General features: G+C 55.3%; 46 protein-coding genes, 8 tRNA genes, 3 rRNA genes and 1 riboswitch (2 of these 58 running past the window's edge). Of the genes, 45 read left to right on the top strand and 12 right to left on the bottom strand.

Annotated elements, in window-relative coordinates:
- A riboswitch (cobalamin riboswitch) is annotated at nt 1–76 on the top strand (it extends 100 nt beyond the left edge of the window).
- Nucleotides 77–142: 66 nt separating this feature from the next.
- The 9 genes from btuB (at nt 143) to SP99_RS21790 (ending at nt 8,482) form a co-directional block, all read left to right on the top strand.
- The gene (gene btuB, locus SP99_RS21830) at nt 143–1,981 is read left to right on the top strand and encodes a TonB-dependent vitamin B12 receptor BtuB (protein WP_047959707.1); all 1,839 of its coding nucleotides are present in this window, start codon (nt 143–145) and stop codon (nt 1,979–1,981) included.
- Complete coding sequence (gene murI / locus SP99_RS21825; protein WP_025758856.1) at nt 1,926–2,777, top strand: glutamate racemase; 852 nt, start codon at nt 1,926–1,928, stop codon at nt 2,775–2,777. The genes btuB and murI overlap by 56 nt, the downstream gene beginning before the upstream one ends.
- A 386-nt stretch (nt 2,778–3,163) precedes the next feature.
- Nucleotides 3,164–4,703 (top strand): 16S ribosomal RNA (locus tag SP99_RS21820).
- A gap of 69 nt (nt 4,704–4,772) precedes the next feature.
- Nucleotides 4,773–4,849: transfer RNA gene (locus tag SP99_RS21815), tRNA-Ile, on the top strand.
- A gap of 36 nt (nt 4,850–4,885) precedes the next feature.
- Nucleotides 4,886–4,961: transfer RNA gene (locus tag SP99_RS21810), tRNA-Ala, on the top strand.
- Between the two features lie 170 nt (nt 4,962–5,131).
- Nucleotides 5,132–8,034: ribosomal RNA gene (locus SP99_RS21805) — 23S ribosomal RNA — on the top strand.
- A gap of 69 nt (nt 8,035–8,103) precedes the next feature.
- Nucleotides 8,104–8,219, top strand: a 5S ribosomal RNA gene (gene rrf, locus SP99_RS21800).
- The 16S, 23S and 5S rRNA genes sit together here with 4 tRNA genes alongside, the layout of an rRNA operon.
- Nucleotides 8,220–8,275: 56 nt before the next feature.
- A tRNA-Asp gene (locus SP99_RS21795) sits at nt 8,276–8,352 on the top strand.
- Between the two features lie 54 nt (nt 8,353–8,406).
- Nucleotides 8,407–8,482, top strand: a tRNA-Trp gene (locus tag SP99_RS21790).
- Between the two features lie 98 nt (nt 8,483–8,580).
- Here SP99_RS21790 and hdfR read toward each other — a convergent pair.
- A complete protein-coding gene (hdfR, locus tag SP99_RS21785) occupies nt 8,581–9,402 on the bottom strand; it encodes an HTH-type transcriptional regulator HdfR (RefSeq protein WP_025757599.1) in 822 nt (273 codons plus the stop codon).
- A 118-nt stretch (nt 9,403–9,520) separates the two neighbouring features.
- Here hdfR and SP99_RS21780 point away from each other — a divergent pair, with 118 nt between their 5' ends.
- Nucleotides 9,521–9,859, top strand: coding sequence for a MaoP family protein (locus SP99_RS21780; protein ID WP_025757596.1), 339 nt, complete (start codon nt 9,521–9,523; stop codon nt 9,857–9,859).
- Between the two features lie 25 nt (nt 9,860–9,884).
- Here SP99_RS21780 and SP99_RS21775 read toward each other — a convergent pair whose 3' ends face one another.
- On the bottom strand, nt 9,885–11,405 hold the full coding sequence (locus tag SP99_RS21775; RefSeq protein WP_047959706.1) for a YifB family Mg chelatase-like AAA ATPase: 1,521 nt from the start codon (nt 11,403–11,405) through the stop codon (nt 9,885–9,887).
- 340 nt (nt 11,406–11,745) lie between these two features.
- On the opposite strand from SP99_RS21775, the gene ilvL reads away from it, so the two are divergent.
- From ilvL to ilvA, 7 genes are all read left to right on the top strand, one after another.
- Nucleotides 11,746–11,844, top strand: coding sequence for an ilv operon leader peptide (ilvL, locus tag SP99_RS21770; RefSeq protein ID WP_001311244.1), 99 nt, complete (start codon nt 11,746–11,748; stop codon nt 11,842–11,844).
- An 86-nt stretch (nt 11,845–11,930) separates the two neighbouring features.
- Nucleotides 11,931–11,981 (top strand): peptide IlvX, encoded by a 51-nt coding sequence (ilvX, locus tag SP99_RS24805; protein ID WP_102046757.1) that lies wholly within the window; start codon nt 11,931–11,933, stop codon nt 11,979–11,981.
- Nucleotides 11,982–11,983: 2 nt separating this feature from the next.
- Nucleotides 11,984–13,630, top strand: coding sequence for an acetolactate synthase 2 catalytic subunit (ilvG, locus tag SP99_RS21765; protein WP_047959705.1), 1,647 nt, complete (start codon nt 11,984–11,986; stop codon nt 13,628–13,630).
- Nucleotides 13,627–13,890: an acetolactate synthase 2 small subunit gene (ilvM, locus tag SP99_RS21760; protein ID WP_003860184.1), complete on the top strand. Its 264-nt coding sequence runs from the start codon at nt 13,627–13,629 to the stop codon at nt 13,888–13,890. The genes ilvG and ilvM overlap by 4 nt, the downstream gene beginning before the upstream one ends.
- A gap of 18 nt (nt 13,891–13,908) precedes the next feature.
- The gene (gene ilvE / locus SP99_RS21755) at nt 13,909–14,838 is read left to right on the top strand and encodes a branched-chain-amino-acid transaminase (RefSeq protein ID WP_013099287.1); all 930 of its coding nucleotides are present in this window, start codon (nt 13,909–13,911) and stop codon (nt 14,836–14,838) included.
- Between the two features lie 60 nt (nt 14,839–14,898).
- On the top strand, nt 14,899–16,749 hold the full coding sequence (gene ilvD / locus SP99_RS21750; protein WP_047959704.1) for a dihydroxy-acid dehydratase: 1,851 nt from the start codon (nt 14,899–14,901) through the stop codon (nt 16,747–16,749).
- 2 nt (nt 16,750–16,751) lie between these two features.
- Nucleotides 16,752–18,296 carry a threonine ammonia-lyase, biosynthetic gene (gene ilvA / locus SP99_RS21745; RefSeq protein ID WP_094919524.1) on the top strand — a complete coding sequence of 515 codons (1,545 nt, stop codon included), beginning with the start codon at nt 16,752–16,754 and terminating at the stop codon, nt 18,294–18,296.
- A 45-nt stretch (nt 18,297–18,341) separates the two neighbouring features.
- On the opposite strand, the gene ilvY is transcribed toward ilvA, so the two are convergent.
- On the bottom strand, nt 18,342–19,232 hold the full coding sequence (ilvY, locus tag SP99_RS21740) for an HTH-type transcriptional activator IlvY (RefSeq protein ID WP_017382574.1): 891 nt from the start codon (nt 19,230–19,232) through the stop codon (nt 18,342–18,344).
- 154 nt (nt 19,233–19,386) lie between these two features.
- Here ilvY and ilvC point away from each other — a divergent pair, with 154 nt between their 5' ends.
- Nucleotides 19,387–20,862 (top strand): ketol-acid reductoisomerase, encoded by a 1,476-nt coding sequence (gene ilvC, locus SP99_RS21735; protein ID WP_008501571.1) that lies wholly within the window; start codon nt 19,387–19,389, stop codon nt 20,860–20,862.
- A gap of 93 nt (nt 20,863–20,955) precedes the next feature.
- On the opposite strand, the gene ppiC is transcribed toward ilvC, so the two are convergent.
- The gene (gene ppiC, locus SP99_RS21730; RefSeq protein WP_013099282.1) at nt 20,956–21,237 is read right to left on the bottom strand and encodes a peptidylprolyl isomerase PpiC; all 282 of its coding nucleotides are present in this window, start codon (nt 21,235–21,237) and stop codon (nt 20,956–20,958) included.
- A gap of 85 nt (nt 21,238–21,322) precedes the next feature.
- Between ppiC and rep the strand changes: the two genes are divergently transcribed.
- Entirely contained in the window at nt 21,323–23,347 is a 2,025-nt protein-coding gene (rep, locus tag SP99_RS21725; protein ID WP_025757586.1) for a DNA helicase Rep, read from the top strand.
- Between the two features lie 51 nt (nt 23,348–23,398).
- Here the strand turns inward: rep and gppA are convergent, their stop codons facing one another.
- Nucleotides 23,399–24,883 carry a guanosine-5'-triphosphate,3'-diphosphate diphosphatase gene (gene gppA / locus SP99_RS21720; RefSeq protein ID WP_025757584.1) on the bottom strand — a complete coding sequence of 495 codons (1,485 nt, stop codon included), beginning with the start codon at nt 24,881–24,883 and terminating at the stop codon, nt 23,399–23,401.
- Nucleotides 24,884–24,889: 6 nt separating this feature from the next.
- Nucleotides 24,890–26,158, bottom strand: coding sequence for an ATP-dependent RNA helicase RhlB (rhlB, locus tag SP99_RS21715; protein WP_025757583.1), 1,269 nt, complete (start codon nt 26,156–26,158; stop codon nt 24,890–24,892).
- Between the two features lie 144 nt (nt 26,159–26,302).
- Between rhlB and trxA the strand changes: the two genes are divergently transcribed.
- From trxA to SP99_RS21630, 17 genes are all read left to right on the top strand, one after another.
- Nucleotides 26,303–26,632, top strand: a complete 330-nt coding sequence (trxA, locus tag SP99_RS21710) for a thioredoxin TrxA (RefSeq protein ID WP_006179218.1) — start codon at nt 26,303–26,305, stop codon at nt 26,630–26,632.
- Between the two features lie 345 nt (nt 26,633–26,977).
- Nucleotides 26,978–28,237, top strand: a complete 1,260-nt coding sequence (gene rho, locus SP99_RS21705) for a transcription termination factor Rho (protein WP_008501566.1) — start codon at nt 26,978–26,980, stop codon at nt 28,235–28,237.
- A 242-nt stretch (nt 28,238–28,479) separates the two neighbouring features.
- Nucleotides 28,480–29,583, top strand: a complete 1,104-nt coding sequence (wecA, locus tag SP99_RS21700; RefSeq protein ID WP_047959702.1) for a UDP-N-acetylglucosamine--undecaprenyl-phosphate N-acetylglucosaminephosphotransferase — start codon at nt 28,480–28,482, stop codon at nt 29,581–29,583.
- 13 nt (nt 29,584–29,596) lie between these two features.
- The gene (wzzE, locus tag SP99_RS21695; protein WP_025757579.1) at nt 29,597–30,643 is read left to right on the top strand and encodes an ECA polysaccharide chain length modulation protein; all 1,047 of its coding nucleotides are present in this window, start codon (nt 29,597–29,599) and stop codon (nt 30,641–30,643) included.
- A gap of 60 nt (nt 30,644–30,703) precedes the next feature.
- Nucleotides 30,704–31,834, top strand: a complete 1,131-nt coding sequence (wecB, locus tag SP99_RS21690) for a non-hydrolyzing UDP-N-acetylglucosamine 2-epimerase (protein WP_025757578.1) — start codon at nt 30,704–30,706, stop codon at nt 31,832–31,834.
- The gene (gene wecC / locus SP99_RS21685) at nt 31,831–33,093 is read left to right on the top strand and encodes a UDP-N-acetyl-D-mannosamine dehydrogenase (RefSeq protein ID WP_047959701.1); all 1,263 of its coding nucleotides are present in this window, start codon (nt 31,831–31,833) and stop codon (nt 33,091–33,093) included. The genes wecB and wecC overlap by 4 nt, the downstream gene beginning before the upstream one ends.
- Nucleotides 33,090–33,767, top strand: coding sequence for a dTDP-4-amino-4,6-dideoxy-D-galactose acyltransferase (gene rffC / locus SP99_RS21680; RefSeq protein WP_047959700.1), 678 nt, complete (start codon nt 33,090–33,092; stop codon nt 33,765–33,767). Before wecC ends, rffC begins: the two co-directional genes overlap by 4 nt.
- A gap of 4 nt (nt 33,768–33,771) precedes the next feature.
- Nucleotides 33,772–34,902 (top strand): dTDP-4-amino-4,6-dideoxygalactose transaminase, encoded by a 1,131-nt coding sequence (rffA, locus tag SP99_RS21675; protein WP_047959699.1) that lies wholly within the window; start codon nt 33,772–33,774, stop codon nt 34,900–34,902.
- Nucleotide 34,903: 1 nt separating this feature from the next.
- Nucleotides 34,904–36,154: a lipid III flippase WzxE gene (wzxE, locus tag SP99_RS21670; protein WP_047959698.1), complete on the top strand. Its 1,251-nt coding sequence runs from the start codon at nt 34,904–34,906 to the stop codon at nt 36,152–36,154.
- Nucleotides 36,151–37,230 (top strand): TDP-N-acetylfucosamine:lipid II N-acetylfucosaminyltransferase, encoded by a 1,080-nt coding sequence (locus SP99_RS21665; protein WP_045285575.1) that lies wholly within the window; start codon nt 36,151–36,153, stop codon nt 37,228–37,230. Before wzxE ends, SP99_RS21665 begins: the two co-directional genes overlap by 4 nt.
- Nucleotides 37,227–38,579, top strand: coding sequence for an ECA oligosaccharide polymerase (gene wzyE / locus SP99_RS21660; RefSeq protein ID WP_047959697.1), 1,353 nt, complete (start codon nt 37,227–37,229; stop codon nt 38,577–38,579). The genes SP99_RS21665 and wzyE overlap by 4 nt, the downstream gene beginning before the upstream one ends.
- Nucleotides 38,580–38,591: 12 nt before the next feature.
- Nucleotides 38,592–39,332, top strand: a complete 741-nt coding sequence (wecG, locus tag SP99_RS21655) for a lipopolysaccharide N-acetylmannosaminouronosyltransferase (protein WP_025757568.1) — start codon at nt 38,592–38,594, stop codon at nt 39,330–39,332.
- Nucleotides 39,333–39,529: 197 nt separating this feature from the next.
- Nucleotides 39,530–40,915, top strand: a complete 1,386-nt coding sequence (gene thrP / locus SP99_RS21650; protein ID WP_025757567.1) for a bifunctional threonine/serine APC transporter ThrP — start codon at nt 39,530–39,532, stop codon at nt 40,913–40,915.
- A gap of 102 nt (nt 40,916–41,017) precedes the next feature.
- Nucleotides 41,018–41,094 (top strand) — tRNA-Arg (locus tag SP99_RS21645).
- Between the two features lie 67 nt (nt 41,095–41,161).
- Nucleotides 41,162–41,237: transfer RNA gene (locus SP99_RS21640), tRNA-His, on the top strand.
- Nucleotides 41,238–41,258: 21 nt separating this feature from the next.
- Nucleotides 41,259–41,344, top strand: a tRNA-Leu gene (locus SP99_RS21635).
- A gap of 45 nt (nt 41,345–41,389) precedes the next feature.
- Nucleotides 41,390–41,466: transfer RNA gene (locus SP99_RS21630), tRNA-Pro, on the top strand.
- Nucleotides 41,467–41,972: 506 nt separating this feature from the next.
- Here SP99_RS21630 and SP99_RS21625 read toward each other — a convergent pair.
- The 5 genes from SP99_RS21625 to hemC form a co-directional block, all read right to left on the bottom strand.
- Nucleotides 41,973–43,184, bottom strand: coding sequence for an MFS transporter (locus SP99_RS21625; RefSeq protein WP_047959696.1), 1,212 nt, complete (start codon nt 43,182–43,184; stop codon nt 41,973–41,975).
- Between the two features lie 172 nt (nt 43,185–43,356).
- Complete coding sequence (gene hemY, locus SP99_RS21620) at nt 43,357–44,556, bottom strand: protoheme IX biogenesis protein HemY (protein WP_047959695.1); 1,200 nt, start codon at nt 44,554–44,556, stop codon at nt 43,357–43,359.
- Nucleotides 44,557–44,558: 2 nt separating this feature from the next.
- Nucleotides 44,559–45,761 (bottom strand): uroporphyrinogen-III C-methyltransferase, encoded by a 1,203-nt coding sequence (hemX, locus tag SP99_RS21615; protein ID WP_025757560.1) that lies wholly within the window; start codon nt 45,759–45,761, stop codon nt 44,559–44,561.
- 20 nt (nt 45,762–45,781) lie between these two features.
- Nucleotides 45,782–46,522, bottom strand: coding sequence for a uroporphyrinogen-III synthase (hemD, locus tag SP99_RS21610; protein ID WP_047959694.1), 741 nt, complete (start codon nt 46,520–46,522; stop codon nt 45,782–45,784).
- Nucleotides 46,519–47,460 (bottom strand): hydroxymethylbilane synthase, encoded by a 942-nt coding sequence (gene hemC / locus SP99_RS21605; RefSeq protein ID WP_047959693.1) that lies wholly within the window; start codon nt 47,458–47,460, stop codon nt 46,519–46,521. The genes hemD and hemC overlap by 4 nt, the downstream gene beginning before the upstream one ends.
- A gap of 350 nt (nt 47,461–47,810) precedes the next feature.
- On the opposite strand from hemC, the gene cyaA reads away from it, so the two are divergent.
- Nucleotides 47,811–50,354 (top strand): class I adenylate cyclase, encoded by a 2,544-nt coding sequence (gene cyaA / locus SP99_RS21600; RefSeq protein ID WP_025757556.1) that lies wholly within the window; start codon nt 47,811–47,813, stop codon nt 50,352–50,354.
- Nucleotides 50,355–50,444: 90 nt separating this feature from the next.
- Here the strand turns inward: cyaA and cyaY are convergent, their stop codons facing one another.
- Nucleotides 50,445–50,765: an iron donor protein CyaY gene (cyaY, locus tag SP99_RS21595; protein WP_047959692.1), complete on the bottom strand. Its 321-nt coding sequence runs from the start codon at nt 50,763–50,765 to the stop codon at nt 50,445–50,447.
- 135 nt (nt 50,766–50,900) lie between these two features.
- On the opposite strand from cyaY, the gene lptM reads away from it, so the two are divergent.
- The 8 genes from lptM to corA form a co-directional block, all read left to right on the top strand.
- Nucleotides 50,901–51,104: an LPS translocon maturation chaperone LptM gene (gene lptM / locus SP99_RS21590; protein WP_013099260.1), complete on the top strand. Its 204-nt coding sequence runs from the start codon at nt 50,901–50,903 to the stop codon at nt 51,102–51,104.
- Nucleotides 51,105–51,139: 35 nt separating this feature from the next.
- Nucleotides 51,140–51,964, top strand: coding sequence for a diaminopimelate epimerase (gene dapF / locus SP99_RS21585; protein ID WP_008501545.1), 825 nt, complete (start codon nt 51,140–51,142; stop codon nt 51,962–51,964).
- Nucleotides 51,961–52,668, top strand: a complete 708-nt coding sequence (locus SP99_RS21580) for a DUF484 domain-containing protein (protein ID WP_025757552.1) — start codon at nt 51,961–51,963, stop codon at nt 52,666–52,668. The genes dapF and SP99_RS21580 overlap by 4 nt, the downstream gene beginning before the upstream one ends.
- Nucleotides 52,665–53,567 (top strand): tyrosine recombinase XerC, encoded by a 903-nt coding sequence (gene xerC / locus SP99_RS21575; RefSeq protein ID WP_047959691.1) that lies wholly within the window; start codon nt 52,665–52,667, stop codon nt 53,565–53,567. The genes SP99_RS21580 and xerC overlap by 4 nt, the downstream gene beginning before the upstream one ends.
- Nucleotides 53,567–54,283 carry a 5-amino-6-(5-phospho-D-ribitylamino)uracil phosphatase YigB gene (gene yigB / locus SP99_RS21570; RefSeq protein ID WP_047959690.1) on the top strand — a complete coding sequence of 239 codons (717 nt, stop codon included), beginning with the start codon at nt 53,567–53,569 and terminating at the stop codon, nt 54,281–54,283. The genes xerC and yigB overlap by 1 nt, the downstream gene beginning before the upstream one ends.
- Nucleotides 54,284–54,359: 76 nt before the next feature.
- Nucleotides 54,360–56,522 (top strand): DNA helicase II, encoded by a 2,163-nt coding sequence (uvrD, locus tag SP99_RS21565; protein WP_025757548.1) that lies wholly within the window; start codon nt 54,360–54,362, stop codon nt 56,520–56,522.
- Between the two features lie 149 nt (nt 56,523–56,671).
- Nucleotides 56,672–56,728 (top strand): YsgD/CorL family protein, encoded by a 57-nt coding sequence (ysgD, locus tag SP99_RS25180; protein ID WP_212743980.1) that lies wholly within the window; start codon nt 56,672–56,674, stop codon nt 56,726–56,728.
- A gap of 150 nt (nt 56,729–56,878) precedes the next feature.
- Nucleotides 56,879–57,671, top strand: the 5' portion of a protein-coding gene (gene corA, locus SP99_RS21560) for a magnesium/cobalt transporter CorA (RefSeq protein WP_025757547.1). The gene runs 158 nt beyond the window's last position; the window shows 793 of its 951 coding nt (coding positions 1–793); its start codon is at nt 56,879–56,881; the stop codon falls past the right edge of the window.

The following is a 57,671-nucleotide window of genomic DNA, read 5'->3' as shown; positions in this document are numbered from 1 at the left end:
GACACTGTGAAAATGGGAAGTCTTCATCCTTATAAAGCCACCTAGCCCGAAGACCTGCCGGGATCACGTCGCATTTGGTTTCATCATCGCGTGCTATCGATGAGGCCTGCGGCATCCTTCTTATATTGTGGATGCTTTAACAATGATTAAAAAAGTATCGCTGTTGACGGCGTTGTCCGTCACGGCATTTTCGGGCTGGGCGCAGGATAGCGCAGACTCGTTGGTGGTGACGGCAAATCGTTTTGAACAACCGGCAAAAACTGTTCTGGCGCCGACGTCCGTGGTGACGCGTGAAGATATTGAGCGCTGGCAATCCACGACCGTTGTCGATGTTATGCGCCGCCTGCCGGGGGTAGATACCGCGCAAAACGGCGGAATGGGGCAGTATTCTTCACTCTTTATACGCGGCACGAATTCCAGTCATGTTCTCATCCTTGTCGACGGGATCCGACTTAACCAGGCGGGCGTCACGGGATCATCGGATCTCAGCCAGTTTCCGATCGCGCTGGTGCAGCGTATCGAATACATCCGTGGCCCGCGTTCGGCGGTGTATGGCTCCGATGCGATTGGTGGCGTAGTGAACATCATTACCACCCGCGCCAAAGATGGTACGACTCTGAATGCAGGCGTAGGCTCGCACGGTTACCAAAATTATGGCGGCAGTACTCAGCAGACGCTGGGTGAAACCACGCGTGTGACGCTGGCCGGTGATTACACGTATACCAAAGGCTTTGATGTGGTGGCGGACGGTAACAACGGCGGCGTTCCCCAAACCGATCGCGACGGCTACATGAATAAAACGATCTACGGTGCGCTGGAGCATGCGTTCTCTGAGCAATGGAGCGGTTTCGTTCGCGGATATGGTTACAGCAACCGTACTGCCTATGACGCTTATTACAGTCCAACCGCGCTAGTTGATACCCGCCAGCTGTATAGCCAGACCTGGGATGCCGGACTGCGCTTCAACGAAGATATCTTCCATTCACAGCTGCTTTCCAGTTACAGCCACAGCAAGGATTTTAACTACGATCCGCATCTTGGACGTTATGACGCCACGGCAACGCTGGACGAAATCAAACAGTACAACGTTCAGTGGACAAACTCCGTGGACGTTGGCCATGGCAATATCGGCGCGGGTATCGACTGGCAAAAACAGAGCACAGAACCTAACACCAACTATGTGCCTAATGCCTACGACATTCGTAACACGGGCGTCTACCTGACGGCGTTGCAGAAGTTTGGTGATATTACGCTGGAAGGCGCAGCGCGCAGCGACGATAACTCGCAGTTTGGTCGCCATGGTACCTGGCAGAGCAGTGCGGGCTGGGAGTTTATTGACGGTTACCGTTTCATTGCTTCTTATGGCACGGCCTATAAAGCACCGAATCTGGGGCAACTCTACGGATTGTATGGCAATGACCGTCTTGATCCTGAAGAGAGCAAACAGTGGGAAGGTGCGTTCGAAGGCCTTACCGCAGGCGTAAACTGGCGCGTGTCGGCCTATCGTAACGACGTTGATAACCTAATCGACTTCAACAATAACCTTCAGGAGTATTACAACGTTGGCAAGGCACGTATTAAAGGTGTCGAAGCGACGGCTTCGTTTGATACTGGCCCGGTCATGCATACTGTCAGTTATGACTATGTTGATGCGCGTAATGCGGCAACCAACCAGTTGCTGGATCGTCGCGCTAAACAGCAGGTGAAGTATCAGCTTGATACGCAGATCTATGATTTTGACTGGAGTCTGACCTATCACTATCTGGGGACGCGGTACGATACCGACTTCGGTACATGGCCGAGTCAGAAGGTCAAAATGGGCGGCGTAAGCCTGTGGGATGTCGCAGTTTCGTATCCTGTCACCTCACACCTCACAGTTCGTGGTAAAATAGCCAACCTGTTCGATAAAGATTACGAGACAGTTTATGGCTACCAAACTGCAGGACGGGAATACACCTTGTCTGGCAGCTACACCTTCTAATCCGCGTCCCACCGTGCTGGTATTTGATTCCGGCGTCGGTGGGCTTTCGGTCTATGATGAGATCCGGCATCTCCTGCCGGATCTTCATTACATCTACGCCTTCGATAACGTTGCTTTTCCGTATGGGGAAAAGAGCGAAGATTTTATTGTTGAGCGTGTGGTTGAAATCGTTACTGCGGTACAAAAGCGCTATCCCCTCGCGCTGGCCGTTATCGCCTGCAACACGGCGAGCACCGTTTCCCTTCCTGCCCTGCGTGAAAAATTCCAGTTTCCGGTTGTAGGGGTCGTTCCTGCAATAAAACCAGCAGCGCGCCTGACGGCGAACGGTATTGTGGGGTTGCTGGCAACGCGAGGCACGGTAAAGCGTCCTTATACCCGCGAGCTGATCGACCGTTTTGCCAACGAATGCCAGATTGCGATGCTCGGTTCGGCTGAGCTGGTGGAAATGGCCGAAGCGAAGCTGCATGGTAAGGCGGTATCACTCGAAGAGTTGCGTCGTATTCTTCGTCCGTGGCTGCGGATGCCCGAACCACCGGACACCGTTGTGCTGGGCTGCACCCACTTCCCGCTATTACAGGAAGAACTTTTAGCCGTGTTGCCGGAAGGGACACGTCTGGTGGATTCTGGTGCGGCTATCGCTCGTCGTACGGCCTGGTTGCTGGAGCATGAAGCGCCGGATGCGAAATCAGCCGATGCGAATATTGCTTTTTGTATGGCAATCACGAATGAGACCGAGCAACTTTTACCCGTTTTACGTCGTTACGGCTTTGAAACGCTCGAAAAACTGGCGCTGTAGCACGGTTTTGAGCAAAAAAGAGACGGTTGAACGTTTTTTTTAAAAGAGGGGTTGTCAACGTCTGAGAACTCCCTATAATGCGCCTCCACTGACACGGAACAACGGCTTACAGGCCGCCGGGTTAGCGGGGTTCAGAGATGAACGCCAGCAGAGAAAAGCGAAAATAATCACTTGACTCTGAATGAGGAAAACGTAATATACGGGACCTCGCAACGATGAGCTGAAAGCCGCGTTGCAACTGCTCTTTAACAATTTATCAGACAATCTGTGTGGGCACTCAAAGTGACATGGATTCTTAACGTCGCAAGACGAAAAATGAATACCAAGTCTCAACGAGTGAACACGTAATTCATTACGAAGTTTAATTCATTGAGCATCAAACTTTTAAATTGAAGAGTTTGATCATGGCTCAGATTGAACGCTGGCGGCAGGCCTAACACATGCAAGTCGAACGGTAGCACAGAGAGCTTGCTCTCGGGTGACGAGTGGCGGACGGGTGAGTAATGTCTGGGAAACTGCCTGATGGAGGGGGATAACTACTGGAAACGGTAGCTAATACCGCATAACGTCGCAAGACCAAAGAGGGGGACCTTCGGGCCTCTTGCCATCAGATGTGCCCAGATGGGATTAGCTAGTAGGTGGGGTAACGGCTCACCTAGGCGACGATCCCTAGCTGGTCTGAGAGGATGACCAGCCACACTGGAACTGAGACACGGTCCAGACTCCTACGGGAGGCAGCAGTGGGGAATATTGCACAATGGGCGCAAGCCTGATGCAGCCATGCCGCGTGTATGAAGAAGGCCTTCGGGTTGTAAAGTACTTTCAGCGGGGAGGAAGGTGTTGAGGTTAATAACCTCAGCAATTGACGTTACCCGCAGAAGAAGCACCGGCTAACTCCGTGCCAGCAGCCGCGGTAATACGGAGGGTGCAAGCGTTAATCGGAATTACTGGGCGTAAAGCGCACGCAGGCGGTCTGTCAAGTCGGATGTGAAATCCCCGGGCTCAACCTGGGAACTGCATTCGAAACTGGCAGGCTAGAGTCTTGTAGAGGGGGGTAGAATTCCAGGTGTAGCGGTGAAATGCGTAGAGATCTGGAGGAATACCGGTGGCGAAGGCGGCCCCCTGGACAAAGACTGACGCTCAGGTGCGAAAGCGTGGGGAGCAAACAGGATTAGATACCCTGGTAGTCCACGCCGTAAACGATGTCGACTTGGAGGTTGTGCCCTTGAGGCGTGGCTTCCGGAGCTAACGCGTTAAGTCGACCGCCTGGGGAGTACGGCCGCAAGGTTAAAACTCAAATGAATTGACGGGGGCCCGCACAAGCGGTGGAGCATGTGGTTTAATTCGATGCAACGCGAAGAACCTTACCTACTCTTGACATCCAGAGAACTTAGCAGAGATGCTTTGGTGCCTTCGGGAACTCTGAGACAGGTGCTGCATGGCTGTCGTCAGCTCGTGTTGTGAAATGTTGGGTTAAGTCCCGCAACGAGCGCAACCCTTATCCTTTGTTGCCAGCGGTTAGGCCGGGAACTCAAAGGAGACTGCCAGTGATAAACTGGAGGAAGGTGGGGATGACGTCAAGTCATCATGGCCCTTACGAGTAGGGCTACACACGTGCTACAATGGCGCATACAAAGAGAAGCGACCTCGCGAGAGCAAGCGGACCTCATAAAGTGCGTCGTAGTCCGGATTGGAGTCTGCAACTCGACTCCATGAAGTCGGAATCGCTAGTAATCGTAGATCAGAATGCTACGGTGAATACGTTCCCGGGCCTTGTACACACCGCCCGTCACACCATGGGAGTGGGTTGCAAAAGAAGTAGGTAGCTTAACCTTCGGGAGGGCGCTTACCACTTTGTGATTCATGACTGGGGTGAAGTCGTAACAAGGTAACCGTAGGGGAACCTGCGGTTGGATCACCTCCTTACCTTAAAGAACCTGCCTTTGCAGTGCTCACACAGATTGTCTGATGAAAAACAGCAGTAAAAACCTCTACAGGCTTGTAGCTCAGGTGGTTAGAGCGCACCCCTGATAAGGGTGAGGTCGGTGGTTCAAGTCCACTCAGGCCTACCAAATTTGCGAAGCAAATTTGAAGAGGTTATCAACGATGGGGCTATAGCTCAGCTGGGAGAGCGCCTGCTTTGCACGCAGGAGGTCTGCGGTTCGATCCCGCATAGCTCCACCATCTTTTACTGCGAACACAAGAAAACTTCAGAGTGAACCTGAAAAGGTGCACTGCGAAGTTTTGCTCTTTAAAAATCTGGATCAAGCTGAAAATTGAAACGACACACAGTTAATGTGTGTTCGAGTCTCTCAAATTTTCGCAATCAGAAGTGAAACATCTTCGGGTTGTGAGGTTAAGCGACTAAGCGTACACGGTGGATGCCCTGGCAGTCAGAGGCGATGAAGGACGTGCTAATCTGCGAAAAGCGCCGGCGAGGTGATATGAACCTTTGACCCGGCGATGTCCGAATGGGGAAACCCAGTGTGATTTGTCACACTATCGTTAACTGAATACATAGGTTAACGAGGCGAACCGGGGGAACTGAAACATCTAAGTACCCCGAGGAAAAGAAATCAACCGAGATTCCCCCAGTAGCGGCGAGCGAACGGGGAGCAGCCCAGAGTCTGAATCAGCTTGTGTGTTAGTGGAACGGTCTGGAAAGTCCGACGGTACAGGGTGATAGTCCCGTACACGAAAACACACAGGTTGTGAACTCGAAGAGTAGGGCGGGACACGTGGTATCCTGTCTGAATATGGGGGGACCATCCTCCAAGGCTAAATACTCCTGACTGACCGATAGTGAACCAGTACCGTGAGGGAAAGGCGAAAAGAACCCCGGCGAGGGGAGTGAAAAAGAACCTGAAACCGTGTACGTACAAGCAGTGGGAGCACCTTCGGGTGTGACTGCGTACCTTTTGTATAATGGGTCAGCGACTTATATTCTGTAGCAAGGTTAACCGTATAGGGGAGCCGAAGGGAAACCGAGTCTTAACTGGGCGTTAAGTTGCAGGGTATAGACCCGAAACCCGGTGATCTAGCCATGGGCAGGTTGAAGGTTGGGTAACACTAACTGGAGGACCGAACCGACTAATGTTGAAAAATTAGCGGATGACTTGTGGCTGGGGGTGAAAGGCCAATCAAACCGGGAGATAGCTGGTTCTCCCCGAAAGCTATTTAGGTAGCGCCTCGTGAACTCATCTTCGGGGGTAGAGCACTGTTTCGGCTAGGGGGCCATCCCGGCTTACCAACCCGATGCAAACTACGAATACCGAAGAATGTTATCACGGGAGACACACGGCGGGTGCTAACGTCCGTCGTGAAGAGGGAAACAACCCAGACCGCCAGCTAAGGTCCCAAAGTCATGGTTAAGTGGGAAACGATGTGGGAAGGCACAGACAGCCAGGATGTTGGCTTAGAAGCAGCCATCATTTAAAGAAAGCGTAATAGCTCACTGGTCGAGTCGGCCTGCGCGGAAGATGTAACGGGGCTAAACCATGCACCGAAGCTGCGGCAGCGACACTATGTGTTGTTGGGTAGGGGAGCGTTCTGTAAGCCGTTGAAGGTGACCTGTGAGGGTTGCTGGAGGTATCAGAAGTGCGAATGCTGACATAAGTAACGATAAAGCGGGTGAAAAGCCCGCTCGCCGGAAGACCAAGGGTTCCTGTCCAACGTTAATCGGGGCAGGGTGAGTCGACCCCTAAGGCGAGGCCGAAAGGCGTAGTCGATGGGAAACAGGTTAATATTCCTGTACTTGGTGTTACTGCGAAGGGGGGACGGAGAAGGCTATGTTAGCCGGGCGACGGTTGTCCCGGTTTAAGCATGTAGGCGGAGGTTCCAGGTAAATCCGGTACCTTTTAACGCTGAGGTGTGATGACGAGGCACTACGGTGCTGAAGTAACAAATGCCCTGCTTCCAGGAAAAGCCTCTAAGCATCAGGTAACATCAAATCGTACCCCAAACCGACACAGGTGGTCAGGTAGAGAATACCAAGGCGCTTGAGAGAACTCGGGTGAAGGAACTAGGCAAAATGGTGCCGTAACTTCGGGAGAAGGCACGCTGATATGTAGGTGAAGCCCCTGCGGGTGGAGCTGAAATCAGTCGAAGATACCAGCTGGCTGCAACTGTTTATTAAAAACACAGCACTGTGCAAACACGAAAGTGGACGTATACGGTGTGACGCCTGCCCGGTGCCGGAAGGTTAATTGATGGGGTTAGCGGTAACGCGAAGCTCTTGATCGAAGCCCCGGTAAACGGCGGCCGTAACTATAACGGTCCTAAGGTAGCGAAATTCCTTGTCGGGTAAGTTCCGACCTGCACGAATGGCGTAATGATGGCCAGGCTGTCTCCACCCGAGACTCAGTGAAATTGAACTCGCTGTGAAGATGCAGTGTACCCGCGGCAAGACGGAAAGACCCCGTGAACCTTTACTATAGCTTGACACTGAACACTGGTCCTTGATGTGTAGGATAGGTGGGAGGCTTTGAAGTGTGGACGCCAGTCTGCATGGAGCCGTCCTTGAAATACCACCCTTTAATGGCTGGTGTTCTAACGTAGACCCGTTACCCGGGTTGCGGACAGTGTCTGGTGGGTAGTTTGACTGGGGCGGTCTCCTCCCAAAGAGTAACGGAGGAGCACGAAGGTTAGCTAATCCTGGTCGGACATCAGGAGGTTAGTGCAATGGCATAAGCTAGCTTGACTGCGAGAGTGACGGCTCGAGCAGGTGCGAAAGCAGGTCATAGTGATCCGGTGGTTCTGAATGGAAGGGCCATCGCTCAACGGATAAAAGGTACTCCGGGGATAACAGGCTGATACCGCCCAAGAGTTCATATCGACGGCGGTGTTTGGCACCTCGATGTCGGCTCATCACATCCTGGGGCTGAAGTAGGTCCCAAGGGTATGGCTGTTCGCCATTTAAAGTGGTACGCGAGCTGGGTTTAGAACGTCGTGAGACAGTTCGGTCCCTATCTGCCGTGGGCGCTGGAGAATTGAGGGGGGCTGCTCCTAGTACGAGAGGACCGGAGTGGACGCATCACTGGTGTTCGGGTTGTCATGCCAATGGCACTGCCCGGTAGCTAAATGCGGAAGAGATAAGTGCTGAAAGCATCTAAGCACGAAACTTGCCCCGAGATGAGTTCTCCCTGAGCCTTTAAGGCTCCTGAAGGAACGTTGAAGACGACGACGTTGATAGGTCGGGTGTGTAAGCGCAGCGATGCGTTGAGCTAACCGATACTAATGAACCGTGAGGCTTAACCTTACAACGCCGAAGATGTTTTGGCGAAGAGACGACACAAGTTTCAGCTTTGATACAGATTAACAGAATTTGCCTGGCGGCTTTAGCGCGGTGGTCCCACCTGACCCCATGCCGAACTCAGAAGTGAAACGCCGTAGCGCCGATGGTAGTGTGGGGTCTCCCCATGTGAGAGTAGGGAACTGCCAGGCATCAAATTAAGTAGTAAGCCGGTGCATTAATCCGGTGGTTACAAGCAGTCTTCGGTGGAGCGGTAGTTCAGTCGGTTAGAATACCTGCCTGTCACGCAGGGGGTCGCGGGTTCGAGTCCCGTCCGTTCCGCCACTTATTAAGACATTAAGCCTGCCATTACTGGCAGGCTTAATGGCGAAAAACTTTAGGGGCGTAGCTCAGTTGGTAGAGCACCGGTCTCCAAAACCGGGTGTCGCGAGTTCGAGTCTCTCCGCCCCTGCCATATATAATCCTTTGCTTCGGCAAAGGATTTTTTTTTGCCTGAAATTCTCTACAGCACCGCTTCTTCATTTTCAGCCAGCCTCCCTGCTGGCTGGTATCTCAATCCATGACGTTGATTTTTAATAGATCTTTTATCTGCGATTGCTTATCACTATTTTGCAGCCAAATGGCATACAGCGGCCTGGTAAGCGTGGTGGAATCCACCACGGTATGCAGCCCGGCTTTAGTGTCTGCCCAGCGAACCGGTAACCACGTACACCCTTTTAACAAGGGCAGTTGCTGGCAGGCGATCTCTGCAGAGCTGGTTGTTAACTGTGGAACATCATCAGGTGCAATCAATCCCGCCTCATGCTGCTGAAAATCTGGTCCCCATTCCAGCCGCAAATAGGTCAGGTCTGCCTTCATCATCGAAGGTTCAGAGGCATAAAGCGCCAGACCAAACTGGCCAACAATCTGGCTGCTAAATTCATCCATCTTGGGGGCTTCGGTCGTGATCAAAAGATCAAGCTGACGCTCATGAAGTTGCTTAACCAGCGACTGCCGTTGCGCAATCCTGGCTTCGAATTGCAAATGACCATGAGAATGATACAGCCGGGTAAGCCACTGACTTAACATACATTCCCACAGAGAAGCGCTGGCCCCAATCGAGAACTCATTGTGCCTCGAAGTATGGGCAACCTCTTTGCGCGCTGCCTGCCAGGTATTCATCAGCGTTTCTGCGTACGGGAGCAGTTTTTCACCCGCAGGTGTCAAACGGATGTTGTTGCGATGGCGGGTAAAAAGATTCACACCGAGTTGATTTTCCAGCTGTCGAATACGAAAACTGACTGCTGACTGCGTCAGATAAAGGGCTTCAGCTGCTCGCCCAAAGTGGCGTGTTCTGCTCACTTCAAGGAAAGTTTTTAGCAATTCCGTATCCACATCTTTCTCCGCAAAATTATTTGTCGTTATGATTTAAATGTTTTGTTTTACACTCTGTCAAGCGTAACTAATACTCCGCGCCATAAATAGCTCGGCCAAAGAATTAGGAGCGTGTAGGATGGCGGAAAGCTTTACGACGACTAATCGTTTTTTCGACAATAAAAATTATCCACGCGGGTTCTCTCGTCACGGCGACTTCACCATCAAAGAGGCGCAGCTGCTTGAGCGTCATGGTTATGCCTTCAACGAGCTGGATCTGGGTAAACGTGAGCCTGCAACGGAAGATGAAAAGCAGTTTGTCTCCGTGTGCCGTGGTGAGCGTGAACCACAATCTGAAGCGGAACGTGTATGGATCAAGTACATGGCGCGCATTAAGCGTCCAAAGCGTTTCCATACCCTTTCTGGCGGTAAGCCGCAGATGGAAGGTGCTGAAGATTACACCGAGTCTGATGACTAAGAAAAAAGGGGCTGCGGCCCCTTTTTTACGCCAGTAACTTTTGCAGGTGCAAAAGTAAACGGTCGATTGCCCGATAGCTCAACGCTTCCTGCAGATGCTGTCTCTCAATTGCATGACTGCTTTCCACATCGGCGATAGTACGAGCCACTTTTAAAAGACGCTGCCATGCACGAATAGAGAGCCCGAAGCGCGTCAACGTTTCCTCCAGCCACGTCGCATCCTCAGCCTTTAGCTGGCAAAACTGTCGGATCTCAGCATTATCCAGACGGGCATTCAGTTTATTTTGCCGCCTGTACTGCCGGGCCTGAGCGGCAATAACCCGATCGCGAACCGTTACTGAACACTCTCCTCTGACACTGCTCTGGCTGAGCAGGCCGGGAGGAGGCAAAGGGATCTCCAGGGATAAATCGAAACGATCCAGGAAAGGGCCTGATAACTTTCCCAGATATCGCAGTGTTTGTTCAGGCGTACAGCGGTTGTGATTCCCCTGATAATGACCTGACGGGCTGGGGTTCATTGCCGCAACCAGCTGGAACTGTGCCGGATAGCTTATTTTGGCTCGGGTACGTGAGATATGTATCTCTCCGGATTCAATCGGCTCCCTTAGGGCATCCAGCACGCGCCGCTCAAACTCAGGTAGTTCATCAAGAAACAGGATGCCGTTATGTGCCAGTGAAATCTCTCCCGGCCCCGGAATGGAACCTCCTCCGACCATGGCCGTCAGGGACGCGCTGTGGTGCGGAGAGCGGAAAGGGCGACGTCGCCACTGTTTTTGCAACGACACTGAACTCACCAGGCTCACTATCGCAGCGCTTTCGAGTGCTTCATGGTTATTGAGTGGTGGAAGTAAACCATTCAACCGGCTCGCCAGCATCGTTTTTCCGGTACCCGGCGGGCCAATCAGCAACAGGTTATGCCCGCCGGCAGCGGTGATCTCCAGCGCTCGCTTTCCCTGCTCCTGACCGATAATATCGCTGAGATCGTCGGTGCTTTCAGGCGGTATATCTTCCGTTTCTTCGGGCTCTGACAACTTATGCCGCCCTTCAAGATGGGCGCAGACCTCCTGCAAATGCCCGGCAATAAGGCACCCTTTTTCGGCTATCAGGCTCACTTCCGCACTGTTTTCATTGGCAAGAATGATTTCCCGACCGGCACGTATAGCTTCCAGCGCACCAGAGATAGCGCCAGGAACGCCTCTCAGCGCGCCTGTAAGCGCCAGTTCACCGATGAACTCGTACGAGCCTAGCCTGGACGTATTAAGCTGTTCAGAAGCGGCGAGAAGCGCAATAGCGATAGGTAAATCATATCTCCCGCCCTCTTTAGGCAGATCCGCTGGTGCCAGGTTGATGGTGATCTTTTTCGCCGGGAAGGTATAACCGCTATTGATAATGGCGCTGCGTACCCGATCTCTGGCTTCTTTCACCGTTGTCTCTGGCAAGCCGACAAGCGTTAAGCCGGGCAGTCCATTACTCAGATGAACCTCCACAGAAATAAGCGGTGCTTTTACTCCAATAGCCGCACGCGTATAAACAACTGACAGTGACATAAGCACCTCCTCGGGCGCTGACTATGCCACTGTCTCTTTCATACCTTGAGTGCTGTTTTTGTGTTTTACGGCATTACTTCCAGACTTTTAGCAGCAATTTGCAATCATTTCTTGTGAGTGGAAGCCACATCGCAGAAAAAAACGTGCCCGTTATGATGACCTGGCGGCGGCGAAAAAAATGAAAAATATTCACCATCTGTTTTTCTCATATAAAACAATGCTTTTCAAAGATATGGTTCGCGAGCTAATCAAAATGGTCATAAATAAATCTTGTGTTTGGTTTAAAAACTGTGATAACTCTTTAGGTATTCCTTCGAACAAGATGCAAAAAGAACTGAAAATGACAGCCCTTCTACGAGTGATTAGCCTGGTCGTGATTAGCGTGGTGGTGATTATTATCCCACCGTGCGGGGCTGCACTTGGACGAGGAAAGGCTTAGAAATCAAGCCTTAACGAACTAAGACCCCCGCACCGAAAGGTCCGGGGGTTTTTTTATGACTAAAAAACGCAAATGAGGAGCAGAGAATGACAAATAGCACAAAATTCTGTTTCTCCCGATTTATGACGGGGAACTAACTATGAATGGGGCACAGTGGGTAGTACATGCGTTGCGCGCGCAGGGAGTCGAAACAGTATTCGGTTATCCGGGTGGCGCAATTATGCCGATTTACGATGCACTGTATGACGGCGGCGTGGAGCACCTGTTGTGCCGACACGAGCAGGGCGCGGCTATGGCGGCGATCGGTTATGCGCGCGCCACCGGCAAAACCGGCGTCTGCATGGCGACCTCGGGTCCCGGTGCAACTAACCTGATCACCGGTCTGGCTGATGCGCTGCTCGATTCCGTTCCGGTCGTCGCCATCACCGGACAAGTTGCATCTCCGTTCATTGGTACCGATGCTTTCCAGGAAGTGGACGTTCTCGGCTTATCCCTGGCCTGCACCAAACACAGCTTCCTCGTCCAGTCTCTGGAAGAGCTGCCGCGGGTGATGGCAGAAGCGTTCGAGGTAGCAAGCTCCGGCCGTCCTGGTCCGGTTCTGGTTGATATCCCGAAAGATATCCAGGTGGCGATCGGCGAGCTCGAACCGCACTTCTCCACTGTTGAGAGCGACAATGCGTTTCCGCATGCGGAAATGGAAGAGGCGCGGCAGATGTTGGCCCAGGCGAAACAGCCAATGCTGTACGTCGGTGGTGGCGTGGGCATGGCGCAGGCAGTTCCTGCCCTGCGTGAATTTATCGCGGTGACGCAAATGCCTGCTACCTGCACGCTGAAAGGACTGGGTGCGGTAGATGCGGATTATCCCTGTTATCTGGGCATGCTGGGGATGCACGGTACCAAAGCGGCAAATCTGGCCGTTCAGGAGTGTGACTTGCTCATCGCCGTGGGAGCCCGTTTTGACGATCGCGTCACCGGTAAGCTGAATACCTTCGCGCCGAATGCCAAAGTGATCCATATGGATATCGATCCTGCGGAGATGAACAAATTGCGTCAGGCACATGTTGCCTTGCAGGGCGATCTCAATGCGATGTTACCGGCATTACAGCAGCCACTGGATATCAATGCGTGGCGAAAGCACACCTCAGACCTGCGTGCTGAACACGCCTGGCGTTACGATCATCCTGGCGACGCTATCTACGCGCCGCTGCTGTTGAAGCAGTTGTCCGATCGGAAACCCGCAGACAGCGTGGTGACGACGGATGTGGGTCAACACCAGATGTGGTCCGCCCAGCACATGACCTATACCCGCCCGGAAAATTTCATCACCTCCAGCGGGTTAGGCACGATGGGCTTCGGCTTGCCTGCTGCCGTGGGTGCGCAGGTTGCCCGCCCGAACGATACGGTAATCTGTATCTCCGGTGACGGCTCCTTCATGATGAACGTTCAGGAGCTGGGCACCGTGAAGCGCAAGCAGTTGCCGCTGAAGATCGTGTTGCTCGATAACCAGCGTTTAGGGATGGTTCGTCAGTGGCAACAACTCTTTTTCCAGGAGCGTTACAGCGAAACCACCCTGACTGATAATCCCGATTTCCTCACCCTGGCCAGCGCCTTTGGCATTCCTGGCCAGCACATCACCCGTAAAGACCAGGTTGAAGCGGCACTCGACACCATGCTGTCAAGCGAAGGGCCTTACCTGCTTCATGTCTCAATCGACGAGCTTGAGAATGTCTGGCCGTTGGTACCGCCAGGTGCCAGTAACTCACAAATGCTGGAGAAATTATCATGATGCAACATCAGGTCGCCGTGCAGGCTCGCTTCAATCCGGAGACATTAGAGCGCGTTTTGCGCGTGGTCCGTCATCGTGGCTTTCAGATTTGCTCTATGAATATGGAGACGGCCACTGACGCCCAAAACATCAGTATCGAATTAACCGTTGCCAGCCCGCGCCCGGTCGACTTACTGTTTAGTCAGTTATCAAAGCTGGTAGACGTTGCCCATGTTGCCATCTGCCAGAGCACAACCACATCACAACAAATCCGCGCTTAAGCGTGACAGGAAGAGAAAATGACGACAAAAAAAGCTGATTACATTTGGTTCAATGGTGAGATGGTTCGCTGGGAGGACGCGAAAGTCCACGTGATGTCCCACGCGCTGCACTACGGTACTTCTGTCTTTGAAGGGATCCGTTGCTACGACTCTCACAAAGGGCCAGTGGTGTTCCGTCATCGTGAACATATGCAGCGTCTGCATGACTCAGCCAAAATTTATCGTTTCCCGGTTTCTCAGAGCGTTGATGAGCTGATGGAAGCCTGCCGCGAGGTCATCCGTAAAAACAATCTCACCAGCGCCTATATTCGTCCGCTGGTTTTCGTGGGTGACGTAGGGATGGGCGTTAACCCGCCAGCCGGATATACCACGGATGTGATCATTGCTGCGTTCCCGTGGGGTGCCTACCTGGGTGCAGAAGCGCTGGAGCAGGGGATCGACGCAATGGTCTCTTCCTGGAATCGTGTGGCACCCAATACGATCCCGACCGCCGCTAAAGCGGGCGGTAACTACCTCTCTTCCCTGCTGGTCGGTAGCGAAGCGCGCCGTCACGGATATCAGGAAGGTATCGCGCTCGATGTGAACGGCTACATCTCCGAAGGCGCCGGTGAAAACCTGTTTGAAGTGAAAGATGGCATCCTGTTCACACCGCCGTTCACCTCGTCCGCGCTGCCGGGCATCACCCGTGACGCCATCATCAAGCTGGCGAAAGATCTGGGTATCGAAGTGCGTGAGCAGGTCCTGTCCCGCGAATCCTTGTACCTGGCGGATGAAGTGTTTATGTCCGGTACCGCGGCTGAAATCACGCCGGTTCGCAGCGTAGACGGTATTCAGGTAGGCGCAGGCCGCTGTGGTCCGGTCACCAAACGCATTCAACAAGCCTTCTTCGGCCTCTTTACCGGCGAAACAGAAGACAAATACGGCTGGTTGGATCAGGTTAATCAATAAGCATAAATATGGGACGGCACGCACCGTCCCTTTGACTCGTCAGACGGGAGTAAATAAAGCATGCCTAAGTATCGTTCCGCCACCACCACCCATGGCCGTAACATGGCCGGTGCCCGCGCGCTGTGGCGCGCCACCGGGATGACCGACGCTGATTTCGGTAAGCCGATTATCGCCGTGGTGAACTCCTTTACCCAGTTTGTACCGGGTCACGTGCACCTGCGCGATCTCGGTAAGCTGGTTGCCGAGCAAATTGAAGCTGCTGGCGGGGTGGCGAAAGAGTTCAACACCATTGCGGTGGATGACGGTATCGCGATGGGGCACGGGGGCATGCTCTATTCACTGCCGTCGCGCGAGCTGATCGCCGACTCGGTGGAGTACATGGTTAACGCCCACTGCGCTGATGCCATGGTCTGTATCTCCAACTGCGATAAAATCACCCCGGGGATGCTGATGGCCTCCCTGCGCCTGAACATTCCGGTGATCTTCGTCTCCGGCGGTCCAATGGAAGCGGGTAAAACCAAGCTTTCCGACAAAATCATCAAGCTCGACCTGGTGGATGCGATGATTCAGGGCGCGGACCCGAAAGTCTCTGACGAGCAGAGTAATCAGGTGGAGCGCTCCGCGTGCCCAACCTGCGGCTCCTGTTCCGGGATGTTCACCGCCAACTCTATGAACTGTCTGACTGAAGCGCTGGGCCTGTCTCAGCCGGGCAACGGCTCGCTGCTGGCGACCCACGCCGATCGTAAACAGCTGTTCCTTAACGCCGGTAAGCGCATCGTTGAGCTGACCAAACGTTACTACGAGCAGGACGATGCCAGCGCGCTGCCGCGCAACATCGCCAGCAAGGCCGCGTTTGAAAACGCCATGACGCTGGATATCGCCATGGGCGGTTCCACCAATACCGTTCTGCACCTGCTGGCCGCCGCGCAGGAAGCCGAAATCGACTTCACCATGAGCGATATCGATAAGCTCTCCCGCAAAGTGCCACAGCTGTGTAAGGTCGCGCCAAGCACCCAGAAATACCACATGGAAGACGTCCACCGCGCGGGTGGCGTCATCGGTATTCTCGGCGAGCTGGATCGCGCCGGGCTGCTGAACCGCGACGTTCAGAACGTGCTTGGCCTGACGCTGCCGCAGACGCTGGATAAATACGACGTGATGCTGACCAAAGACGACGCGGTGAAAAAGATGTTCCGCGCCGGCCCGGCCGGTATTCGCACCACGCAGGCCTTCTCCCAGGATTGCCGCTGGGACACGCTGGACGATGACCGCGCAGAAGGGTGCATCCGCTCTCTTGAACATGCCTACAGCAAAGACGGCGGGCTGGCAGTGCTGTACGGTAACTTCGCTGAAAATGGCTGTATCGTCAAAACCGCTGGCGTAGATGACAGCATCCTCAAGTTTACCGGCCCGGCAAAAGTCTACGAAAGCCAGGATGAGGCGGTAGATGCCATCCTGGGCGGTAAAGTGGTGGAGGGCGACGTGGTTGTCATCCGCTACGAAGGGCCAAAAGGCGGGCCGGGCATGCAGGAGATGCTCTACCCAACCACTTTCCTGAAATCCATGGGCCTCGGTAAAGCCTGCGCGCTGATCACCGACGGACGTTTCTCGGGCGGTACTTCAGGCCTCTCCATCGGCCACGTCTCTCCGGAAGCGGCAAGCGGCGGCAACATCGCCATCATCGAAGATGGTGACCTGATCGAAATCGACATTCCGAATCGCGGGATCCAGCTCAAGCTGAGCGATCAGGAAATTGCGGCGCGTCGTGAAGCACAGGAAGCGCGCGGTGATAAAGCCTGGGCGCCAAAAGACCGCCAGCGTGAAGTCTCCTTTGCCCTGCGCGCTTACGCGAGCCTGGCGACCAGTGCAGACAAAGGCGCGGTACGCGATAAATCGAAACTTGGGGGCTAATGATGGCCGAGTCACAACCCTTATCCGCCGCCCCTGAGGGGGCGGAATATCTCCGGGCGGTGCTGCGCGCGCCGGTCTATGAAGCGGTACAGGTCACTCCGCTGCAGAAAATGGAAAAACTCTCCTCGCGCCTCGACAACGTCATTCTGGTCAAGCGCGAAGACCGTCAGCCGGTGCACAGCTTTAAGCTGCGCGGGGCCTACGCGATGATGGCCGGGCTGACCGATGAGCAAAAAGCGCGCGGCGTGATTACGGCGTCTGCCGGTAACCATGCGCAGGGTGTGGCGTTCTCGTCTGCCCGTTTAGGGTTGAAAGCGTTAATCGTGATGCCGGTGGCTACTGCGGATATCAAAGTCGACGCGGTACGAGGCTTCGGCGGTGAAGTGCTGCTCCATGGGGCAAACTTTGATGAAGCGAAAGCCAAAGCGATCGAGCTGGCGCAACAGCAGGGATTCACCTGGGTGCCGCCGTTCGACCACCCGATGGTGATTGCCGGCCAGGGCACGCTGGCGCTGGAGCTGCTGCAGCAGGATGCCCATCTCGACCGCGTTTTCGTTCCGGTGGGCGGTGGTGGATTAGCGGCGGGCGTGGCGGTGCTGATCAAACAGCTGATGCCGCAGATCAAAGTCATTGCCGTGGAAGCCGAAGATTCTGCCTGCCTGAAAGCGGCGCTGGATGCCGGGCATCCGGTAGATCTGCCCCGCGTCGGGCTGTTTGCCGAAGGTGTGGCGGTGAAGCGCATTGGCGACGAAACCTTCCGCCTGTGCCGGGAGTATCTTGATGACATCGTCACCGTTGACAGTGATGCAATCTGTGCAGCGATGAAAGATCTGTTTGAGGATGTGCGTGCGGTGGCAGAACCGTCCGGCGCGCTGGCGCTGGCGGGAATGAAAAAATACATCGCCCAGCACAATATTCGCGGCGAGCGCCTGGCGCACGTACTCTCGGGGGCTAACGTCAATTTCCACGGCCTGCGCTACGTTTCCGAGCGCTGCGAGCTGGGTGAACAGCGTGAAGCGCTGCTGGCGGTCACCATTCCGGAAGAGAAGGGCAGTTTCCTCAAGTTCTGCCAGCTGCTGGGTGGCCGTTCGGTGACGGAGTTCAACTACCGTTTTGCCGATGCGAAAGACGCCTGCATTTTTGTCGGCGTGCGTTTAAGCCGCGGTCTGGAAGAGCGCAAAGAGATCCTCAACCTGTTGCATGAAGGTGGCTACAGCGTGGTGGATCTCTCCGACGACGAAATGGCGAAGCTGCACGTGCGCTATATGGTCGGCGGACGTCCGTCGAAGCCACTCCAGGAACGTCTTTACAGCTTCGAATTCCCGGAATCACCGGGTGCGCTGCTGAAGTTCCTGCATACGCTGGGCACGCACTGGAACATCTCCCTGTTCCACTACCGCAGCCACGGCACTGATTACGGCCGCGTGCTGGCGGCGTTTGAACTCGCCGAGCACGAGCCTGATTTCGAAACGCGCCTGAACGAGCTGGGCTACGAGTGCCACGATGAGACCCATAACCCGGCGTTCAGGTTCTTCCTCGCGGGCTAACGGTTCGGCTGCGCGTAGGCCGGGTAAGCGTAGCGCCACCCGGCTTCAGTGGTTCGGCAGTATCTTCCAGAACGCATCAATAAGCGGCTCATGCAGCCGCTTTTTTTGTGCACATACGCCAAGCTCAAACGGCGTCTTCTCATCGCTGCGTTCTAAAATCATCACGCGATTACGTACCGGCTCCGGGCTATTTTCCAGCACCACCTCCGGCAGCAGCGCCACGCCGCAGCCGAGTGCCACCATTGACACCATCGCCTCATGACCACCGACCGTGGCGTAAATCGATGGATTGCTGATTTTTTGCCGACGGAACCACAGCTCGATGCGGCGACGTACCGGCCCCTGATCGGCCATGATAAACGGTACCGTTGACCAGTCCGGCTTTTCCACTGACACCTGATTACGCACCGGGCAGGGCAGCGCCGGAGCGATCAGTACCACCGCCAGATTTTCCAGCATCGAAAACGCCACCGCGCCGGGCAGGGTTTCCGGTTTCCCGGCAATCGCCAGATCCGCTTCGCCGGTGACCACTTTTTCCATCGCGTCGGCGGCGTCGCCGGTGGTGAGTTTAATTTCAACCGAGGGGTGTTCCGCGCGGAAACGGTCAAGGATAGGCGGCAGATGGCTGTAGGCGGCGGTCACGGAGCAGAAAATATGCAGCTCACCGGAGAGCGACGGCCCTTGCTGATCGATGGTGTGCCGCAGCTGCTGATACTGCAACAAGGTTTGCTGGGCAAAAATGCGCAGCTCTTCTCCTGCTTCCGTGAGCGTGACGGTACGATTATCGCGCACAAACAGCGGCTGGCCGAGGTCTTCTTCAAGACGCTGGATCTGGCGTGAAAGCGTGGAGGGACTGACGTGCATCGCCCGGGCGCTGCGGCCAAAATGGCGGCTTTCCGCCAGATGCAGGAACATTTTCAGATCGCGTAAATCCACGGATTCCACTCCCCCGTTTTACATTGCAGATATTGCAACATGACGTTGTGAATATATCAATTTCCGCAATAAAATTCCTGTCATATAGTAAGTTCATTCTCGCATAAGCGAACCGAACAATAAGCACGACAACACAACATCACGAGGTATCACCATGGCTAACTACTTCAACACACTGAATCTGCGCCAGCAGCTGGCGCAGCTGGGCAAATGCCGCTTTATGGCGCGCGACGAATTTGCCGATGGCGCGAGCTATCTTCAGGGGAAAAAAGTGGTCATCGTCGGCTGTGGCGCACAGGGTCTGAACCAGGGCCTGAACATGCGTGACTCCGGTCTGGATATCTCTTACGCCCTGCGCAAAGAAGCCATTGCTGAGAAGCGTGCTTCATGGCGTAAAGCGACCGAAAACGGTTTTAAAGTAGGTACCTACGAAGAGCTGATCCCGCAGGCGGACCTGGTGGTTAACCTGACGCCAGACAAACAGCACTCTGACGTTGTGCGCTCCGTGCAGCCGCTGATGAAAGACGGCGCGGCGCTGGGTTACTCTCACGGCTTCAACATCGTTGAAGTGGGCGAGCAAATCCGTAAAGACATCACCGTCGTGATGGTTGCACCGAAATGCCCGGGTACAGAAGTGCGTGAAGAGTACAAGCGTGGTTTCGGCGTGCCGACCCTCATCGCGGTTCACCCGGAAAACGATCCGAAAGGCGAAGGGATGGCGATCGCTAAAGCATGGGCAGCGGCGACCGGCGGCCACCGTGCGGGCGTTCTGGAATCGTCCTTCGTGGCTGAAGTGAAATCTGACCTGATGGGCGAGCAGACCATTCTGTGCGGCATGCTGCAGGCGGGCTCCCTGCTGTGCTTCGACAAGCTGGTGGAAGAGGGTACCGACCCGGCATACGCAGAAAAACTGATTCAGTTCGGCTGGGAAACCATCACCGAAGCGCTGAAACAGGGCGGTATCACCCTGATGATGGACCGTCTGTCCAACCCGGCGAAACTGCGTGCATACGCGCTGTCTGAGCAGCTGAAAACCATCATGGCTCCGCTGTTCCAGAAACATATGGACGACATTATCTCCGGCGAGTTCTCTTCCGGTATGATGGCGGACTGGGCGAACGACGATAAGAAACTGCTGACCTGGCGTGAAGAGACCGGTAAAACCGCGTTCGAAACCGCGCCACAGTATGAAGGTAAAATCGGCGAGCAGGAGTACTTCGATAAAGGCGTACTGATGATCGCGATGGTGAAAGCAGGCGTTGAGCTGGCGTTCGAAACCATGGTGGATTCCGGCATCATCGAAGAGTCTGCATACTACGAATCACTGCACGAGCTGCCGCTGATCGCGAATACTATCGCCCGTAAGCGTCTGTACGAAATGAACGTGGTTATCTCGGATACCGCAGAATACGGTAACTATCTGTTCTCTTATGCCTGTGTACCGCTGCTGAAAGAGTTCATGACCACTCTGCAGCCGGGCGATCTGGGCAAGGCGATTGCGGAAGGTGCCGTGGACAACGCACAGCTGCGTGATGTAAACGAAGCCATTCGCAGCCACCAGATCGAGAAAGTAGGTCACAAACTGCGTGGCTACATGACCGACATGAAGCGTATCGCGGTAGCGGGTTAACAACAGGTGCGGGCTGATGCCCTCACCCTGGCCCTCTCCCACAGGGAGAGGGTGCAAACATTAAAGGCCTTCTCTAAGAGAAGGCCTTGCTGTTTATTTCCGATACAGCACTTTAATCACGTGGTAGCCGAACTGCGTGTGCAGCGGTCCGGTTGGCTCCAGCACCGGGCAGGAGAAGACCACTTTATCAAACGCCGGAACCATCTGGCCCTGGCGGAATTCACCTAAATCACCACCGCGTTTGCCTGATGGACAAATGGAGTGTTTCTTCGCCAGCTTGCCGAAATCGGCGCCGTTTTTAAGCTGCTCCAGAAGATCCAGAGCCAGTTTCTCTTCTTTAACAAGAATATGCAGTGCTGCTGCTGTTTTTGCCATGATCGTGCCTTGAGTGGTATGGATTAGGCTCGCTATACTACCACGCTGTTATTCTCCCCTCCTGACTTTCATTGAGTGATCATTTATGCGTTTAAACCCCGGACAACAACAAGCCGTCGAATTTGTCACCGGACCGTGTCTGGTGCTGGCGGGGGCTGGCTCCGGTAAAACCCGCGTGATCACCAATAAAATTGCCCACCTGATCCGCGGCTGCGGCTATCAGGCCCGGCACATTGCGGCGGTAACCTTTACCAATAAAGCGGCACGTGAAATGAAAGAGCGTGTCGGCCAGACCCTGGGGCGTAAAGAGGCGCGCGGCCTGATGATCTCCACCTTCCACACGCTGGGGCTGGATATCATCAAACGCGAATATGCGGCGCTGGGAATGAAGGCCAACTTCTCGCTTTTCGATGACACCGATCAGGTGGCGTTGCTCAAAGAGCTCACCGAGGGGCTGATCGAAGATGACAAAGTGCTGTTGCAACAGCTGATCTCGACGATCTCCAACTGGAAAAACGATCTGATGACTCCCGCACAGGCGGCGGCGAGTGCCAAAGGCGAACGGGATCGGATCTTCGCCCATTGCTACGGCCTGTACGATGCGCACATGAAAGCGTGCAACGTGCTGGATTTTGACGACCTGATCCTGCTGCCAACGCTGCTGCTGCAGCGTAATGAAGAGGTGCGCGAGCGCTGGCAAAACAAGATCCGCTACCTGCTGGTGGATGAATATCAGGATACCAACACCAGCCAGTATGAGCTGGTGAAGCTGCTGGTGGGACAGCGTGCGCGTTTCACCGTGGTAGGCGATGACGACCAGTCTATTTACTCCTGGCGCGGTGCGCGTCCACAAAACCTGGTGCTGCTGAGTAAAGATTTTCCGGCGCTGCAGGTGATTAAGCTCGAGCAGAACTACCGCTCCTCGGGGCGTATCCTGAAAGCGGCCAATATTCTGATTGCCAATAACCCGCACGTGTTTGAGAAGCGCCTGTTCTCTGAACTCGGCTATGGCACCGAGCTGAAAGTGCTCAGTGCCAACAATGAAGAGCACGAAGCGGAGCGCGTCACGGGTGAACTGATTGCTCACCACTTCGTCAATAAAACCGACTACAAGGATTACGCGATCCTCTATCGTGGTAACCATCAGTCGCGCGTCTTTGAAAAGATGCTGATGCAGAACCGCATCCCGTACAAAATTTCGGGCGGCACCTCGTTCTTCTCGCGGCCGGAAATCAAAGATCTGCTGGCTTACCTGCGCGTGCTCACCAACCCGGATGATGACAGCGCGTTTCTGCGTATTGTGAATACCCCGAAACGTGAGATTGGTCCGGCGACGCTGCAAAAGCTGGGCGAATGGGCGATGACGCGCAACAAAAGCCTGTTCACGGCCAGCTTCGACCTGGGGCTGAGCCAGACGTTAACCGGTCGGGGTTATGATTCGTTAACCCGCTTTACCCACTGGCTGGGTGAAGTGCAGCGTCTGGCGGAGCGTGAACCGGTGGCCGCTGTCCGCGACCTGATTCACGGCATCGACTACGAGTCCTGGCTGTATGAAACGTCTGCCAGCCCGAAGGCGGCAGAGATGCGTATGAAAAACGTTAACCAGCTGTTCAGCTGGATGACGGAAATGCTGGAAGGCTCCGAAATCGACGAGCCAATGACCCTGACGCAGGTGGTCACCCGCTTTACCCTGCGCGATATGATGGAGCGCGGTGAGAGCGAAGAAGAGGCCGATCAGGTTCAGCTGATGACGCTCCATGCGTCAAAAGGGCTGGAGTTCCCGTATGTCTATCTGGTTGGCATGGAAGAGGGCTTATTGCCGCACCAGAGCAGTATCGATGAAGACAACGTCGACGAGGAGCGCCGTCTGGCCTATGTGGGGATCACCCGCGCGCAGAAAGAGCTGACGTTCACCCTGTGTAAAGAGCGTCGTCAATACGGCGAGCTGGTGCGCCCGGAGCCGAGCCGGTTCCTGCTGGAACTGCCGCAGGATGACCTGATCTGGGAACAGGAGCGCAAAGTGATTACCGCAGAAGAGCGTATGCACAAGGGGCAGGCTAACGTGGCGAACATTCGCGCCATGCTGGCAAAAGCGAAAGAGAAAGGATAATTATTTGTAGGCCGGGTAAGGCGAAGCCGCCACCCGGCATTTTTCACTCTCTTACTTTACTTCCAACACCCAGTGCACATAGCTCTGCCACTGGCATTCCTGCTCGATCAACTCAGCCCCAAGCGGGTGATTATCCAGCCACTTTTCCGGCAGCGTCAGGGACAATTTTTCGTCATCGGCCACCAGGTTGATCGCAGGCAGCAAATCATCGCGGCGGCGGCTGGCAAACAGGATCGCCAGACGCAGCAGACGGCACAGATGCTCGGCCACACGCGGCGGTACGGCGTTTTGCTGGTGCAAAGAAGAGAGATCAACGGCATTGGTCTGGTTCAGCAGCAGCGTTGCCAGCAGTTTTTTCTGCGCGGGCGTATAGCCCGGTAAATCAAGGTTACGCACCAGATACGCAGCGTGAGCAGGAGCCTGCTTAAAATCAATGCTCAGCCCCACTTCATGGAGCGCACAGGCGCTCAGCAAGAGATCGCGGCTCAGATGATCGAGATCCCATGCGTTAGCGACCTGATCGGCGAAGCGTGACGCCAGTTGCGCCACGCGACCAGCCTGATCGATATCCACCAGAAAACGGCGCTGTACGTTGCGCAGCGTACGGCTACGAATGTCCTGATCAACCGACAAATGCAACATCCCATAGACCAGACCTTCGCGCAGTGCGCCGCCGGCCAGCGTCATACAGGTGATGTTGAGCTCGGTGAAAATGGCGATCAGAATGGCCAGCCCGCTCGGGAAGACCAGCGCACGTTCAAGAGTCAGGCCTTCAATTTCCAGCTCTTCCAGTCGTCCGCACTGAATAGCGCGCTGTTTAAGCTGCTGAAGCTTGGCAAGCGTAATCCGCTCGTCCATGCCCTGTGCCATCATAATTTCCTGCAAGGCCTGCACGGTACCCGAGGCACCTACGCAGACTTTCCAGCCGTGATAGCGCAGTTCGTCCATCACCGGACGTAATACCTCGCGCGCGGCATTTTCTGCCTCGTCGAAGTTCTCTTTGCCGAGATTGCGGTCGGCAAAGTAGCGCTCAAGCCAGGTCACACAGCCCATCGACAGGCTAAACAGCGAGGTCGCCTGCGCGCCCGTACCGGTGACCAGCTCCGTGCTGGCACCGCCGATATCCACCACCAGACGGCGATCGTCGCCCCCTGTGGTATGCGCAACACCCTGATAAATCAGGCGAGCTTCTTCTTCACCGCTGATCACCTGAACCGGACAACCGAGAATTTCCTGCGCTCTGGCAATAAAATCCACGGCGTTAACCGCCAGACGGAGTGTCGCGGTGGCGACAACGGTGATTTGGGAATGGGGGATATCCTGCAGACGCTCAGCGAAGAGCCGCAGACACTGCCAGCCACGTTCCATGGCTTCTGGTGAGAGGTAATTGTCGCTGCTCAGGCCCGCCGCGAGGCGGACCTTGCGCTTAATGCGCGTCAGCGTTTGTATGCTTCCCGCCACCTCGCGCACAACCAGCATATGAAAACTATTCGAACCGAGATCGATGGCTGCGTAAAGCGAGGTGGAGCTGAGCATATTTTCTTAACCTGAACGACGACGATTACGCGGCGCGCCACCTGAACGACGCGGACCATTGCCGGAGCGTGGGCGGGTAAGACGCTTAGGCGGCGGCAGTTCGCTTAACAGCGCTTCCGGATTGTATTTGCTCTGCGGAATAGAGTGACCGATGTAAGCCTCAATGGCGGGCAGATTCAGCGCATACTCTTCACACGCAAGGCTAATCGAGTGACCGCTTGCGCCCGCACGACCGGTACGACCGATACGGTGTACATAGTCTTCACAGTCGTCTGGCAGGTCATAGTTGAAGACGTGCGTCACGGCTGGAATGTGCAAACCACGAGCTGCCACGTCGGTTGCGACCAGAATGTCGAGATCGCCACGGGTAAACTCTTCGAGAATACGCAGGCGTTTTTTCTGCGCCACGTCGCCAGTCAACAGGCCTACACGGTGACCATCAGCAGCCAGATGGCCCCAGATGTCTTCACAACGATGTTTGGTGTTCGCGAAGATAATGGCGCGATCCGGCCACTCTTCTTCAATCAGCGTTTGCAGCAGACGCATTTTCTCTTCATTGGAAGGATAGAAGAGCTCTTCTTTAATGCGGTGACCCGTTTTCTGCTCCGGCTCCACTTCCACATATTCGGCGTTGTTCATCTGTTCGAACGCCAGTTCGCGTACACGGTAAGAGAGGGTGGCAGAGAACAGCATATTCAGACGCTGGTTGGCCGGCGGCATGCGGCGGAACAGCCAGCGGATGTCTTTAATGAAGCCCAAATCGTACATGCGGTCGGCTTCATCGAGCACTACAACCTGGATGGCACCGAGGTTAATGTGGTTCTGTTTGGCGTAATCGATAAGACGGCCAGTGGTACCGATCAGGATATCCACACCGCTTTCCAGCACTTTCAGCTGCTTATCGTAACCGTCACCGCCATAGGCCAGACCCAGCTTGAGGCCGGTAGCCTGTGCCAGGGGTTCAGCGTCTGCGTGGATCTGTACCGCCAGTTCTCGCGTCGGGGCCATAATTAGCGCGCGCGGCTGGTTAACTTTGCGGTCTGCAATCGCTGGGTGAGAAAGTAAATAATGAAACGTTGACGTCAAAAACGCCATCGTTTTGCCAGTACCGGTTTGCGCCTGCCCTGCAACATCGCGACCGGCCAGCGTCAGCGGCAGGGCGAGGGCCTGAATGGGCGTGCAGTTATGAAAGCCTTTGTTTTCAAGGGCTTCAATCACTTTTGGGTGCAGGGCGAAGTCGGAAAACTTCTGTTCTGTTAAATGTGTTTTGCTCATAGTGTGGTAGAATATCAGCTTACTATTGCTTTACGAAAGCGTATCCGGTGAAATAAAGTCAACCTTTAGTTGGTTAATGCGACATCAACACGTCGTTGGTGGAGACAAAACCAACGTACCAGGCTTATTCCTGTGGAGTTATATATGAGCGATAAAATTATTCACCTGACAGACGACAGTTTTGACACGGACGTACTTAAGGCTGACGGGCTGATCCTCGTCGATTTCTGGGCTGAATGGTGTGGTCCTTGCAAAATGATCGCCCCGATTCTGGATGAGATCGCCGACGAATATCAGGGCAAACTGACCGTTGCCAAGCTGAACATCGACCAGAACCCGGGCACCGCACCAAAATACGGTATCCGTGGTATCCCGACCCTGCTGCTGTTCAAAAACGGCGAAGTGGCGGCGACCAAAGTGGGCGCGCTGTCCAAAGGTCAACTGAAAGAGTTCCTGGACGCTAACCTGGCGTAAGGTTTCTCCGCTGTGCGTCCAGAGCATCTTGCTAAATGATGTGGAACTCTGGACGCCCGGCAGAAGTCGTGCTAAGTTAGCTATGACTTCGTTTTAAACATATCTTGTTGTTTGAATCTTGTTTTACCCGATACTTCCCGTTGTTGACATAAACAGTGCGTGAAGTGGCTAAATTCCGGGCTTGTCACTCAATCCGTCTTGTCGTTTCAGTTCTGCGTTCTTTCCCTGTGACCAGACAGCGAACAGACATGAGTTGATGGCCGCTAAACAGGCATGGATGACCCTGCCATACCATTCACAACATTAAGTTCGAGAATCACCCCGAGTTTAAGAACCCACACCATTATGAATCTTACCGAATTAAAGAATACGCCGGTTTCTGAGCTGATCACTCTCGGCGAAAATATGGGACTGGAAAACCAGGCTCGTATGCGCAAGCAGGACATCATTTTCGCCATCCTGAAGCAGCACGCTAAGAGTGGCGAAGATATCTTTGGCGACGGTGTGCTGGAGATATTGCAAGACGGATTTGGTTTCCTCCGCTCTGCAGACAGCTCCTACCTCGCCGGCCCTGACGACATCTACGTATCCCCCAGCCAAATCCGCCGTTTCAACCTCCGCACTGGTGACACCATTTCAGGTAAGATTCGTCCTCCTAAAGAGGGTGAACGCTACTTTGCGCTGTTGAAAGTCAACGAAGTTAACTTCGACAAACCAGAAAACTCGCGTAATAAGATCCTCTTTGAGAACTTAACGCCGCTGCACGCAAACTCTCGCCTGCGTATGGAGCGTGGTAACGGTTCTACCGAAGACTTAACCGCACGTGTTCTGGATCTGGCCTCACCAATCGGTCGTGGTCAGCGTGGTCTGATTGTGGCACCGCCAAAAGCGGGTAAAACCATGCTGCTGCAGAACATCGCGCAGAGTATTGCTTACAACCACCCTGACTGTGTGCTGATGGTGCTGCTGATTGACGAACGTCCGGAAGAAGTTACCGAGATGCAGCGTCTGGTTAAAGGTGAAGTTGTGGCTTCGACCTTTGACGAACCGGCCTCTCGCCACGTTCAGGTGGCTGAGATGGTGATCGAGAAGGCGAAACGCCTGGTTGAGCACAAGAAAGACGTGATCATCCTGCTCGACTCCATTACGCGTCTGGCGCGTGCCTACAACACCGTGGTCCCGGCTTCCGGTAAAGTACTGACCGGTGGTGTGGATGCTAACGCCCTGCATCGTCCAAAACGCTTCTTCGGTGCAGCACGTAACGTGGAAGAGGGCGGCAGCCTGACGATCATCGCGACAGCGCTGATCGATACCGGCTCCAAAATGGACGAAGTGATTTACGAAGAGTTTAAAGGGACAGGCAACATGGAACTGCACCTTTCTCGTAAGATTGCTGAAAAACGCGTCTTCCCGGCAATCGACTACAACCGTTCCGGTACCCGTAAAGAAGAGCTGCTCACCACCCAGGAAGAGCTGCAGAAAATGTGGATCCTGCGCAAAATCATCCATCCAATGGGTGAAATTGACGCGATGGAGTTCCTCATTAACAAACTGGCGATGACCAAAACCAACGACGATTTCTTCGACATGATGAAACGCTCGTAACGCAAATAAAGCCAGTGAACGCCACGTTTTTACGTGGCGTTTTTCTTTTATGGACTATACGCTAGTACCACCTACTCCCAATTTTGACCGGTCGGTGCGACAATAGGACCGTTTATACAGTCAAAGAAATAATTGATTGAAAAATATACAAAGGGAGTTGTGAGAAGCCACCTTTATTACTTCTGAGGCGGTGGCTTCATGGTTATACTTCCGGGACTAACATTTGTTGAGAGCAATCCATTGTGAATCTACTCACCGTTGTGACTGAGCTAATCAGTATATTTTTATTCACAACCTGTTTTTTGTTCATCGCGCGTAAGGTGGCAAAAAGAATAGGGTTGGTGGACAAACCTAATTTTCGTAAACGTCATCAGGGACTTATTCCTCTTGTTGGAGGGATCTCTGTTTACGCAGGTATCTGTTTCACGTTTGGTATTGCGGATTATTATATTCCACACGCAGCCCTCTATATTGCCTGTGCGGGTGTCCTGGTCCTCGTCGGGGCGCTTGATGACCGGTTCGATATCGCGGTGAAAATACGCGCCACCGTCCAGGCGGCGATTGGCGTGGTGATGATGGTCGTGGGTGGGCTGTACCTGAGAAGCCTCGGTTATGTGTTTGGCCCCTGGGAGTTAGTCCTGGGTCCATTTGGTTTCTTCCTGACGCTCTTTGCCGTCTGGGCAGCTATCAATGCCTTCAACATGGTCGACGGCATTGACGGCCTGCTCGGGGGATTGTCTTCTGTCTCGTTCGCCGCCATCGGCATTATTTTGTGGTTTGATGGTCAGTACAGCCTGGCAATGTGGTGTTTTGCCATGATTGCCGCCATCCTGCCTTATATTCTCCTGAACCTCGGTGCGCTCGGGCGTCGCTATAAAGTCTTTATGGGTGACGCGGGCAGTACGTTGATTGGTTTCACCGTGATCTGGATTTTGCTCGAAACGACGCAGGGCAAAACGCACCCGATCAGTCCGGTCACGGCATTGTGGATCATTGCTATTCCATTAATGGATATGGTGGCGATTATGTATCGCCGTCTGCGTAAAGGGATGAGTCCTTTCTCGCCTGACCGTCAGCATATTCATCATCTCATCATGCGCGCGGGTTTTACTTCTCGTCAGGCGTTTGTGCTGATCACCCTGGCCGCTGCTATTCTGGCCGCCATTGGCGTCGCGGCTGAATATGCCCACTTTATTCCTGAATGGGTAATGTTGGTATTATTCTTGCTAGCATTTTTCCTGTACGGCTACTGTATTAAGCGCGCATGGAAAGTGGCGCGATTCATTAAACGTCTGAAACGCAGGATGCGTCGTAACAATGACAAAAACCCAACATTAACTAAGTAAAACCGGGACTATGATGACTCAACCGTTGGCGGGAGCGAAATCAGTTGTAACTGAGAATGAACTGGATATTCGTGGTTTGTTTCGCGTGTTATGGGCAGGCAAACTTTGGATTGCGGGGATCGCACTGGGGTTCGCACTGTTAGCCCTGGCCTACACTTTCTTTGCAAAACAGGAGTGGAGCGCCACGGCAATCACAGACCGACCTACGGTTAACATGCTCGGTGGGTTTTATTCTCAGCAGCAGTTCCTGCGTAACCTGGATATCAAGGCCAATCTGGCGACACCTGACCAGGCTTCTGTTATGGATGAAGCCTACAAAGAGTTTGTGATGCAGTTGGCCTCCTGGGACACGCGTCGCGACTTCTGGTCCCAGACGGATTATTACAAGCAACGTATGGTGGGTAACAGCAAGGCGGATGCCGCGCTGTTAGATGACCTGATTAACAATATCCAGTTTATGCCGGGCGATGCACTGCGTAACGTGAATGACAGCGTCAAGCTGATTGCAGAAACCGCGCCGGATGCCAACAACCTGTTGCGCCAGTACGTTGCGTTTGCCAGCCAGCGTGCTGCCAGTCATCTCAATGAAGAGCTGAAAGGTGCCTGGGCGGCCCGTACCATCCAGATGAAGGCGCAGGTAAAACGTCAGGAAGAGGTGGCGAAAGCCATTTTCGCTCGCCGCGTACACAATATTGAGCAGGCGCTGAAAATTGCGGAACAGCACAATATTTCCCGCAGCGAAACGGATGTACCGGCTGATGAACTGCCGGATTCTGAAATGTTCCTTCTTGGCCGCCCCATGCTGCAGGCACGTCTGGAAAATCTTCAGGCCGTTGGCCCCGATTTTGACCTCGACTACGATCAAAACCGCGCCATGCTCACTACCCTGAATGTCGGTCCGACGCTGGACCCGCGTTTTCAGACCTATCGTTATTTGAGAACGCCTGAAGAACCTGTAAAACGCGATAGTCCGCGTCGTGCATTCCTGATGATTATGTGGGGGATTGTCGGCGCACTGACGGGCGCTGGCGTGGCGTTAACGCGTCGTCGCACAAACTAAGAACGCCGTCTACGATGAAGGCTATGTATGGCCTTCATCGCTTAATCGAAGAGAATCGATGTGAAAGTACTTACCGTATTTGGCACCAGGCCGGAGGCCATTAAGATGGCACCTCTGGTTCATGCGCTGGCCAGCGATCCTGATATTGAAGCGAAAGTGTGTGTCACTGCCCAACACCGTGAGATGCTCGATCAGGTTTTAACGCTCTTTTCTATCGTCCCGGATTACGATCTTAATATTATGAAACCGGGTCAAGGGCTGACAGAGATAACCTGCCGCATCCTGCAAGAGCTCAAGCCGATCCTGGAGTCATTCAAGCCCGACGTGGTGCTGGTTCACGGCGACACCACCACCACCGTGGCGACAAGCCTGGCGGCGTTTTACCAGCGTATTCCCGTAGGACATGTTGAGGCGGGACTGCGCACCGGCAATCTCTACTCGCCGTGGCCGGAAGAAGCTAACCGCACGCTCACCGGACATCTGGCGATGTACCACTTTGCACCCACGGAAAATTCCCGTCAGAACCTGCTGCGTGAAAATATCGCTGATAACAAAATCTTTGTGACCGGTAATACGGTCATTGATGCGTTAATTTGGGTACGTGACCGCGTGCTGGCGAACCGCGAACTGCAGGAAGACCTTGCTGCCCGTTATCCCTTCCTGCACAACGGCAAAAAAACCATCCTGGTTACCGGCCACCGCCGCGAAAGCTTTGGCAGGGGCTTTGAGCAGATCTGTCATGCGCTGGCTGAAATTGCTGCGCAGAACGAAGATGTGCAGATCGTTTATCCGGTCCATCTCAACCCTAACGTCAGCGAGCCGGTTAACCGCATTCTGGGTCATGTTGACAATGTACTTCTGATGGAACCGCAGGACTACATGCCGTTTGTCTGGCTGATGAACCATGCCTGGCTGATCCTCACCGATTCCGGTGGGATCCAGGAAGAAGCGCCTTCCCTCGGTAAACCGGTGCTGGTGATGCGTGAAACGACCGAACGCCCGGAGGCCGTTAAAGCGGGAACCGTGCGCCTGGTCGGAACCAGCACGCAGTTGATTGTCGAAGAGGTCACGCGCCTGCTGCACGACGAGGAAGCGTATCAGGCAATGAGCCGGGCCCATAACCCATATGGCGACGGGCAGGCTTGTGGTCGTATTTTGCATGCACTTAAACACAATCGGGTATCGCTATGAGTTTTACTACCATCTCTGTCATTGGTCTTGGCTACATTGGCTTGCCCACCGCGGCGGCGTTTGCCTCTCGTCAAAAACAGGTTGTCGGTGTGGATATCAACACACGCGCGGTGGAAACCATTAACCGTGGCGAAATTCATATTGTGGAGCCCGATCTCGACCGCGTGGTCAAGGAGGCGGTTGACGGGGGATTCCTGCGCGCCAGTACCACGCCGGTTGAAGCGGATGCGTACCTGATTGCCGTTCCCACGCCATTTAAAGGCGACCATGAACCCGATATGGTCTATGTCGAAGCGGCGGCGAAATCTATCGCGCCCGTGCTGAAGAAAGGGGCGCTGGTGATCCTTGAGTCGACGTCGCCGGTTGGCGCGACCGAGCAGATGGCGCAGTGGCTGGCCGACGCGCGTCCTGATTTAAGCTTCCCGCAACAGGCGGGAGAGCAGGCGGATATCAATATCGCCTACTGTCCGGAGCGCGTACTGCCGGGCCAGGTGATGGTTGAACTGATTAAAAACGACCGCGTGATTGGCGGTATGACGCCCGTGTGTTCTGAACGTGCCAGCGCGCTATACAAGATTTTCCTTGAAGGCGAATGTGTGGTGACCAACTCCCGCACTGCTGAAATGTGTAAGCTGACGGAAAACAGCTTCCGTGACGTTAACATTGCCTTCGCGAATGAACTGTCACTGATCTGCGCCGATCAGGGGATTAACGTCTGGGAGTTGATTCGCCTGGCGAATCGCCATCCGCGTGTCAATATTCTCCAGCCAGGCCCGGGCGTGGGCGGACACTGCATCGCCGTCGACCCGTGGTTTATCGTGGCGCAGAATCCGGCGCAGGCTCGTCTGATCCGCACCGCGCGTGAAGTGAACGACAGCAAACCGCACTGGGTACTCAACCAGGTCAAAACCACGGTAGCGGATTGTCTGGCAGAGAGCGGCAAGCGCGCCAGCGAGCTGAAAATCGCCTGCTTTGGTCTGGCATTTAAGCCCAACATTGACGACCTGCGCGAAAGCCCGGCAATGGAAATTGCTGGAATGATTGCCGAATGGCACAAAGGCGAAACGCTGGTGGTCGAGCCAAATATTCATGAACTGCCGGCAAAACTGGCGGGGCACTGCACGCTGACAGCGCTCGACAATGCCCTGGCGACGGCGGATGTGCTGGTGCTGCTGGTGGATCACAACGAGTTTAAAGCGATCTCCGGCGATGCCGTTCATCAGCAGTATGTGGTTGATACCAAGGGTGTCTGGCGTTGAGCCGCCTGAATGGGGTACTCGAGTCTCTGCAATGGGAGAGTGCCTTTTTCGGTCTGCCGTCGGCCATCGTGCGTCTGCGCGATGATGCGCCGGCACTGACGGAATCGGCATTTACCGCCTGGCAACGGGTACAGGCTAAGATCCCGGCGGACCGTACTGATCTGCTTGATGCGCTCCAGCAGCACGGCTTTAAGCTGGTTGAAGGTGAGGCCGATCTCTCCATTACCCTTACCCGGTACGATGCGCCCGGTGCGGAAATGGCAACCGAACAGGATATTCCCGTGTTGCGTCAGATGGCGGCCCAGGCGTTTGCGCAGAGCCGCTTTCGCGCGCCCTGGTACGCGCCTGGCGATAGCGGACGGTTTTACGCCCAGTGGGTGGAGAATGCGGTTAAAGGCACGTTTGACCATGTCTGCCTGGTTTTTCGGGCAGGGGACAGTCAGATCCAGGGATTTGTCTCCCTGCGTAAGCTCAACGAGCGCGAGGCGCGGATTGGCTTATTAGCCGGGCGTGGGATGGGTGAGAAACTCATGCAGGCGGCGCTGTACTGGGCGCAGGAGCAAAAACTTGTGACGCTGCGGGTGGCGACCCAGGTGGGCAATACCGCCGCGCTTAAACGATATATTGCGAGTGGTGCCAACATCGACGCCACCGCCTACTGGTTATACAGGTGACAAGATGATTCCATTTAACGCACCACCCGTCGTGGGCACCGAACTCGACTACATGCAGTCTGCTATGGGCAGCGGCAAACTCTGCGGTGATGGTGGGTTTACCCGTCGCTGCCAGCAGTGGATGGAGCAGCGTTTTCACAGCGCTAAAGTATTGCTGACCCCGTCCTGTACGGCATCACTGGAAATGGCGGCCCTGTTGCTGGATATCCAGCCTGGCGATGAAGTCATTATGCCAAGCTATACCTTCGTCTCCACGGCGAACGCGTTTGTCCTGCGCGGGGCGAAAATCGTCTTTGTGGATATCCGTCCGGATACCATGAACATTGATGAAACGCTCATTGAAGCGGCGATCACCGATAAAACGCGCGCGATTGTGCCGGTCCACTATGCGGGCGTAGCCTGCGAAATGGACACCATCATGGCGATTGCCAACAAACATAACCTGTTTGTGGTGGAAGACGCCGCCCAGGGGGTGATGTCCACCTACAAGGGACGCGCGCTGGGCACGATCGGCCATATTGGCTGCTTTAGCTTCCACGAAACCAAAAACTACACCGCTGGCGGTGAGGGCGGCGCGACGCTGATAAACGATCGCGCGCTGGTCGAGCGCGCGGAAGTGATCCGCGAAAAAGGGACCAACCGCAGCCAGTTCTTCCGCGGACAGGTAGACAAATACACATGGCGCGATATCGGCTCAAGTTATCTGATGGCGGATCTGCAGGCGGCATACCTGTGGGCGCAGCTGGAAGCCGCGGAGCGTATCAACCTTCAGCGTCTGTCCCTGTGGCAAACCTATTACGACGCGCTGGAGCCTCTGGCGAAAGCCGGGCGCATTGAACTCCCGACCATTCCGGCTGATTGTGTCCACAATGCGCACATGTTCTACATCAAGCTGCGCGATAACGACGATCGCAGCCAGCTCATCGCCTGGCTGAAAGAGGCTGAAATTATGGCGGTGTTCCACTACATTCCGCTGCACTCCAGCCCCGCGGGCGAAGCGTTCGGCATATTTGCGGGTGAAGACCGTTACACGACCAAAGAAAGTGAGCGTTTGCTTCGCCTGCCATTGTTCTACAACCTCGCGCCAGTTAACCAGCGTACGGTGATTAATACCCTTCTGAGCTATTTCGGCTGATATGTCTCTGGCAAAAGCATCGGTGTGGACCGCCGCGTCCACACTTGTAAAAATTGGCGCCGGACTGCTGGTCGTCAAGCTGTTGGCTGTCTCATTTGGCCCGTCAGGTGTCGGGATGGCGGGTAACTTCCGCCAGCTTGTTACCGTCCTTGGGGTGCTGGCCGGTGCCGGAATCTTCAACGGCGTGACCAAATACGTTGCGCAGTATCATGATGATGCGCTGCAGCTGCGCCGTGTGGTGGGGACAGCTTCGGCGATGGTCACGGGTTTTTCGACCCTGATGGCGATTGTCTTTCTGCTGGCGGCGGCCCCCATCAGCCAGGGACTGTTCGGTCACACCCACTATCAGGGACTGGTGCGTCTGGTTGCGTTGGTGCAGATGGGTATTGCCTGGGCTAACCTGCTGCTGGCGCTGATGAAAGGTTTTCGTGATGCTTCCGGGAACGCCCTTGCGTTAATCCTGGGAAGCGTCATTGGTGTTATTGCCTATTACTTCTGCTATCGCCTCGGTGGCTATGAAGGCGCCCTGCTCGGGCTGGCGCTGGTACCGGCCCTCGTGGTTGTGCCTGCCGCGTTTATGCTGATGCGTCGGGGCGTCATCCCTCTGCGCTACCTGAAACCGCAATGGGACAAGCTGCTTGCCAGCCAGCTGGGTAAATTTACCCTGATGGCGCTCATCACCTCCGTCACGCTGCCCGTGGCCTATGTGATGATGCGAAACCTGCTGGCGGCGCATTATAGCTGGGAGGAGGTCGGGATTTGGCAGGGCGTGAGCAGCATTTCTGACGCCTACCTCCAGTTTATTACGGCTTCCTTTAGCGTTTATTTGCTGCCAACCTTATCGCGTCTGACGTCCAGACAGGATATCACCCGCGAGATTTTCCGATCGCTGCGCTTTGTGTTGCCGGCGGTTGCGGCTGCCAGCTTCACCGTCTGGTTATTGCGCGATGTCGCTATCTGGCTGCTCTTCTCGGCGAAGTTCACCGCCATGCGCGATCTCTTTGCCTGGCAGCTGGTGGGCGATGTACTGAAAGTGGGGGCTTACGTTTTCGGCTACCTGGTGATTGCGAAGGCCTCACTGCGGCTGTATATCCTGGCGGAAATTAGCCAGTTTGTGTTACTGACGTCGTTCTCGCACTGGTTGATACCCGCGCACGGCGCGCTGGGGGCGGCTCAGGCCTATATGGCAACGTATATCGTTTATTTCGCTGCCTGTTGCGGCGTATTTTTATTGTGGCGTAAACGCGCATGACTGCACTGATTCACATCCTGGGATCGGATATCCCACACCATAACCAGACCGTTTTGCGGTTTTTCAACGACGAGCTGGCATCGGGTAATCCCGATGCGCGTGAGTTTATGGTTGCAGGTCAGGATAAGGGCCTGAGCGCAGCATTTCCGGCGCTGAACATGAGCTTCTGGCCGGATAAGGCCACGCTGGCAAAGGCGGTGATTGCCAAAGCCAAAGCGGATCGTGAGCAACGATTCTTCTTCCACGGGCAGTTTAATACCGGCCTGTGGCTGGGGCTTCTCAGCGGGGGGATTAAACCTTCCCAGTGCAGCTGGCATATCTGGGGGGCCGATCTCTACGAAGTCTCCCGCGGCTGGAAATTCCGTCTGTTTTATCCCCTGCGCCGTATGGCCCAGGGGCGGGTGGGCTGCGTTTTTGCTACCCGTGGCGATCTCAACTATTTTGCGAAGCAGCATCCGAATGTGCGCGGTGAGCTGCTCTATTTCCCGACCCGCATGGATCCGGCGTTGAACGCCATGGCGAATGACACGGTGCGAGAAGGCAAGCTGACGATCCTGGTGGGGAATTCCGGCGATCGCAGTAACGAACATGTTGCAGCGCTCAGGGCGGTGCATCAGCAGTTTGGCGACACGGTGAAGGTGGTGGTGCCGATGGGCTATCCCGCCAATAACGACGCCTACATTGATGAGGTTCGCCAGCAGGGGCTCGCGTTATTCAGCGCGGAGAATTTGCATATTCTGCGGCATAAGCTGGAATTTGAGGAGTATCTCGCGCTGCTGAGAAAATGCGACCTCGGGTATTTCATCTTTGCCCGTCAGCAGGGCATTGGCACGCTGTGTCTGCTTATTCAGGCGGGGATCCCGTGCGTGCTCAACCGCGATAACCCGTTCTGGCAGGACATGGCCGAACAGCATCTTCCGGTCCTGTTTACCACGGATGTGCTTAATGAAGAGGTTGTTCGGGAAGCACAGCGACAGCTGGCGCTGGTGGATAAAAACGCCATCGACTTCTTTAGCCCGAATTACCTCACGCCGTGGCACCGCGCACTGCGTATCGCTGCAGGAGACAAAGCATGAGCCAGTTGCAATTCAGCGGTTTGCTGGTCGTTTGGCTGCTGAGCATCCTGTTTATCGGTACGCTCACCTGGTTCGAATTCCGCCGCGTGCGTTTCAACTTTAACGTGTTCTTCTCGTTATTGTTTCTGCTAACGTTCTTTTTCGGTTTCCCGCTTACCAGCATTCTCGTCTTCCGCTTTGACGTGAGCGTCGCGCCGCCGGAAATTTTGCTCCAGGCGCTTCTGGCGGCGACCTGCTTCTATGCGGTCTACTACGTTACCTATAAAACGCGTCTGCGTTCCGCGCAGGCCACCGCGCCGCGCCGGGCGCTTTTTACCATGAACCGGGTGGAGACCCACCTGACGTGGGTGATGTTGATGACAATCGCCCTGGTCAGTGTCGGCATCTTCTTCATGCACAACGGCTTCCTGCTGTTTAAGCTGCACTCCTACAGCCAGATTTTTTCTGCCGAAGTGTCGGGCGTGGCGCTTAAGCGTTTCTTCTACTTCTTCATCCCGGCGATGCTGGTGATCTTTTTCCTGCGTCAGGACAGTAAAGCGTGGCTGTTCTTCCTGGTCAGTACCGTCGCGTTTGGCATCCTGACCTATATGATTGTGGGCGGTACGCGCGCCAATATCATTATCGCTTTCGCCATCTTCCTGTTTATTGGCATCATCCGCGGCTGGATCTCGCTGTGGATGCTGGTTGCCGCCGGGGTGTTTGGCATTGTGGGGATGTTCTGGCTGGCGCTGAAGCGGTACGGAATGAACGTGGCGGGTGATGAGGCGTTTTATACGTTCCTCTACCTTACGCGGGATACGTTCTCGCCGTGGGAAAACCTGGCATTACTGCTGCAAAACTACGACAAGATTGATTTCCAGGGGCTGGCACCGATTGTTCGCGACTTCTACGTCTTTATCCCTTCCTGGCTATGGCCGGACCGCCCTGGCGTGGTGCTGAATACGGCGAACTACTTTACGTGGGAAGTGCTGAACAACCATTCCGGTCTGGCAATCTCGCCAACGCTGCTCGGTTCCCTGGTGGTGATGGGGGGGGCGTGGTTCATTCTGCCCGGGGCGGTTGCCGTGGGGCTGATTATCAAGTGGTTCGACTGGCTTTACCTGCGTGGCAATGAAGAGACCAACCGCTATAAAGCGGCCATTTTGCACAGTTTCTGCTTCGGTGCCATTTTCAATATGATCGTTCTGGCGCGTGAAGGACTGGATTCGTTTGTTTCGCGCGTGGTGTTCTTCATGGTTGTTTTCGGCGTCTGCCTGTTACTGGCCAAGCTGTTGTACTGGCTGTTTGATAATGCAGGGCTTGTGCACAGGCGCGAGCGTCAGGGCAGCACAACGCTGTCACAAGTCTGAGTAAGGATAGTAATGACTGATAACATTTCTGCACCGCGCTATGCGCTACGGGGTCTGCAGCTGATTGGCTGGCGCGACATGCAGCATGCGCTGGACTTTCTCTTCGCCGACGGCCAGATGAAATCCGGTACGCTGGTCGCCATCAATGCGGAAAAGATGCTGGCGGTGGAAGATAACGCCGAGGTCAAAAGCCTGATTGAAGCGGCGGAGTTTAAGTACGCGGACGGCATCAGCGTGGTTCGCTCCATCCGTAAAAAGTATCCTGACGCTAATGTTTCTCGCGTGGCGGGAGCCGATCTCTGGGAGCAGCTCATGGCTCGCGCCGGCGCGCAGGGCACGCCCGTGTTCCTGATTGGCGGGAAGCCGGAGGTTCTGGCTCAGACTGAGGAGAAACTGCGTCGTCAATGGAATGTGAATATTGTCGGCAGCCAGGATGGTTACTTCAAACCTGAAGCGCGGCAGGCTCTGTTTGAACGCGTTCGTGACAGCGGGGCGAAAATTGTTACCGTGGCGATGGGCTCCCCGCGCCAGGAGATCCTGATGCGCGACTGCCGTCTGGTCTGCCCTGATGCCCTTTATATGGGTGTCGGCGGCACGTATGACGTCTTTACCGGCCACGTTAAGCGTGCGCCTAAGGTTTGGCAAAATCTCGGGCTGGAGTGGCTGTACCGCCTGTTATCGCAACCGACGCGTATTAAACGACAGATCCGTCTGCTTCGCTATCTCGCCTGGCATCACACCGGGAAAATGTAATCAAAATGTAGCGCGATATGCTATTCGCGCTGCAACTCGCCTGCAAAACTGCTGATAATCTGTGCAATGCATTCATTTTTTTAATGCATCGTTTGCCATTTGGCACATTTTAAGAAACCATTCGCTCCGTATTTTAGTCCCCCTAAAAAACAATACCCGGTCTTAAGCCGGGAAACAGCAAACACAATCGAGGATCTATGGCTGAGAAAAAACCGGAGCTACAGCGTGGGCTGGAAGCTCGTCATATTGAACTGATAGCGCTGGGTGGCACTATCGGCGTGGGCCTGTTTATGGGCTCTGCAAGCACCCTAAAATGGGCTGGCCCTTCCGTCTTACTGGCGTACATTATCGCCGGGCTGTTTGTTTTCTTCATTATGCGTTCCATGGGCGAAATGCTCTTCCTGGAACCGGTAACCGGCTCTTTTGCCGTTTATGCACACCGGTATATGAGCCCGTTCTTTGGCTACCTGACGGCCTGGTCATACTGGTTTATGTGGATGGCGGTGGGCATTTCAGAGATCACCGCGATAGGGGTCTACGTTCAGTTCTGGTTCCCGGATATGGCCCAGTGGATACCCGCGCTAATAGCCGTGGGGCTGGTGGCGCTGGCAAACCTGGCCGCCGTACGTCTTTACGGTGAGATCGAGTTCTGGTTTGCAATGATTAAAGTCACCACCATTATCGTGATGATTGTCGTCGGACTGGGCGTGATTTTCTTCGGCTTTGGCAACGGTGGACACGCGATTGGCTTTGGCAATCTGACCGAAAATGGCGGCTTCTTCGCTGGCGGCTGGAAAGGCTTCCTGACGGCGCTGTGTATCGTTGTGGCTTCGTATCAGGGCGTGGAGCTCATCGGGATCACAGCCGGTGAAGCGAAAAACCCACAGGTTACGCTGCGTAGTGCAGTGGGCAAAGTACTGTGGCGTATCCTGATTTTTTATGTGGGCGCGATCTTCGTTATCGTGACCATCTTCCCGTGGAACGAAATTGGCACGACGGGGAGTCCGTTTGTTTTAACCTTCGCCAAAATTGGTATCACGGCGGCGGCGGGTATCATTAACTTTGTGGTCCTGACGGCGGCGTTGTCAGGCTGTAACAGCGGGATGTATAGCTGTGGGCGTATGCTCTATGCGCTCTCGAAGAATAACCAGCTGCCTGCCGCAATGAGCAAAGTCTCACGTGCTGGCGTGCCGGTTGCGGGTGTGGCGGTATCCATTGCGATCCTGCTGATTGGCTCTTGCCTGAATTACATCATCCCGAATCCGCAGCGCGTGTTCGTTTACGTCTACAGTGCCAGCGTACTGCCGGGCATGGTGCCGTGGTTTGTTATTCTCATCAGCCAGCTGCGTTTCCGTCATGCGCATAAAAAGGCGATTGCAAGCCATCCGTTCCGCTCAATTCTGTTCCCGTATGCGAACTATTTGACGATGGCATTCCTGATTTGCGTATTAATCGGAATGTACTTTAATGAAGATACCCGCATGTCGCTGTTTGTCGGGGTGATCTTCCTGGCGGCAGTGACGGCTGCCTATAAGCTTTTTGGCCTGGGTCGCCGTGCCACCACGCAGAAAGTGGAGGAATAAGCGGCAAAATGTGCAAACCATAACCAAACGCGCATTTTTTTCAAAAAAGCACTAGACAGCGGGGACGGAGGTACGTAATATCCAGCCCCGCAACGGCGCTAAGCGCCCGTAGCTCAGCTGGATAGAGCGCTGCCCTCCGGAGGCAGAGGTCTCAGGTTCGAATCCTGTCGGGCGCGCCATTTTAGTCCCGGCGCTAGAGCTGCGGTGGTCTGAGAAGTAGTCAGTACCGCGTGAAAGAATACAGTGGTGGCTATAGCTCAGTTGGTAGAGCCCTGGATTGTGATTCCAGTTGTCGTGGGTTCGAATCCCATTAGCCACCCCATTATTGAAAGAGTTGTGAATTGCGAAGGTGGCGGAATTGGTAGACGCGCTAGCTTCAGGTGTTAGTGTCCTTAGGATGTGGGGGTTCGAGTCCCCCCCCTCGCACCACGACTTTTTAAATGAATTGAACTAAAAATTCAAAAAGCAGTACATCGGCGAGTAGCGCAGCTTGGTAGCGCAACTGGTTTGGGACCAGTGGGTCGGAGGTTCGAATCCTCTCTCGCCGACCAATTTTGAACCCCGCTTCGGCGGGGTTTTTTGTTTTCTGCCACTTTTCTTCCCTGTAGTGATTCCCCGACAGCACTCCATCTTATTGTCGCGATTCAGCGACATGCAACTTATTGAAAATAAAGTGCTTTCCAGGATATGTGTTTTGCTGTCTCCTCCTGGCGACATATTTCTGTATTGAACGATACGTTGTCGGGCTTAAGATGACGCTCAACAGCATAATTTCCTTTTATCTTAAAATGTTGCGCCATGTAAAACTTCCTGGTGTCATGTTGGCACGTTACATGCAATAATATACGTGTAGATGCTCATTCCATCTCTTATGTTCGCCTTAGTGCCTCATAAACTCAGGAATGACGCAGAGCCATTTACGGTGCTTATCGTCCACTGACAGATGTCGCTTCGGCCTCATCAAACACCATGGACATAACGTTGAGTGAAGCACCAAATATGTTGTCTTACAGACCTGTTTTAACGCCTGCTTTTATAGCAGGCGTTTTTTTATGCCTTATTCCTGATACCGGTGCATGATCAGGACAACCATCAGCAGGGCCGCTGACGAGACCGTATAGAGTGCCTGCACTGACCCGACCCTGGCAGCCACTATTGCTGCGATGCCGGTGAAAAGCGAGGCACTGAGCGTTTGCCAGCGCCAGGCTTTACCGCTGGCTGACGCGGTTTGCGTGCGATGAAAACTACTGAGTACAGCAAACGTGCCAGCCGCGAAGAGAACATTCGAGGCCAGATGTGCGATAAAGATCATCCCCAGCGCATATACCACCCACCCGGACAACAACGGCAGTATTCCATAAGCGGCCAAAAAGATGCCGAGACAAACGATGAGTCGCGGTGTGTGAACCACAAAGCGGGTAAGACTCTCTTTTTTTAACAGCAGGGGGCCGCAAAGTTGCCCCATGCTCCTCGCGAAAAGCAGAGGCAGGGCAAGGCCCGCCGCATCCTGAGGGTGGAGTTGCTGCGCCAGTGCCGGAAGAAGCGCCATGGCCGGTGAGCCAACGGCTGCCAGCGCCGGCAGAATGAGCAGGCTGCGTTTTTGTCGAACGGTCAATGTCCCCCAGCGTAACGCCACCGGTACCTCCTTTTTGCCGGAGATCGGCAGCGCTGGCGCAGATAACCGGCGTCCAGCTAGCCACAGCAAAAACAGGGACCCGACAAAGCTGGCGGCATCAATCGCCAGCAAGGTAAACACGGATATCTTCTGGAACAACACTACGCCGAGTCCGGTGCCTAACAACACCTGCGAGGCAAAAATCACATTTTCCAGACAGGTTGCCGCAGGCAGTTCCGCTTCACTAAGGCCGCGCTTAAAAAGCAACGTCAACGCGGGCCAGCTCATTCCGCTGAGCAGCGCTTCGGTGGACTGCACGGCGAGTAGCGCGGCAATGCTGTGATAACCCACGCCAAGCAAGGGAAAGAGCAGGGCGAGCAAGCCCAGTGCTTCGGTCAGTATCAGCAGGGACAGGGGAGAATAGCGTGAGCATAGCTTTTCGCCGATCAGGCTGCCGATAAATCCCGGGATCGTAGCAAAAAGAAAAGCGAGAGTGAGCAGGGCGGGCGGGGCCGACCACGCTAACAGTAAACCAAAGACCACCACCTGGGTTAACCCATTCCCCAGCGAAGAAAAAATAAAGGCACAGGCAAGCAGGCGCAGCCAGCGATGGCAACGCAGCGCTTCAATAAGCGCATACATAAGCGAGTTCATGACGATTTCCTTTCAAAAACGATTTAATCCACGCTGCAGAAAATGCGCGTGTGTGAAAAAAGGTTAATGAAAAGACATCGTTACATTGGCGGGTTCGTTTGCGGATTAGGGTGTAAAGAATGTAGCAGGAGAAAGGCGATAAAAAAAGGAGGCCGTCTGGCCTCCTTTTTATTTATTGCTGGCTGCCGTTATTTCGCAGCGTCAGCAATAACCCATCGCGGCGCATCGCTGCCGCCTCTTCCGGCTTATGCTGCTTGTCCAGCGTATCGGCAAGCCACGCATAGTCGAAGGCATCCGGACGCTGTTTCAGCGCCGCGCGGAAGGCAAGGCTCGCCTCCTGCCATTCGCCGTGCTTCATCAACGACTGACCGAGCGTACTCCACAGCAGCGGGCGATCGCCAACGGTTTTAATCTGCTGACGCAGCACTTTCTCGACTTGCTCAGGATTGTTGGTTTTCAGGCGCGGGATCACCATCACCAGACGATCGTCGTACTGACGCTTCAGACCGTCGAGGAGGATCTCCTGGGCGGTGTCATGATCGTCACATTCAATCAGATGTTCCGCCATTGCCACCTGCAGTGGAACCTGCTGGCGCGTTTTACGGCTCTGGTTCTTCCACCACGTTTTCAGACCGTCGCTGCCGAGATCGGCGCGCGCCTGGTCCATCAGGCCAATCCACGCCAGACGCTGAAGCTCATCACGGTGCTCATCATCGCCAACATCGGCCTTCGCCATCGACGGAATGATGTCCAGCAGCGAGCCCCACGCACCGGTACGGATATAGGCCTGCTCGGCAAGACGCAGCACTTCCGGATGACGTGGCGCGACTTCCAGCAGGCGGTCGATACCGTGGCGTGCCGCGTGGTTCTCATTGCGTGCCAGCTGCAGACGTACGCGCGTAATTTCCACCGGAATCGGGTCGCCATGCGCCAGCTCAGCCGCCCGTTCCAGGTGCTGATTGGCGCGGGCTTCATCACCGCGCTGCTGCGCCGCTTCGGCAGCAAGCAGGTAGTTCACCACTGGCTGCTCGGCATGGTCGGCGTTTTTCGACATCAGCTTTTCAACCTGCTGATAGTCACCTTCCGCGAGCTTAAGCAGTGCCTGTTCGGTCTGCTTACGGGCGCGGCGGCGCTTACGGCCAACGAACCAGCCGCGCGTATGGGCACCGGTGCGGAAAAGACGGCGCAGGATCCATTCGAGCGCAAACAGCACCACTACGCCGAGGATCAGAATGATCGTCAGGCCCGTTACGCTGGTTTCGATGTTGTAGTTATCGGTCTGGATCAGGACGTAGCCCTGATGACCGGCAAGCATCGGCCCCAGCACGATCCCGGCGATCAGCAGGACGAAGAGTAAGAGGACTTTTAGCATCATTACTCTCCTTGCGGCGCGCTTTCAGGCGCCGGTGCGGAAGCAGGAGCGGGGGCCGCTCCGCCCGTCTGCTCTGCCGGTACGCCCGGCTGCGCCAGAAGATTGCGTACGCGCGTCTGCATCAGTTTTTCCAGAATCGGCTGGCTGGCCAGCTTGTCCGGCACGTTCATGGTGATGTTCTGCTGGCTCAGTTTATCAATGTCTTCAAGGAAGGCGGTGGTCGTCGCATCATCGGTGTTGTAGTAAGCGCGTACCCACGTTGAGACGTTATCCAGCGCCTGTTTGTAAGTCTCTTCCTGATGACGCGGCACGGCCTGAGCGGCCACCAGCAGTCGGGAACGAATATTTTCGCGCAGATAGACATCCTGGTTCGGCGCCAGCAGCGGGACCGCGGTTTCGTCGCGGCGGCGAATCGTGATAAAGCTGTCCATAAAATTCTGCCAGCTTTTTTGCAGGTTCACGCGCCATTCGCTCAGGGAGCTGGAAAGCTCGGTCCCGTCGGAATCCATCGGGGAGTCGTCGTCGTTATTATCCGCCAGCTGCAGGTTATCTATCTGATTCGAAAGCTGATTCACTTTAAGGATAATGCCGTCATAATCCACCTGCGAGACGGCAGAGAGGCTGGCGATGTCTTCGGTGATCGCGCGACGTGCGGTGATAAGGCTTGGATCGTTCATGTCTGCCAGGCTTGCATCGGCGCTTTTCAGCAGCGCAGCGGCAGTGGTGACGTCCTGATCGCTCCAGAGCTTACGTCCGGCGAGCTTCACCAGGAAGTCAGCCTGCGAGAGCAACCAGGTTTTGGCATCGGTACCGGAGATCGTGGCGACCTTCTGCTGCACTTCGCCCAGCTGTTTGGTCAGTTCTTCCTGTTTGCTGTTCGCTTCGGCAAGCGCGGCGGCCTGCTGTTTAATCACCGATTCCAGTTCAGTTTTCTGCGTCTCCTGCGCTTTTTGCAGGGCGCTGAGCTGATTCACCAGCGCATCGCTGGTAGAAGTCTGGTTAGCGCTCTGTTGTTTTACCAGACCGTACAGACCTACGCCTGCTGCCAGCGCAATGGCGATGGCAATCGCGCTCAGCGTGAGGCTCGTTTTGTTGCTGCCGTTTTTCTTCTCAGCGGTTTTCTCAGTCGTCTCTGGCTGTGGCGTAGTCTCCACAGTCTCCCTGGTCTCTTCAACCACGGCGGAGGATTTATCGTGTTCCGTCATTATGGCTTCCCATTTGAGAGTTATTGTAATGCGCGCAGCAGCGCATCGTTGTCGGCGTTATCAGCGATCCGAATATCATGCCAGCCCAGCTCCCGGGCCTGGTTCGCCAGACGCTCACTGACGACCAGAAGCCGACAGTGGAGTAACCAGTTTTCACGATACCATTGCGGCACAAGTGACCAGAGCTGCTGCAGCATTTCACCGCTGGTCACGACTAGGGTATTAATGCCGCGCGTATGCCAGCGCATCGCCTCTTCTGCACCGTCATAATGTTTTGCACAACGCTGGTAGCATTCGCAGAACGTCACGTTAGCCCCGCGCTCCCGCAACGTTTCACCTATCAGTTCGCGTCCGCCGTTACCGCGTAATATCAGCGCACGTTTTCCGGCAATAGTTTGTAATTCAGGTAATTGTAGCAAGACTTCACTGATTTCCCGATCTAACGGGTAACGAACGTCCGCGCCGCTTACGGTATGCAGCGCCAGTGCTGTTGTGCGGCCAATCGCGAAATAGCGGGGGGCAGTTGGCCAGGGCAGACCCTGCTGTTGCAGCTGCGCGTGGGCAAATTCCACGGCATGTTGCGATAACGCAAACAGCAGGTCACCGTCCTGAAGGGTATTCATCTGGTCGGCGAGCGCAGAGAGCTCCCGACCCGGGGAGAATTCAATCAGCGGAAAACTCCAGGCCACCTGCCCCAGTGCGCGCAGACGGCTCACTAATTGCTCTCCTGCGGGAGAAGGGCGGGTGACAAGAATACTCATGCAGGGGGTTCTCCATTATAAACGTCAGCCAGGATTACGCGGGCGCCGTTATCCAGTAACTCTTCTGCCAGCGAGACGCCAAGCTGTTCGGCATCCTGCGCGTTACCACGACGTTCACCGCGCACCATCTGCGAACCGTCCGGAGCGCCGACCAGCGCGCGCAGCCACAGTTCACCATTCGTCAATTCAGCATAGCTGCCAATCGGCACCTGGCACCCCCCTTCGAGGCGGGTATTCATCGCACGCTCGGCTTTTACGCGGATAGCGGTCTCGTCATGGTTCAGCGGGGCAAGGAGCTCGCGGGTACGCGCATCGTCCAGACGGCACTCAATGCCGACGGCACCCTGGCCAACGGCCGGCAGCGACAGTTCTGGCGGCAATGCCATGCGAATGCGTTCTTCCAGCCCCAGACGCTTCAGCCCGGCAACGGCGAGAATAATGGCATCGTAATCACCGTTATCCAGTTTGCCCAGACGCGTGCCGACGTTACCGCGCAGCGAGCGAATGATCAGATCGGGACGACGCGCCGCCAGCTGACACTGGCGACGTAAACTGGACGTGCCAACCACGCTTCCCTCAGGCAGCGCATCGAGCGAGTCGTAGCGGTTAGAGACAAACGCATCACGCGGATCTTCGCGCTCGCAGATGGTCACCAGCCCCAGCCCTTCCGGGAACTCGACGGGCACGTCTTTCATCGAATGTACGGCGATATCGGCGCGGTTCTCAAGCAATGCCAGTTCCAGTTCTTTGACAAACAGGCCCTTGCCGCCCACTTTCGCCAGTGGCGTATCCAGGATCACATCACCGCGCGTGACCATCGGCACCAGCTCGACGCGCAATCCACTGTGGCAGGCTTCAAGGCGCTGCTTAACATAATGTGCCTGCCAGAGCGCGAGAGGGCTTTGGCGTGTGGCAATTCTCAAAACATTGTCTAACATGCTTGTTACCGTCATTATCAATCGCCAACCATCCTAACATTGTTGACTCTGGGATGGCAGTTTTACGGTTGATGAAGAGTGAGAGGGACAAGGCGGCGTATTCGTCAGCCACAGCCGTATTAAGGAATTTACACGTACAGAACGGTGCTACACTTTGTATGTAGCGCAACTTTCTTTACGGTCAATCGGCAAGGTGTTAAATTGATCACGTTTTAGACCATTTTTTCGTCGGTACCAGCATAATGATAAGGCGAAAAAGGGTAACGGTTATCTTTTTGAAATACTGCGGGGCCCGCTGTTATTCGTGTTTTGAATAGCATGCGATACCCGGAAACATCAGGCGATACGTCTTGTACCTCTATATTGAGACTCTGAAACAGAGACTGGATGCCATAAATCAACTGCGTGTGGATCGCGCGCTTGCTGCTATGGGACCTGCTTTCCAGCAGGTTTACAGTCTGCTGCCGACATTATTGCACTATCACCATCCGCTAATGCCTGGCTACCTTGACGGTAACGTTCCCAAGGGCATTTGCCTCTTCACGCCTGATGAAACCCAACAGCATTATCTCAACGAACTGGAACTCTACCGCGGCATGCCGCCACAGGAGTCTCCGAAGGGTGAACTGCCGATTACCGGGGTTTACTCGATGGGGAGTACCTCATCGGTAGGGCAAAGCTGTTCGTCAGACCTCGACATCTGGGTCTGTCATCAATCCTGGCTCGATAACGAAGAGCGTCAGCTGCTGCAGCGTAAATGCAGCCTGCTGGAGAGCTGGGCGGCGTCGCTCGGCGTGGAAGTGAGCTTCTTCCTGATTGATGAAAACCGTTTCCGCCATAACGAAAGCGGCAGTCTGGGTGGTGAGGACTGCGGCTCGACGCAGCACATCCTGTTGCTGGATGAATTTTACCGTACTGCTGTGCGCCTGGCCGGGAAGCGTATTCTGTGGAATATGGTCCCGTGCGAAGAAGAAGAGCATTACGACGATTACGTCATGTCGCTTTATGCGCAGGGCGTACTGACGCCAAACGAATGGCTGGACCTCGGCGGCTTGAGCTCGCTGTCAGCCGAAGAGTACTTTGGCGCAAGCCTCTGGCAGCTCTATAAGAGCATCGACTCACCGTACAAAGCGGTGCTGAAAACGCTGCTGCTTGAAGCCTATTCCTGGGAATACCCCACGCCACGCCTGCTGGCGAAAGATATCAAGCAGCGTCTGCACGACGGGGAAATTGTCTCCTTCGGGCTGGATGCTTACTGCATGATGCTGGAGCGCGTGACCGAATACCTGAAAGCCATTGATGACACCACGCGTCTCGACCTGGTGCGTCGATGTTTCTATCTCAAAGTGTGTGAGAAATTGAGCCGCGAGCGCGCCTGCGTCGGCTGGCGTCGTGAAGTGGTCACGCAGTTAGTGAAAGAGTGGGGATGGGGCGAAGAGCGTCTCTCCATGCTCGACAACCGGGCCAACTGGAAAATCGATCAGGTGCGTGAAGCGCACAACGAACTGCTCGATGCGATGATGCAAAGCTACCGTAATCTGATCCGCTTTGCGCGCCGTAACAACCTCAGCGTTTCCGCCAGCCCGCAGGACATTGGGGTATTGACCCGTAAACTGTACGCCGCGTTTGAAGCGCTGCCGGGTAAAGTGACTCTGGTTAACCCACAGATTTCGCCTGACCTGTCAGAACCGAACCTGACCTTTATCTATGTTCCGCCGGGCCGCGCGAACCGCACCGGGTGGTATCTGTATAACCGCGCCCCCAGCATGGACTCGATCATCAGCCATCAGCCGCTGGAGTATAACCGCTACCTGAACAAGCTGGTGGCCTGGGCCTGGTTTAACGGCCTGTTGACCTCACGCACGCGTCTGTTCATCAAAGGCAACGAGGTGGTCGATCTCGCTAAACTGCAGGAGATGGTGGCGGATGTCTCCCACCACTTCCCGCTGCGCCTGCCGGCACCCACGCCGAAAGCGCTCTACAGCCCGTGCGAGATCCGCCATCTGGCGATCATCGTTAACCTGGAATACGACCCGACGGCGGCCTTCCGCAATCAGGTGGTTCATTTCGACTTCCGCAAGCTGGACGTCTTTAGCTTTGGCGAGCAGCAAAACTGCCTGGTGGGCAGCGTGGATCTGCTGTACCGCAACTCGTGGAACGAAGTGCGTACCCTGCACTTCAACGGCGAGCAGGCGATGATCGAAGCGCTGAAAACCATTCTCGGCAAGATGCACCAGGATGCCGCGCCGCCGGACAGCGTGGAAGTGTTCTGCTACAGCCAGCATTTGCGTGGGTTGATTCGTACCCGCGTGCAGCAGCTGGTCTCGGAGTGTATTGAGCTGCGTCTCTCCAGTACCCGTCAGGAAACGGGCCGCTTTAAAGCGCTGCGCGTTTCTGGCCAGACCTGGGGCCTGTTCTTCGAACGTCTCAATGTGTCAGTACAGAAGCTGGAAAATGCCATCGAGTTCTATGGCGCGATTTCGCATAACAAACTGCATGGTCTGTCGGTGCAGGTGGAAACCAACCACGTTAAGCTGCCGCAGGTGGTGGATGGTTTTGCCAGTGAAGGGATTATTCAGTTCTTCTTTGAAGAGTCGGGCGATGATGCCGGTTTCAACATCTACATTCTGGATGAGACCAACCGCGCCGAGGTCTATCACCACTGTGAAGGCAGTAAAGAGGAGCTGGTGCGCGACGTCAGCCGCTTCTACTCCTCTTCGCATGACCGGTTCACCTACGGCTCAAGCTTTATCAACTTTAACCTGCCGCAGTTCTACCAGATTGTGAACGTTGATGGCCGTGCGCAGGTGATTCCGTTCCGGACTCAGACCGTAACGCCTGCCGCCCCTGCCAATCAGGACACCGCGCCGCTGTTGCAGCAGTACTTCTCTTGACTCTTTTCGCCGGGTGGCGCTGCGCTTACCCGGCCTACGGTTCGAGTCGTTGTAGGCCCGGTAAGGCGTAGCCGCCACCGGGCAACAAAACTACCTGAAACGCACGTCCTCGCCCGCCTGCGCGGTCGCCGCCTGCTCCAGCAAATCCCAGAACGGTACGCCGCTGCGGTCGCAAACCCACTCCCCGTCTTTCAGATCGAAATGATAGCCGCCCTGTCTGGCCGCAAGCCATACCTGGTGAAGCGGCTCCTGGCGGTTAATAATAATTTTGCTGCCATTTTCGAAGCTCAGGGTCAGAATACCGCCGTTGATTTCACAATCGATATCGCTGTCGCCGTCCCAGTCGTCAAGACGCTCTTCAATGGTCATCCACAGGGTGTCGGCAAGGCGATGGAATTCACTGTCGTTCATGGTTTTGTTCCTGTTTTTCGTGATGCCGGCAGTATAACCCTAAATAAATCCCGTTGCAGGAAAGCGGCAAACTCTTGCTTTTGTGTCTTCTCCTGCGATGATAGAAACAGATTTGAACTTACGGGCAACTTTATAATGAAAAACGCTTTCCGAACGCTTGCCGTTCTCATCACGCTGTTTAGCCTGACTGGCTGCGGACTGAAGGGACCGCTGTACTTCCCGCCAGCGGATAAAACCGCACCACCGCCGACGAAACCGGTGAACAGCGGCATTGAGTCCTCTACGCCAGATACTAACGATCGTGGCAACAACGGCGGCCCGACTCAGGTTAATCTCTGACGACAACGTTCTGTACCCGCGCAATGGAGCAAATGATGCAGTTCTCTAAAATGCATGGCCTTGGCAACGATTTTATGGTCGTCGACGCGGTAACGCAGAATGTGTTTTTCTCCCCGGAATTGATCCGCCGCCTGGCGGATCGGCATCTGGGCGTGGGGTTCGATCAGCTGCTGGTGGTTGAACCACCGTACGATCCCGACCTCGATTTCCACTACCGTATTTTTAACGCGGATGGCAGCGAAGTGAATCAGTGCGGCAACGGCGCGCGCTGTTTTGCCCGCTTTGTCCGCCTGAAAGGGCTGACCAACAAGCGTGATATTCGCGTCAGTACGGCCAATGGTCGTATGGTGCTCAGCGTCACCGATGATGAGCTGGTGCGGGTGAACATGGGCGAGCCAAACTTCGAGCCTTCCGTCGTACCGTTTCGCGCAAACAAAGCGGAAAAGACCTATATTATGCGTGCGGCCGAGCAGACAGTATTGTGCGGCGTTGTCTCAATGGGTAACCCGCACTGCGTGATTCAGGTTGATGATGTGGAAACGGCCGCCGTCGAAACCCTCGGCCCGGTGCTGGAGAGCCACGAACGGTTCCCGGAGCGCGCGAACATCGGTTTTATGCAGGTGGTGAAACGCGAGCACATCCGTCTGCGGGTTTACGAGCGCGGCGCGGGCGAGACGCAGGCCTGCGGAAGCGGCGCCTGTGCGGCGGTGGCCGTGGGCATCTCTCAGGGATTACTGGCAGAAGAGGTTCGCGTGGAGTTACCAGGCGGTCGGCTTGATATCGCCTGGAAAGGACCGGGTCATCCACTTTATATGACTGGCCCGGCGGCACATGTCTATGACGGGTTTATCCATCTATGAAACAACCAGGGGAAGAACTGCAGGAAACAGTGACGGAACTGGACGACAGGGCTGTTGTTGATTATCTGCTGCGCAATCCTGAGTTTTTTATTCGCAATGCACGCGTCGTCGAAGAGATGCGCGTGCCACATCCGGTTCGCGGAACCGTGTCGCTGGTCGAATGGCATATGGCGCGCTCGCGCAACCACATCAATCAGCTTGAAGAGAACATGACGCTGCTGATGGAACAGGCGAGTACAAACGAAAGTCTGTTCTACCGTCTGCTCCATCTGCAGGCGCGTCTGGCGTCGGCGCACAGCCTCGAAGAGTTCCTCAACCGCTTCCATCGCTGGGCGCGCGAGCTTGGGCTGGCGGGCGCAACGATCCGTCTTTTCCCTGACCGCTGGCGCATTGGCGCGCCGTCGGGATTTACCCATCTGGCACTTAGCCGTCAGGCGTTTGAACCGCTGCGCATTCAGCGTCTGGGTCATGAGCATCACTATCTGGGACCGCTGAACGGACCCGAACTGCTGGTGGTATTGCCGGAGGCCAAAGCGATTGGTTCGGTAGCGATGTCTCTGATGGGGCGCGATGGCGATCTGGGGGTCATCTTATTTACCAGCCGCGACGCGCATCACTACGAGCGCGGGCAGGCCACGCACCTGCTGCAGGAGATTGCCCTGATGCTGCCTGAGCTGCTGGAGCGCTGGATTGAGCGCGTATGATGGACGAACTGCTCGCCACAGACGTCTCCCGCTTTTTGCGCTATCTGGGCGTGGAGCGTCAGCTTAGCCCTATTACCCTGCTCAACTATCAGCGTCAGCTTGATGCCATCATGCAGATTGCCGACGAAATCGGCCTGAAAAGCTGGCAACAATGTGATGCTGCGACGGTACGTGGGTTCGTTGTACGTAGCCGTAAAAAAAATCTCAGTCCCGCAAGTCTGGCGTTGAGGCTCTCCGCCCTGCGCAGTTTCTTCGACTGGCTGGTCAGCCAGGGAGGCTTAAAAGCCAACCCGGCAAAAGGGATCGCCACGCCGAAAGCCCCGCGCCATCTGCCGAAAAATATCGACGTTGACGACGTCAACCGCCTGCTGGATATCGATCTGAACGATCCGCTGGCCGTGCGCGACCGCGCGATGCTGGAGGTGATGTACGGTGCCGGGTTACGTCTCTCGGAGCTGGTTAACCTTGATGTAAAACATCTCGACCTGGAGACCGGCGAAGTGTGGGTGATGGGCAAGGGCAGCAAAGAGCGCCGCCTGCCGATTGGCCGCAATGCGGTCTCCTGGATTGAGCACTGGCTGGATCTGCGCGGGCTGTTTGGCGCAGAAGAGGATGCGCTGTTCCTGTCGAAACTCGGCAAGCGGATCTCGGCGCGTAACGTGCAGAAGCGCTTTGCGGAGTGGGGCATTAAGCAAGGGCTTAACAGCCACGTTCACCCGCACAAGCTGCGCCACTCCTTTGCGACACACATGCTTGAGTCGAGCGGCGATCTGCGCGGCGTGCAGGAACTGCTCGGCCACGCGAATCTGTCGACCACTCAAATTTATACCCACTTAGACTTTCAACACCTTGCCTCGGTGTACGACGCGGCGCATCCACGCGCCAAACGGGGGAAATAATGCGTTTTTACCGCCCACTCGGTCAGATCTCCGCCCTGACGTTTGACCTTGATGACACCCTTTATGACAACCGCGACGTGATCCTGCGTACCGAGCAGGAGTCGCTGGCGTTTGTCCAGAACTACCATCCGGCGCTGAAAACGATACAGAACAAGGACTTCCAGAAGCTGCGTCAGTCCCTGCGGGAGACCGAGCCGGAGATTTACCACGACGTGACCGAATGGCGTCGCCGCGCGGTTGAGCAGGCGATGCTCAACGCGGGGCTCAGCGTACAGGATGCGGCCATTGGGGCTGAAGCGGCAATGGAACACTTCGCCAAATGGCGCAGCCGTATCGACGTGCCGCAGGAGACCCACGACACGCTGACTGCCCTTGCCGAAAAATGGCCGCTGGTGGCGATCACCAACGGCAATGCCCAGCCGGAGCTGTTTGGCCTGAGTGATTACTTTGAATTTGTGCTGCGTGCGGGCCCCCACGGGCGCGCGAAGCCGTTTAACGATATGTACCATCTGGCGGCGGAAAAGCTGAACCTGCCGCTGGGTCAGATCCTGCACGTGGGGGATGACCTGACCACAGACGTGGCCGGAGCCATCCGCTGCGGCATGCAGGCCTGCTGGATCAAGCCGGAAAACGCCGACCTGATGATCGCCTCCGATAGCAGTCTTCTGCCACACCTGGAAATTTCGCGGTTGGCATCCCTCACGACGCTGATATAATCATCAATTGTTCTGTATAAATTAACAGGGTTTTGGCGAATGCTATTCGCCTGCCCGACATGACGTGACGGTGCCAATGGACGTTTCTTACCTGCTCGACAGCCTTAATGACAAACAGCGTGACGCGGTTGCCGCCTCGCGCACAAACCTGCTGGTGCTGGCGGGGGCGGGCAGTGGTAAGACACGCGTGCTGGTTCACCGTATCGCCTGGCTGCAGAGCGTGGAGAACTGCTCGCCGTACTCCATCATGGCGGTCACGTTCACCAACAAGGCGGCGGCGGAGATGCGCCACCGTATCGCCCAGCTGATGGGCACCAGCCAGGGCGGCATGTGGGTCGGCACCTTCCACGGCCTGGCGCACCGCCTGCTGCGCGCGCACCATATGGATGCCAATCTGCCGCAGGATTTCCAGATCCTCGACAGCGAAGACCAGCTCCGTCTGCTGAAACGTCTGATTAAGGCGATGAACCTCGACGAGAAGCAGTGGCCGCCGCGTCAGGCGATGTGGTACATCAACGGCCAGAAAGACGAAGGGTTGCGCCCGCACCACATTCAGAGCTTCGGCAACCCGGTCGAGCAGACCTGGCAGAACGTCTACAAGGCCTATCAGGAAGCGTGCGATCGCGCCGGCCTGGTGGATTTCGCCGAGCTGCTGCTGCGCGCCCACGAGCTGTGGCTCAACAAACCGCATATCCTGCAGCACTACCGCGAACGCTTCACCAATATTCTGGTGGACGAATTCCAGGATACCAACAACATCCAGTACGCGTGGATCCGCCTGCTGGCCGGCGATACCGGCAAGGTGATGATCGTGGGTGATGACGACCAGTCAATCTACGGCTGGCGCGGGGCGCAGGTAGAGAATATCCAGCGCTTCCTCAATGACTTCCCGGGCGCACAGACCATCCGTCTGGAGCAGAACTACCGCTCAACCAGCAATATCCTGAGCGCGGCCAACGCCCTGATTGAAAACAACAACGGGCGTCTGGGGAAAAAACTGTGGACCGACGGCGTCGACGGCGAACCGATTTCGATTTACTGCGCCTTCAACGAACTTGATGAAGCCCGCTTCGTGGTGAACCGCATTAAAACCTGGCAGGACAACGGTGGCGCGCTGGAACAGTGTGCCATTCTCTATCGCAGCAACGCCCAGTCGCGCGTGCTGGAAGAGGCGCTGCTGCAGGTGGGGATGCCTTACCGCATTTACGGCGGTATGCGCTTCTTCGAACGTCAGGAAATCAAAGACGCGCTCTCGTATCTGCGCCTGATTGCCAACCGTAACGACGACGCGGCGTTTGAGCGCGTGGTCAACACACCAACCCGTGGCATTGGTGACCGCACGCTGGACGTGGTGCGCCAGGCCTCGCGCGATCGCCAGCTGACGCTGTGGCAGGCGTGTCGCGAGCTGTTGCAGGAAAAAGCCCTTGCCGGCCGCGCTGCCAGCGCCCTGCAGCGTTTCCTCGAGCTGATTGACGCGCTGGCGCAGGAAACGGCCGACATGCCGCTGCACGTGCAGACCGACCGGGTGATCAAAGACTCCGGCCTGCGCACCATGTACGAGCAGGAAAAAGGCGAGAAAGGCCAGACCCGTATTGAGAACTTAGAAGAGCTGGTGACGGCAACGCGCCAGTTCAGTTACAACGAAGAAGATGAAGACCTGATGCCGCTGCAGGCGTTCCTTTCTCACGCTGCGCTGGAAGCGGGCGAAGGGCAGGCGGACACCTGGCAGGATGCGGTTCAGCTGATGACCCTGCACTCCGCCAAAGGTCTGGAGTTCCCGCAGGTGTTTATCGTCGGTATGGAAGAGGGGATGTTCCCGAGCCAGATGTCGCTGGATGAAGGCGGACGCCTGGAAGAGGAGCGTCGTCTGGCCTATGTCGGCGTGACGCGAGCGATGCAAAAGCTGACGCTGACCTACGCCGAAACCCGCCGCCTGTATGGTAAAGAGGTCTATCACCGCCCGTCGCGCTTTATCGGTGAGCTGCCGGAGGAGTGCGTGGAAGAGGTGCGTCTGCGTGCCAGCATCAGCCGTCCGGTCAGCCATCAGCGGATGGGATCGCCGATGGCGGAAACCGACACCGGTTACAAGCTGGGCCAGCGCGTGCGTCATTCTAAGTTTGGCGAAGGGACCATTGTAAATCTGGAAGGCAGCGGTGAGCACAGCCGCCTGCAGGTGGCGTTCCAGGGGCAGGGAATCAAATGGCTGGTGGCAGCCTACGCGAAGCTGGAAACGGTGTAAGATTCAGAAAAATATCATTATTTTGTAATAATCTGCTAACCTTATACGTTGAAGGTCAATTAATGCCCTTCAGCGTTCCGTTGCGTGTTGACGCCACAGTTATAGCTGGCGTAACATGCGCGCACGATTACGCTAAGAGGACATTCGCCTTGGACACACCCAGTAGATACTGGCTCAATTCCCTGTCATCCAGGAACAACTCCTAAGGCTATCTCCTCTTGCTGATGGCCTTAGTGGTTGTCAGCGACTGCATTATTCCCGTCGCGCTGAGTCAGGCTGTTTAATGGTCTGAAACCCAATTTGTTTCTGTGTGCCCACCGAACTGTCCGATTTTTTTTGCATTGGGAGTCCCGGTCATGTTGAGCGCATTTCAACTCGAAAATAACCGACTGACGCGGCTTGAAGCCGAAGAGTCACAGCCCCTCATTGATGCCGTATGGGTGGATCTGGTCGAGCCGGACGACGATGAACGCCTTCGCGTACAATCTGAGCTGGGACAAAGCCTGGCGACACGCCCGGAACTGGAAGACATCGAAGCATCTGCGCGTTTTTTTGAAGACGAAGACGGTTTGCACATTCACTCTTTCTTCTTCTTTGAAGATGCCGAAGACCACGCGGGAAACTCCACCGTGGCGTTTACCATTCGTGATGGCCGCCTGTTTACCCTGCGCGAGCGTGAGCTGCCGGCATTCCGTCTCTACCGCATGCGCGCCCGCAGCCAGCCATTAAATGACGGTAATGCCTGGGAGCTGCTGCTCGACCTGTTCGAGACCAAAATTGAACAGCTGGCGGACGAGATTGAAAACATCTACAGCGATCTGGAAAAGCTGAGCCGTGTCATCATGGAAGGCCATCAGGGCGATGAGTACGACGAAGCGCTCTCCACCCTGGCGGAGCTGGAAGATATCGGCTGGAAAGTGCGTTTGTGTCTGATGGATACCCAGCGCGCGCTGAACTTCCTGGTGCGCAAGGCGCGCCTGCCGGGCGGCCAGCTGGAGCAGGCGCGGGAGATCCTGCGCGATATCGAATCTCTGCTGCCGCACAACGAATCCCTGTTCCAGAAGGTCAACTTCCTGATGCAGGCGGCGATGGGCTTTATCAACATCGAGCAGAACCGCATCATCAAGATCTTCTCGGTGGTATCCGTGG

The sequence above is a fragment of the Enterobacter sp. BIDMC92 genome (assembly GCF_001030225.1).
GTDB lineage: Bacteria > Pseudomonadota > Gammaproteobacteria > Enterobacterales > Enterobacteriaceae > Enterobacter > Enterobacter sichuanensis.
Note: the sequence above shows the minus strand (reverse complement) of the source record. Positions and strands in the feature narration are given on the sequence as shown.

Excerpts from the sequence above, each read along its gene's own strand:
- ilvC (WP_008501571.1), top strand. The coding sequence starts at position 19,387 with ATGGCTAACTACTTCAACACACTGAATCTGCGCCAGCAGCTGGCGCAG.
- btuB (WP_047959707.1), top strand. The coding sequence starts at position 143 with ATGATTAAAAAAGTATCGCTGTTGACGGCGTTGTCCGTCACGGCATTT.
- ilvE (WP_013099287.1), top strand. The coding sequence starts at position 13,909 with ATGACGACAAAAAAAGCTGATTACATTTGGTTCAATGGTGAGATGGTT.
- lptM (WP_013099260.1), top strand. The coding sequence starts at position 50,901 with ATGAAAAACGCTTTCCGAACGCTTGCCGTTCTCATCACGCTGTTTAGC.
- rffA (WP_047959699.1), top strand. The coding sequence starts at position 33,772 with ATGATTCCATTTAACGCACCACCCGTCGTGGGCACCGAACTCGACTAC.
- hemD (WP_047959694.1), bottom strand. The coding sequence starts at position 46,522 with ATGAGTATTCTTGTCACCCGCCCTTCTCCCGCAGGAGAGCAATTAGTG.
- ilvA (WP_094919524.1), top strand. The coding sequence starts at position 16,752 with ATGGCCGAGTCACAACCCTTATCCGCCGCCCCTGAGGGGGCGGAATAT.
- rhlB (WP_025757583.1), bottom strand. The coding sequence starts at position 26,158 with ATGAGCAAAACACATTTAACAGAACAGAAGTTTTCCGACTTCGCCCTG.
- ilvG (WP_047959705.1), top strand. The coding sequence starts at position 11,984 with ATGAATGGGGCACAGTGGGTAGTACATGCGTTGCGCGCGCAGGGAGTC.
- wecG (WP_025757568.1), top strand. The coding sequence starts at position 38,592 with ATGACTGATAACATTTCTGCACCGCGCTATGCGCTACGGGGTCTGCAG.
- ilvL (WP_001311244.1), top strand. The coding sequence starts at position 11,746 with ATGACAGCCCTTCTACGAGTGATTAGCCTGGTCGTGATTAGCGTGGTG.
- hemY (WP_047959695.1), bottom strand. The coding sequence starts at position 44,556 with ATGCTAAAAGTCCTCTTACTCTTCGTCCTGCTGATCGCCGGGATCGTG.
- yigB (WP_047959690.1), top strand. The coding sequence starts at position 53,567 with ATGCGTTTTTACCGCCCACTCGGTCAGATCTCCGCCCTGACGTTTGAC.
- SP99_RS21580 (WP_025757552.1), top strand. The coding sequence starts at position 51,961 with ATGAAACAACCAGGGGAAGAACTGCAGGAAACAGTGACGGAACTGGAC.
- hemX (WP_025757560.1), bottom strand. The coding sequence starts at position 45,761 with ATGACGGAACACGATAAATCCTCCGCCGTGGTTGAAGAGACCAGGGAG.
- gppA (WP_025757584.1), bottom strand. The coding sequence starts at position 24,883 with ATGCTCAGCTCCACCTCGCTTTACGCAGCCATCGATCTCGGTTCGAAT.
- wzyE (WP_047959697.1), top strand. The coding sequence starts at position 37,227 with ATGAGCCAGTTGCAATTCAGCGGTTTGCTGGTCGTTTGGCTGCTGAGC.
- SP99_RS21780 (WP_025757596.1), top strand. The coding sequence starts at position 9,521 with ATGGCGGAAAGCTTTACGACGACTAATCGTTTTTTCGACAATAAAAAT.
- ppiC (WP_013099282.1), bottom strand. The coding sequence starts at position 21,237 with ATGGCAAAAACAGCAGCAGCACTGCATATTCTTGTTAAAGAAGAGAAA.
- rho (WP_008501566.1), top strand. The coding sequence starts at position 26,978 with ATGAATCTTACCGAATTAAAGAATACGCCGGTTTCTGAGCTGATCACT.
- SP99_RS21665 (WP_045285575.1), top strand. The coding sequence starts at position 36,151 with ATGACTGCACTGATTCACATCCTGGGATCGGATATCCCACACCATAAC.
- hemC (WP_047959693.1), bottom strand. The coding sequence starts at position 47,460 with ATGTTAGACAATGTTTTGAGAATTGCCACACGCCAAAGCCCTCTCGCG.
- ilvD (WP_047959704.1), top strand. The coding sequence starts at position 14,899 with ATGCCTAAGTATCGTTCCGCCACCACCACCCATGGCCGTAACATGGCC.
- wzxE (WP_047959698.1), top strand. The coding sequence starts at position 34,904 with ATGTCTCTGGCAAAAGCATCGGTGTGGACCGCCGCGTCCACACTTGTA.
- rep (WP_025757586.1), top strand. The coding sequence starts at position 21,323 with ATGCGTTTAAACCCCGGACAACAACAAGCCGTCGAATTTGTCACCGGA.
- uvrD (WP_025757548.1), top strand. The coding sequence starts at position 54,360 with ATGGACGTTTCTTACCTGCTCGACAGCCTTAATGACAAACAGCGTGAC.
- trxA (WP_006179218.1), top strand. The coding sequence starts at position 26,303 with ATGAGCGATAAAATTATTCACCTGACAGACGACAGTTTTGACACGGAC.
- SP99_RS21775 (WP_047959706.1), bottom strand. The coding sequence starts at position 11,405 with ATGTCACTGTCAGTTGTTTATACGCGTGCGGCTATTGGAGTAAAAGCA.
- dapF (WP_008501545.1), top strand. The coding sequence starts at position 51,140 with ATGCAGTTCTCTAAAATGCATGGCCTTGGCAACGATTTTATGGTCGTC.
- cyaY (WP_047959692.1), bottom strand. The coding sequence starts at position 50,765 with ATGAACGACAGTGAATTCCATCGCCTTGCCGACACCCTGTGGATGACC.
- murI (WP_025758856.1), top strand. The coding sequence starts at position 1,926 with ATGGCTACCAAACTGCAGGACGGGAATACACCTTGTCTGGCAGCTACA.
- wzzE (WP_025757579.1), top strand. The coding sequence starts at position 29,597 with ATGACTCAACCGTTGGCGGGAGCGAAATCAGTTGTAACTGAGAATGAA.
- wecC (WP_047959701.1), top strand. The coding sequence starts at position 31,831 with ATGAGTTTTACTACCATCTCTGTCATTGGTCTTGGCTACATTGGCTTG.
- ilvM (WP_003860184.1), top strand. The coding sequence starts at position 13,627 with ATGATGCAACATCAGGTCGCCGTGCAGGCTCGCTTCAATCCGGAGACA.
- SP99_RS21625 (WP_047959696.1), bottom strand. The coding sequence starts at position 43,184 with ATGAACTCGCTTATGTATGCGCTTATTGAAGCGCTGCGTTGCCATCGC.
- xerC (WP_047959691.1), top strand. The coding sequence starts at position 52,665 with ATGATGGACGAACTGCTCGCCACAGACGTCTCCCGCTTTTTGCGCTAT.
- thrP (WP_025757567.1), top strand. The coding sequence starts at position 39,530 with ATGGCTGAGAAAAAACCGGAGCTACAGCGTGGGCTGGAAGCTCGTCAT.